This window comes from Leptolyngbya sp. 7M (genome assembly GCF_018128485.1).
The window spans coordinates 4,123,076-4,178,576 of sequence record NZ_CP070897.1; the positions used below are offsets into that span (position 1 = coordinate 4,123,076).

The following is a 55,501-nucleotide window of genomic DNA, read 5'->3' on the forward strand; positions in this document are numbered from 1 at the left end:
TTTTGGGGAAGGCAAATCAGCTTGTTAACTATAAGGGCTATGTCGGGAAAGCGAGTTGGTTTCAAGATGATCTTGACCGGTATAAGAAAGTAACACCTGCAGATGTCTCACGAGTCGCTAAGCAATATTTGACGGGAAATAGGCTTGTAATGACCTACGTTCCGCGTACTGGCGAGGCACAGCGCGCACAAAATGCCGCGAACGAACCGACATCTGTAAAGAGCGAAAAAGCCGATGAAGAAAAACTTGCGGCCCAGACGGCAGCGCTTCCTAAAGGTGGACCGGATCCAAAACTTTCGCTTCCGAAGATCGAAAAGACAAAGCTGCCAAATGGTCTCGAGATATGGATGGTCGAACAACGTGAGCTTCCGATCGTTGCAATGAACATGGTCTTCAAGACAGGTTCAGATAACGAGCCAGCAGATAAGGTCGGTGTTTCTAACTTTACTGCCCAGCTGTTAGATGATGGAACAAAAACACGCTCTGCCGAGGAACTTACAAACCAATTGCGGCAGATCGGGATAACTGGCATTAATGCCGGGTCAGCATCCCATCCTCGCTCTGCTGGCGGGACAAATGTTCCAAATTTATCGTCAAATGGCTTCACCATAATTCAACCTTGATGGCCCTGAACTGAACGATAGCTGAACGATAGCTGAACGATAGCTGAACGACAGCCGTGCTTAAGAGTTCTAAGTCAACTAATGCACTGATACGCATCGAGTGTCTGTTTGGGATGTTTAGAAGAAGCGAAAACGTGACCTAACAAGGGGATTTGAAAAAGATTCTGTAAGAAATGCTATGAGAAAATATGCAGAGACTCTAAGGACGGATGCCTGAACCTGTCTAAATGGTGGTTTAGACTAAGTAGGTGAGCATAATTAAACATAAAACCCAAAACCCTGCGCCGCCCGCTGCGCGGGGTTTTGAATCTGGTTTTTAATTATGCCGAGGTACTTAGTAGGACGAACGATTTCATTAAACGAGAGTGAATTAAATGATTGAACCTGAAAAGTTCACCTAGAGTTCTGTTTCTGGCACTGGTGTTGTTACACAGTAATCACATCATAATTCTGAACACAAATTCAAATTTTCTCAGGCAACCTAGGATACAGTTTCCGGTATTTTTGATAAGTCTTGGCAACATCCAGATGACGGCTTGCTAAAGAAAAAATAAATTACCATGCTCTATCTTTCTCAAGGCCACAAATTTTCTCAAGGCCGCGAATTTTTGTCATTTCTGCACCTTCCATCACTGAATTTGTTTATGCTTTATTAGTTGTGCAACCTATTAGTTGTGCAACCAAATCTCCAATTGCCCCAATTGCGATTAGGAAAGGTAGATGCATTGAATCCAGTGTATTCAGGGTGCTTAGACCCAAATCTCAAGCAATTGCGTAGCTTAGCGTTTAACCGTCCGAGGAATAAACTTCAACTGATGTTGAAATAGGATTGAGAGTGGTAATTATGCAGATCTACTCCGCATTTCTTAAACATGAGAAAGGACCTGACAGTCTCTTACTCTTCCATTAAATTTTGACGAAGCAAACTGCTAGTACCCACAGTAAATGCCCTGAACTTGTTTAAAAAAATTGATAATCACCTGCAGGGTGGTTTGCGCAAAATTTCGGAATCCTTTGGCCTGACACACCTCTGTAGAGATCGATTCAGCAAATCTCTAATCTGCTTGCTGCTAAAGTCAGATGCTAGGCTGAAGAAGTGATCAGTGATCCGCCGGTTCCTTCTACCTTCATCTCTCCTGTGACTGTCTTCTCTGCTGAAACCCTGCTATTTACGCCCGCCACCCCCAGTGCTGATGCCGCTCCAGTGATCTTCGCCTTTCCCAACGAATACAGCGTTGGCATCACGAGTTTGGGCTATCAAGTGATTTGGGCCACATTGGCGATGCGCCCCGATTTGCAGGTCAGCCGTCTGTTTACGGATATTCACGACCCCTTGCCTGGGCACCCGGAGCTAGTTGGGTTTTCGTTCTCTTGGGAACTGGATTATGTCAATATCCTCAGCTTGTTAGAGTCGCTCAACCTGCCTCTGCGCAGCGCCGACCGTTCCGATGCCCACCCGCTGATTTTTGGCGGAGGACCGGTGCTAACGGCCAATCCTGAACCTTTTGCTGATTTCTTTGATCTGGTGCTGCTGGGGGATGGCGAGGGCTTGCTGGATGCCTTTATCGATGCCTATCAGCAAGTGCGCTTGGCCGATCGCCTTACTCAGTTGCGCCATTTAGCCCAAGTTCCTGGCGTGTATGTGCCCAGTTTGTATCAGGTGACTTACAAAGCCACAGATGGTGAGATCGAGCGAATTGACCCAGTTGACGAAGCCATTCCGGCCCAAGTGCAAAAGCAGACCTATCGGGGCAGTACCCTGCTGGCCTCTACGGTTGTGACTGAAAAAGCAGCCTGGGAAAGCATTTACATGGTGGAGGTGGTGCGGAGCTGCCCAGAGATGTGTCGCTTTTGCTTAGCCAGCTACCTGACTTTGCCCTTCCGAACAGCCAGCTTAGAAGCCTCGTTGTTACCTGCGATTGAGCGGGGACTCCAAGTGACGAATCGCTTGGGGTTGTTGGGCGCGTCGGTGACGCAACATCCAGAATTTGAATCCTTGCTGGACCATCTGGATCAGCCCCAGTATGACGATATTCGTCTCAGTATTGCTTCGGTCCGTACCAACACCGTAACCGCGAAACTGGCTCGTTTATTGGTGAAGCACGACACTCGCTCGATTACAATTGCGGTCGAAACGGGTAGCGATCGCTTGCGGCGCATAATCAATAAGAAGCTGGACAACGACGAGATTGTTACGGCAGCAATCAATGCCAAAGCGGGCGGGCTGAGTGCGATCAAACTCTATGTTGCAGGCTAGAAATCACGGTTTCGATCACTTCCACATAGTTGACGGTGAAGCTTGCATCTTCTGACGTTCCGGCCTGAGTTGTTTCAAGCTCAAGTTCGTAGGCGCTCATAAGTCAGTGTTCCTGTTTCGCTGAATAGTTAGCTCAATCCAATTTGCAGATGGACAACTCGAAGATTGCCTACCCCAACTCTATCTTGGATGCCCTGAATCTGCTTTGGGTCTGGTGATTTTTTTAACCTTTTACAAAGAAATCTGCCCAGCCGATGGAGTGCCCAGTCGCCAGAATCTACCCCAGGTGGAGTGCCTGATTTGAGGCGAGGCCGAGAGAATAGGGCTAAATCTGATCTTTAGACAAGTTATAAGCAGACTATGGCCTTAAAACTATCGGTTCCAACTCTCGACGGCCCCGAAGCCGCCAAAGCGCTGAAAGAAACGATTCTAACGACTGAACCGGATGCACGAGTCGAGGTTGATGCGAACGCAAAGATGGTGACGATCGAGGGCAAAGCATCGGAAGAAACCTTTAAGCAGCTAATCACCGCCGCAGGGCATAAGATTGCCTAATGAAATAAATGAATTAGCTGGCGGTTGAAACCGCATCTGCAGAGGCAAAACCTGCCTGAGCGAGGTGTTTGGTCTATCTCGAATTGAAATATCCGGGCTAATTGCTCAAGCTCATAAAGGGGTCTGTTCAGAGTTTTGGGTCAATCCAGCTTTTAACTTCGTACTTCTCCCAGCCGCGAATCCATTGCGGGCTAATCGGGGAAGTCTGCTATGGGCGTAGCCTTCTCGCAAAGTAGCAGACTAGACGAGGGGTTTAGTCCACTTGAGTGGACTTGCTTCAATCGGACTTACGCACTTGAAAGATGGAAACTCGATCCTCCCAGACCTCCTTAAAAAGGCGGAACCTCAGAAACCCCCTTTTTAAGGAGGTCTGGGAGATCTCTGTTGCATAAGTCCTATTCAATAGCAATTCATCTGCGAGTGGGTCAAGCAACGAAGCGACACAGAACCATTTACAGAGCCATATTTGTCAGCACCAGCTTGCCCCTTTTGGATTTCCTGGTGGTGGTTGCCATAATTTCTACGCTTAATGAATTGATACCTAGCTGCTAGTTTAGTCAAGCTGGTGGGAACCCTGAACTTGAAACCCCAAAGCGCCTCAGCAGTGGACTATTGGCAACCAAATGCAGGCGGACATCGTCAGCTCTTTGCGCCAGCACAAGCAGTGATTTCTACGCTGCGGCCAGTAGTTGATCTCGCTGTAGAGGAATCCTAGGGTTTGGGTTATTTTTGACCTGGGAGCTCAGCCACTTAAGCATCTATGACAGCTTCATTCTCTCATCTGCCCCATCAGGAGTTGGCTGACAACAATGCACCCGTCAGTCAGCGACGCGAAAGTTTCAGTATCGAAGCAGAAAGCGCAGCGACCACCCTTCTAGCGCTGCAGACGCCTCAACAATCTCCTAAGCGGCCAGCTTCCAACCCCTGTTCTGCGGCCAAAGAAACCGGAGGGGTAATTGATATCATGCCCCACAGGCCCAACGATATAGCCCAAGCGACCACAGCAGTCGTTAACCGGGAGCAGTTTTCTCCGGCCCAACCTGTTACGGTTGAGGAGTCCAGCCTACCGCATGCTAGCTCGGAAACCGCTTTGGCAACGTCAAAAGGTTCCTTCTCCGCCTTCTTAGCCCCATTGACCCAAGACACCTTCAAGCAGGTGGTCGCCGATGTCGAGCAAAAATTGCGTGTGGTCAACCAGACCCTCTCAATTCTGGACAATGTGCTGGATTCGCAGGGGTTTGATGCCATCCTCAACGAGATGCTGCGCTCGATTACCCTCAAGACCGGAGAGTTGCTCAACGCCGACCGCACCACGATTTTTCTACTCGATGAAGAACGCGACGAACTGTGGTCGATTGTCGCCAAAGACGAAGCAGGCAATAATCTAGAGCTGAGAATTCCCAAAACCGTTGGCATCGCTGGAGAGGTCGCCACCCGCAAACAGGTGGTGAATATTCCCTACGATTTCTATCAAGATGCCCGCTCGGTTGCGGCGCAAGAGTTTGATAAAAAGAACAGCTACCGCACCTATTCGATGCTGGCTCTGCCGCTGCTAGACGATCAGGGCAATTTGGTGGCCGTGGTGCAGTTGATTAACAAGCTCAAGCCGATTCATGATCCGTTAGCGCCGCTCGAAGAAAAAATTGACTTGATTGGCTTTACGGTCCAGGACGAAGCGGTGTTTCGCGATTTCGCTCCATCAATTCGCTTGATTTTAGAATCCTCCCGCTCGTTTTATCGAGCCACCCAGCAGCAGCGTAGTTTTATTAGAGGAGAGTGACTAATGACAATTTTGTCACCGCTAACTGAGCAAAGCCATGTGGAATTGATTGAGGAGATTTCGGTTGCCGACATCACGAAACTGTATGAGAAGCAACCTAGCCTATTGGAAGTTGTAAAAGCCGATTTTGAAGGAGTAAAAAATGTAGGTCTATACGAGTGTATTGAAACTGGGTTAAAGTTTTTCTATCCTTGTATAACCGCTTCTGAGGAATATTATAATCAATTAAACGAAAATAATAATGTTTACTATCCAGATAGAAAGAGTGAATATTCATATGCAAGTCATTTTGTCAATCAAGAAGATATCGTTCTTGAGGTAGGTGCAGGGAAAGGAGCATTTTTTAAGTACATAAAACCCAAAGCATACATTGGGCTTGAGTTCAGTGAATCTGCCATAGAAATAGCTTCTAAAGAAGGAATTGAGCTTAAGAAAGAATCAGTTGAAGATCATTCAAGCAACTCAGATAACAAAGCAAAGTACTCAGTTGCTGTAGCTTTTCAAGTTCTAGAACATGTTGCTTATCCAGCTCAATTTGTTCAGTCAATTCTAGAATGCTTAAATGAAGATGGTGTCTTAATTATATCTGTTCCATCTGAGGATGCTTTCTACTCAACTAGGGTTAACGATATTCTTAATCTCCCTCCTCATCATGTAACGAGATGGTCAGATCGAGCACTTGAATCTTTAGCACATCGATTTAATTTGGAAGTTATTGGGGTATATCACGAAAAACTGGGTGAAGCTGAGAGAGGACTATTTTTGTATTGTATTGCATTGCTCGCTTTGCTGAAATCCTTTGGTATGAGAAAGAAATTAGTGGATACTTCTTTCCAGTTTAAAGTTGTTTCAAAAATCGCATCTGCTATAAGTAAGTTTTTATTAAAAGGATTTCAAGAGCAAGGGCTGATGCCTAACGGGCATTCTGTGACTGTTGTTTACAGAAAGAAGCAGCAACACTCCTAACTTACTTCAGTAGCGCTAACGCATAAGAGAAATAAAATTTAGTAAGAAATATCGCAACTAATAATAAGGTCAAGATGGGTATTAAAGCACTGCACCTGAGTTCTTTCGATACAGCTGGAGGAGCAGCACGATCAGCCTACCGGATTCATGAGGGGTTACAAAAGGTTGGGGCTGATTCTCATATGCTGGTGCAGTTTAAGTCGGGTAATAATCAAGCTGTAGAAGCTGTGGAAGGCAGAATACCGACCCGATTGCGATCATCGCTGGACAGTCTTATTCTCCAATTTCATCAGCATCCGCAGCAAATGTTTTCTCTACAATGGTTTCCTGATGCTGTTGCAGCAAAAGTTGCCCAGATGAACCCAGATATTATTAATTTGCACTGGGTTTGTGGTGGATTTCTTCAGATTGAAACCTTAGCAAAACTAAACAAACCGCTAGTCTGGACGTTGCATGATATGTGGGCATTTACTGGCGGATGCCACTATAGCGAGGGGTGTGATTGCTACACCAAATCCTGTGGAAATTGTCCTCAACTGAAAAGCAATCGCGATCGAGACCTATCTCATTGGGTCTGGCAACGCAAAGCGAAGGCATGGAAAGGGTTAGACATGACCATTGTGACCCCCAGTCAGTGGATGGCGAGCTGCGCTGAATCTAGCTCTCTGTTCAAAAACTTTCCGGTCAAGATAATTCCCTATGGATTGGATACGCAACGATACAAACCAATGGATCGGCGCATAGCTCGCGAAATCTTGAACCTTCCCCAGGACAAAAAACTGATCTTATTTAGCGCTATCAGCCCTAACGATCCTAGAAAAGGATTTCGTTTTTTAGATCAAGCACTGCAAAAGCTTGTAGAAGCTGGATGGCAAGATAAAGTGGAATTACTGATCCTGGGCAATTCAAACTCGAACAATCAGCTCAGTTCAGGTTTAAAGTCCCATGCTGTAGGCAAACTGAGTGATGAAATCTCCCTTGCTCTCGTCTATGCCGTTGCAGATGTCTTTGCCGCTCCCTCAACGGAGGATAACCTGCCCAATACCGTTTTGGAAGCGATCGCTTGTGGCACTCCCTCAGTTGCTTTCAAAATTGGTGGCATGCCAGACATGATCGAACATCAGCGGAACGGCTATCTGGTACAACCTTATGAAACTGAAGAGTTTGCTAAGGGAATTGCTTGGATTTTAGAAGATCAGGAAAGGCATCAGAGCCTATGTTACTATGCTCGTGAAAAAACTGAAAAAGAGTTTCCTCTAGAGCTTCAAGCTCGTCGCTATGAGTCTTTATACAATCACATCCTGAGCCAATCTCCAGACGGTAAAGGAGGTGTTGCTGGGGCATGTACAAACCCTCTTGCAGCTAAGCTCAAGCCAAATTCGATGGTACGTTGGGCAAAGGGACGACCCAAATTAGCCGGATAGCAGCCTGCATGATAGCGACCAAAATACTTGTGAGCTAACCGATCGGCCAACCGCATTCCAGTCAGATTGGCAATTAAAGTTGGGGCATCAACTGCAACCATAGCGGGATCCTCAGGACTCACCCAAGCATCTATGCAGGTCAGCACATCAGGAATTGTTGCCAAACGGGTTAGATGCAGCAACTGTAATTTTCCTTGCTGCCAAATTAAACAACATAACCCACTCGGTTGGGACTGCCATCCCAAATCAACACCCAGAAATTTCATGGACTATCCAATCTAGGTGCCCAAAACAATAGCTGTATTCACTTTCCAAACGTTCAAGCATTTTTTATTAACAGCTTGAGAGCAAAGTCAGGATGCCATAAAGCCATAGCCCCGCCAGACGGCTACCAGAACGCCCTGAATCACCACATCGGTTGCTGGGGCTTCTATCACAGGATAGTTGGGGTTTGCTGGCTCCAGTTTTACCTGGTTGGCTTTGCGGTGATAGTACTTCAGCGTTTGTCCTTCGCCATTCACCCTAGCTGCCACAATCGTACCGTTCTTGACGGTTTTGGGATCCTGCACTGGGCGCATAATCACCACATCACCATCCGCAATTAATGCGTCAATCATACTGTCGCCCCGAACCCGCAAGGCATAATCTCCGGGTCGAAGTAAGGAGCTAGAGAAATCCAACTGCTCTACTGCGTCCGGGAAAGATTCAACCACCGAACCAGCTGCAATCGCTCCCACAATAGGTAGACCTTGGGGTCGCAGAATCCGAATCGTTCTCGCCCGACCTTCAGTCCAATCAATGTATCCTTTTGCTCTGAGATGCTCCAGCCGACTCTGAATCGGCGCAGGAGACTTTAGCCCCATCGCTCGCATCATTTGACGAATCGATGGCGAATGCTGATTTTGCTTGATGTATTCCACCAGCCAGTCAAAAAGCTGCTGCTGGACTTCAGTAAGACGAGCGTCCATAGAACATTACCATTGGCAGAAAATAAAGGGCCAATCAATCGCTCCTAGAACATTTGTATCACCAAATGATTCAGCTTGTCTAGTTTGGTTGATTACTAGTTTTGCTAATCACAAATAGCGATTAGCAAAACTAGGATGTCTGTACTACAGATATGTACTAAGAGTATCGGATTTTGGTGGCAATTTCTACTGCTTGGCTAAAAAATATTTTGATATAGAAAATTTTCAGAGGGTTTGCAAATACTCCAACAGGTCTGCCATTTCCTGCGGACTAGGTTGAAACTGCGGCATTGGGGGAGTTTTACCGCTGGTTACCTGATGAATCAGCCCAATTCGCGACTTGCGGGACCCGACATGGTGCAAACTCGGACCGACTCGACCATCCGCGGCAACCCCATGACAACCCGCACAATTCAACTGAAAAATTACCTGCCCCTGAGCTGGATTGCCATTCAGTCCTAAAACATGCTGTACGTAAGGATCAGAACGGCGAGACTGGTAGAACATTAATGTCACAACTAGCAGGGCAACCAAAACCGCTAGAACGATCCAAGCCGCCTTCTGAACTGAGATGTCGGTGGTTGCAATTTGGTTATCCAAAAGCTCTTTTGCCATCAAAAACGGTTAGTGAACGAGAAGCGCAGGCAGACCAGCGACATACCTCAAGAATTTAACTTACTTCATGTAAAAACTAGAGGTTATTTAACTTTTCTAAAGCATTACCTCAGCCTGAAGCTTGTCTTGCATCCTAAAAGGTACATAGCAGAGCAAGTACGAACCTCGTCTTGCATGCTTTTCAAGCCAAACTGCTTCGTTTGGAAGGGTTGACCTTGCTGGGGCTATCTTCCCTCAAGAATTATGATAGAAGAATAAAAAGCATTAAGAGAAAGTTGGGTCGTTAAATTTGATAAAATCCAAATCGACGCTAAGGAGATGAAGCAGTGGTTGAACCTTTACTTTCGGGCATTGTGCTAGGTCTGATTCCAGTAACACTGGCCGGTTTGTTTGTAGCGGCCTATCTGCAATACAAGCGCGGCAACCAGCTTAATCTTTAATTGGCACGGTTGCTAATCTGAGCAGATTCATTCAGTTGGTTGGCAAACCTGATAAACAAACACAACCTTTCCTTCTGTGCCGCTCTTAAGCCTGTAGAAGGAAAGGGTTTTGATTATTTGGCCGTTTTGTCAGGAGCCAAGCAAATACTCGTTAACCACACTCCATGCGTTCGAGTGGGATGCTTTTCTCCTGGCCGCGATGTAGTCAGCTGGCAGATCAATGTCAGCAGTGGCGGAATTGGCCTTCAGCGCACTCAGGCTAGCCTTGCTAGTGTCAAGTACCGCAGCAGTTGCAGCGCCGTTCATACTGACATCACTCGTTTGCACCTTTTTGGTTCGCCGCCCTGTTCTCTTACCTTTTGATGACGTCAATCCTTTTTGCCGCTTAGCGGCCGATAAGTAGCTCTTCAGGGAAGAAGCAGAAATCTGAACGCCTTTCCCGCTCAGCATCTCAGCAATTTCTTCGTAGCTGTATCCCTTAGCCAAGGCTGCGCTAATCGACTCCTGAAGCACGGCAACTGCCTCTCGCAAAGACCAATTTTCCCTAGGTTTCTCTGGCAATCCTTGCAATACGGAGCTGACGTTGTTGAGGGCAGATTGGGAAACACTTACAGCTGATGGCAAACGTTTATTCGCTCTAACCATTCTCTTAATCCTTACACACAGTAGTTGGTGTATATAATACTATTTCTAATTCTGAATGCTATTGGCAAATTTGAATCAATTATTTTGATAATTCCCTGATACAGCGTTTTTCACTCATGTGAGGTATGGGGGGGGTGTGAGCTTCGCCCCTACGCAGGGAGCACTGCCCCTGCACCTCGTTTTTCGTACTTCACTAGCCTGAAAAAGGCTGTAATCGTGATTCAGCGTTTGCAGCGCTAGGCCAAGTTTGAACCTGTAATCCACAAGCAGTTAGGGGAACACCAATATTGCTACCTGCAATGAACGCAACATCAAAACAGAGGCGGTAATGGTTCTGCTCATAGAGGAGCCGGTTTACTGGCAGAACGATGCCTTCGACTCATTTCTACCTGCTGTCAGTCAGGCCAACTGAGGCCGATCAATCAATTCGCTGCCCTGCATTTATGTTTGGTTTTGCCTGTTGCCTTAAAGCTAAAGTCAGCTATTTTGCATCAATCGAGGGTAATGGGCAGATTCACATATATGAACGAGTCTTGATCCGAGTCTTGATCCGAGTCTTGATCAAGCCATACCGTTTGTTGTCACCTCATCCCACTGTCTGTTCCTGAGGTTGATTTAATCAATATTTTGTTTGAATGATTTGATCTTTAATGGTTTGATTTTTAATACTCTAATTAATGCTCTAATTTTTCATATGCTCCGGTCTAGTTCCAGTACAGGATCCCACCCAATGCCTCGTCCCAGCGCTTAGTGAAGTTTTGACAAACCTAAATAGGTATTACGCCCCAAGCAACTCACTCAGTAGACCGCTGAAAAGCAATTAGAGAAGCAATTAAGCAGCATGAGAGTAAAGGTTGGGTCAGTTGGGTGGATTTCAAATCTGCGTTTAGATTCGTCTGATGGGAGTGACCCCTACGGAAAGTCGTGCGAAACTGAGGTACAAACGAAACAGGTCCTGAATTATAGCCGTTTGGTTTTAGGGGGCATGCATTCCTGGGCTGTAGTTGACTTGGAATCAAGTCTCTCTGTTTCGAGGCAGCTCCTGCTGCGGATGGGGAGACTATCCCTAAGCAGTTATCCTGTCGTCATACCTAGACTCTACTAGTCATACTGTGCTAACCACACTGTGAGTTTTATGAGGTTTTATCTTGGCTTTAAGCAAACTAAGGCAAACTTCAGCAAGTCTTCAAAAGAATTCTAGGGAGGATAGCGTTCTGTCCCGGGTTTGTTGGAAAGATAATGGTATTAGGGTGTTGCTACCAGCCTCTGGAGAATCCGATATCTAGCGATGACGAAGCGAGTAATCCGGCATGAGCTACTGCTTAAATCCAGCCTGTTCTAATCCAGAAAATTCGATCCATGCTGAGCGATGCCACTCTTGCGGCTCTAAATTGCTGTTGCGGGACCGCTATCGGGTGATTCAAGCACTTGGGCAGGGAGGCTTTGGAGCTACGTTTCTAGCCAAAGATGAAGCGTTGCCAGGTAGCCCCTACTGTGTGATCAAGCAATTGCGTCCGGCGGCTACTTCACCGAGCGTGATGCAGATGGCGCGGGATCTGTTTGAGCGGGAAGCCAATACGCTGGGGAAGGTGGGCAATCATCCTCAAGTGCCGCGCTTGTTAGATTACTTTGAAGCCAACAATGAGTTTTATCTGGTCCAGGAGTACATCAGTGGCTGCACCCTCCAGCAGGAGGTCAAGCGCTCAGGGCCATTTAGTGAGGCTGGGGTCAAGCAGTTTCTCAGTGAAGTGCTGCCGATGCTGCAATATATCCACAGCCAGCAGGTGATTCATCGAGATATTAAACCCGCCAATCTGATCCGCCGCTCTCAAGACCGCAAACTTGTTTTAATCGACTTTGGAGCTGTTAAGGATCAGGTCAATCCGGTTGAATAGAAGCCGGAGACAGCAGGTGCGACTCGCTTAATATCCTGCCGAGGTTGATTTCTAACTCCTGTCCAGTTGTGAGATCAAACTGGTGCAGTGAGTCTGAAGCCTGCCAAGCCCCGGTTAATTTGACTGGGGTTTTTTACATGTCAAAGGAGTTAGAGGGCATGGGATCGTTCAAGCTTGGTCATTTCCCACAACCAAGGAGGTGAGATACGTATGGGAAGAACACTCGAAGACAAACAGGCGATTGTCAGCGAACTAAAGGAATCGTTGAGCCAGTCACAGCTTGCCGTTGTGATTGACTACAAAGGTCTGACGGTTGCTGAGATCACCGATCTGCGGAAGCGGTTGCGTCCGGCTGGGGCCGAGTGCAAGGTCACCAAAAATACGCTGATGCGGATCGCGGTCCAGGATGATCCCAACTGGAAGCCAATGGCCGAGATCTGCAAAGAATCATCTGCGTTTCTGCTGCTGAAGGATGATCTGGGTAAGGCGCTGAAAGCCTATCAAGATTTCCAGAAAGCGTCCAAGAAGACGGTGATTCGCGGCGGCGCGATGGAAGGACGGCTGCTGAGCGAGGCAGATGTCAAGGCAATTGCGGATCTGCCGTCGAAGGAGCAGCTGATGGCCCAAATCGCCGGTGCGATCAATGGAGTTGCCACCAAACTGGCGGTTGGTATCAACGAAGTGCCATCCTCGTTGGCGCGGGCGCTGCAAGCTTATGCGGACAAAGACAAGGCCGACGAATCGGCTTAAGTTGCCTTCATTCAACCCTGTTTATACTTAACCATCTACAAGGAGTTCACTCATGTCTGCAAAAACAGATGCAATTTTGGAAGAATTGAAAACCCTCAGCTTGCTGGAAGCGGCTGAACTGGTGAAGCAAATCGAGGAAGCTTTCGGCGTTAGTGCGGCTGCTCCGGCGGGTGGCATGATGATGATGGCGGCCCCAGGTGCTGCGGCTGCGGCTCCGGCTGAGGAAGTAGAAGAGAAGACCGAATTTGACGTGGTTCTTGATGAAGTTCCTGCCGATAAGAAGATCGCGGTCCTCAAGGCAGTGCGTGAACTGACCGGTCTGGGTCTGAAGGAAGCCAAGGAATTGGTAGAATCTACGCCTAAGCCCGTGAAGGAAGGTATTCCCAAAGAGGCGGCTGAAGAAGCTAAGAAAGCAATCGAAGCAGCAGGCGGCAAAGTCAGCATTAAATAGAGCTGCGGGAATTGCTCCCGATAAGCTACACGTGAATCGAACCGGAGGGCGGGTTTTTCTCGCCCTTTTTTGTTTGGAAATGGAATTGGGGTATGGCACTACTTCAAATTCAGCAATCCTGCTTCCTTCGCTTTTGGATCGAACCGGATGGCCATCTTGACGCCTCTTGCCTCTAGCGCGGCCAACACTTCTGCCTCTACTCGCCGAGCCACCTGCTTCAGAATTTTGATTCTTCCGGCTTCGTCGCTGGCAGCATAGGCGCTTTGTTCTTCCGGCGTCATTTGAGTTTTGGCGTCGATGGGCTGGTTCCATTGATCTGCTGCCGCCCCATTGCCGATGGGAACTGCTCCATTTTCGGTAATCCAGGCATCTCGGATCGCTTCCAGAACGGTGCGGCTAGGCCGCTCGATCGTCTTCACCTTGACCCAATAGCAAGACTGCGGCTGGCGGACCAAATGCTGCTTTAAACTAAGGCCAACGTCACGAGAATAGCCGACATACTGCAAAACATGGGCCTGATCAAAAACAGCATAGACGCCGACTTGCTGATCAAACTGGGAGCTGACCTCTCCGTCTTGATCCAGAACTGGAATGGCAGCGAGCGTAGCTAGAGCAGGTGGATTAGAATCAGTCATTATCGTTGAAGTAACTTTGGTAAACTACTAGGCGGCAGCAAACTGAGTCACAGGCCATGAAATTTTGTAAGGTTGCTGACATTGCCGACTGGCAAGATGAGGCGTTTCAGGCGACAGCATCTCTTTTGCAATTGGAGTCGGTGAGGAATCGTCAAGTCTGGCCCTTGATTCAGATCTACACCGGACTGCATCAATTGGGATTGCTGGGAGGGCAGGCCACAGCCCTAGGGCTGGCAGTGGGTGACGAACCGCTGATCTATGCGTTTGCCAACGGTTGTAATCGAGTGGTCGCAACCGACCTGTACGATCTCTACAACGGGCGAGAGACGCTCACGACTCAAGAGGTTTACCGCCGCAATCCCTTCCCCTATGCCACAGATCGTCTCGAAGTTCGCCCGATGGACCTGACGCGGATTGATTATCCAGATCACAGCTTTGATTTTATCTGGAGTTGCCGCGCCATCGAACAAATGACCGTCCTTCAGATAGGCCGGATCGTAACCAAAGGCTGTCCCCATTTCGGTATAGGATTTGCCTTGCCAAGATTGCCGGAAGATTAGGTCTTGAACTTTCGTTAAACGTTGGTGGTCTAAAGCTTGGTTGACGATGGCTAATGCCTCTTCAAGGGTCATGGATTTGAGGAGTTGAACGGGAGATGCGGAGATGCGCGGCAGTTTTAATCTAACAGCTCCTAGAGCCTGCTTCTAGGAAATATTAATGATTTCTACAACCTAGAGAAATGAACAGAGTTGCAAAAAGTCTCTCCTGTTTGCTCGTCAAGCTACAACTTTTGCCAGAGGAGAGTAAGTTTGTTTATCGCTACGTTTGTAACTGGATTCAAAAGCTCATACGTCTTGTGAAAGTAAAGATTGGTTGTTGGTCATGGCCGATCGGTAACTTTAAGCTGGCGCAGAGTCTGTGAATCTGAGCAATCAAAAGCAATGGAGACTTAAATTATGCTGAATTTGATTTCCGGAGCAGTGGCTCGTATTGGTTCTTTTCTAAATGGATTCCAAGTTAAGCGGTTTTTAGCGGTTGTTTTGATTGGGTTCGTAGTATTAACTGCGAATGTCGGCAATGATCGCGGCGCTCAAGCGATTAAGAACAAAGTTGATGAAGCGATTCAGCAAAATGATTCGGATCGGCCTAAAACTGTAGGACAATGGAAGCAGGAAGCACGTGAAACCGAGGGTGCTCCAGGTGAGCGTCTGCAACGAATTGCCGAAGAAAGCAAAGAAGCCGTAAAAGACTGGGCAAAACTCTATCCAGATACAGCTGAAAGAAGTGCTCGCGCTGCCCAAGACTAATCGAAAAGACTAATCGAAATAAAACCGACAATTTATTACCAGGCTCGATGCCAATGATTGCCAGTACTGGTTTTCAGCATTGGATTTGTCTGCTCCTGACGCCTAGGTTATCTTGATCAGCAGCAGTCTCCATTCCTGAACAGGAAAAATTTAATCGTGGATCGAGCCTCAGAACACTCAATGTTGCGAATAGGAATGTTGCGAATAGGCGATTTGCGCTAAGTTGAAGAGAGCCAGACTCGCAGCATTAGCCGTATGGATACTCAGAAGCCTTTGAACAATCAACCCCTGTCACCCGTTGAGGATACAACCGAAAATGCTCCCAACATGGGCGGCGGCCTGCCGGTGATTCAGTATTGGGCCGAACATACCCTCTCGCCCGAAGGTCCCAAACTCTGGCAAACCCTGCTGCACAAAAGTGCCTGTCTGTCTTGCGCTTGGGGTACGGGAGGCCAAAAAGGAGGCTTCACAAACGAAGTGGGCGAACCACTCCAGCGCTGCATGAAGAGTGTAGAAGCCATTTCCGCCGAAATTCAGCCGGCAGTGCCGTCGTCTGTGTTTGCACAGCGCCCGCTCAGTGAGCTGCAACAGCTTACTTCCTTAGAAGCGGATCGTCTTGGTCGGCTGAGTGTACCGTTGATTCATCGAGCTGGCAGCGACCATTACGAACAGATTGGTTGGGACGAGATTTACCAAATCGCCGAAGCTGCCTTTCGCCAACCGCCGGAACGAATTGCTTCTTACAGTTCTGGTCGCTCTTCTAACGAGGCCGCCTTTTTACTGCAACTGCTGATCCGCACATTGGGGTCCAACAACTTAGCCGATTGCTCTGACCTCTGCCATTCGCCTTCTACCGTGGGACTGAAGCAGATGTTCGGCTCCGGTACCTCAATGGTCAGTCTAGAGAACCTGAAAAAAGCTGACTGTGTGGTGCTGATCGGTTCCAATGCGCCTGCCAATCATCCGCGCTTGATGAACGAGCTAATTCAACTGCGGGAACGCGGCGGTAAGGTCATTGTGGTGAATCCAGTCATCGAAGTTGGCCTAGTTAAATTTGCCTCGCCTGCTTTTCCGATTAAATCGCTCTTAACTGGCTCCGAGATTGCCTCGCTTTACCTTCAACTTGCTCCCGGCAGTGATGTGGCTCTGTTTGTCGGGATTCAAAAAGCACTGATTGAAAAAGGATTGGTACGAGAAGATTATTTAAAAGCATATACCGAAGGCTGGCAGGATATTCTAGAACAAGCAAAGAATACGAGTTGGAATACCATTATCTCAACCTGCGGTATATCTCAAACAGAAATTGAAGCAGCAGCGCACATTATTGGTACATCAAAAGGCGTTGTATTTGCCTGGGCAATGGGTATAACTCAACACGATAACGGAGTCGATAACGTTTACAGTATTGCCAACACGGCTCTGCTCACGGGCAATGCCGGCAAGGAAGGGGCAGGCACGATGCCGATTCGAGGCCATTCTAACGTGCAAGCTGTTCGCGGGCTGCGGGCCTGTAAACATCGACCGAAACTAGCAGCGGCTTGCGTTCCTGATTATCGCGGAGCCAACGCGAGATCTTACCAGTGGACGTTGTTTTACCAGAGCCCTGCAGTCCGACGATCATAACAACGTTCGGTGTTTGCTTTGTGAAAACAAGCCGAGAACTTGTTCCGCCCATCAGCGAAACAAGCTCGTCATAGACGATCTTGACGACCTGTTCGTGCGGATTAAGTCCCTGCCAAACTTCTTGACCTTCGGCCTTTGCGCGTACTGATTCGACGAACTCTTTGGCGACCTTGTAATTTACGTCCGCTTCGAGCAGCGCCATCCGGATCTCGCGCAACGCTGCATCTACGTGTTCGGGCGTCAAACGGCCCTGCCCACGCAGATCTCTCAGCGTTTTCTTGAGTTTATCGGACAGCGATTCGAACATATAGACACACTTCGGCTACAAGAGTCGAAACTATAAATAATAATTTCTACAGCCAAAAGAGTCAAATTTCAGACAGGGCGACGCGGACGGGTCGGCCGCCAAACAAGTTTTTGAACATCGTTGGCTCTCGCACGCATTCGATCGGCAAACCGCTGCCGAACGGAATTTCACAAATTCTAACTGATGGTCGGGTCTCGTGCCGTTTGGCCGCAGGTATGCCGCGGCTTGTTAGATGTTTCTTTACCGAAGTGGCCATTTTACAGCCCTTTGTTGGCTTTTGTGCCTGATCGGGGGCTGTTTGCTATGTATTCATCAGTTTACTGATGTGGAAGTTAGGTAAAAAACAAGAGAGCTTAGACCGCAATGCAGGCGAGCCGCTGACCGAGACCCGCAAACGAACAACCTGACGAACAAAACGATATCGGAAACATGATCTTTAAGCTTCCAACGCGGGCCAATGTCCAAGAAACAGCAGTCGGCCCTTTCTGCACGTTTTTGCCGTTTTGGCGGGTGTGTGAGAATATATGTGTTTTCGTTTAATACTATTTTTAAGAACAGGAAGGATCAAGAATGGCTGGAAGACATAAGGTTACGGTCGTCGGTGCGGGGAATGTCGGTGCGACGGCGGCACATTGGATCGCGGCAAAAGAGCTTGCGGATGTTGTGTTGGTAGATATTGTTGAGGGCACGCCGCAGGGCAAGGCATTAGACCTGGCACAGGCCGCACCGATCGATGGTTTTGATGTGAAATTGATCGGGGCGAATTCGTATGAAGAAACTGCGAATTCAGACGTTGTCATCATAACGGCGGGGCTGCCACGCAAACCCGGTATGAGCCGAGACGATCTGCTGAAGACGAATTCGGACATCGTCGGACAGGTTACGGATCAGGTCGCGAAATATTCACCGAACGCATTTATCATCGTTGTATCAAATCCGCTTGATGCGATGACGCAGGTGGCCTTCCGTCGTTCGGGCTTCCCGAAAAACCGCGTAATGGGAATGGCCGGCGTGCTTGATTCGGCACGTATGCGTTGTTTCCTGGCCGAGGCTCTGAATGTTTCGGTAGAGAATGTTACGGCGTTTGTGCTGGGCGGACACGGCGATACGATGGTCCCGCTGCCGCGTTATTCTACCTGTGCCGGTATCCCGGTTACTGAACTGCTTGATAAGGCGACGCTGGATGCGATAATTGACCGCACAGCGAACGGCGGTGCGGAGATCGTCGGCTTGCTGAAGACGGGCTCGGCATTTTATGCGCCCTCGCTCGGCGCGGTCGAAATGGCCGAAGCGATACTGAAGGACAAGAAGAAGATACTGCCGTGCGCGGTCTTCCTTGAAGGCGAATACGGTATCTCGAACCTGTTCGTAGGCGTGCCGGTAAAGCTAGGCAAGAACGGCGTGGAGCAGATAATCGAGATCTCGCTGACAAATGATGAGCGCGCCGCCCTGCACAAGAGCGCCGCCGCCGTTCAGGAGCTTGTCGATATTCTGGAGATCTGATAGGTAGATCGAATCCGTATGCGTCAGGGCTGTCGGAGACGACGGCCCTTTTTCTTTTGCGGCGTGAAAGAACGATTGCGTCAAAATGACCGGATCGGTCATTCATACTGACAGGGAACTGACATCATCTCTCAAGCATTGATCCGTTAACTTCTTTCTTTTTAACACCTTTGCCTCTGGCACGTTCATTGTTAATGAAATGTCGCGGAATGAAATGTGCTTTGGCACTTCCCACAAAGGAGAATTGAAGATGAACTTACCTGCAAAAATAACAGGTCTATTACGATCGGCTAGTTGTATTGTCCTGATCATGGCAATGACCATGATGAATCTTGCGATCACCAGCACCGGTAATGCGTCCGTCGGCTGCATTGCTCCGAACGCTACGGCAGGCAGGCTATGGCTGGCTCCAGGTGGAAGGAGTCCGGCAGCAGCTGATGCGAATGGCCCAAGCGGCAACCGCCCAACCCGTCCTAAAACAGCCCGACTCGACCGTATTTGCTACTGCTTTCAAGGAATTCACCACGGTTTTTGGTGACTCACCTACCGCCAGAGTTACCCTCACCGTCACATCGGGCAGCCTCACTGGTGAGGAATTTGTGTTTCAGGAACCAACCACCTGCATTATCGGGCGGGCCAAAGACTGTCAGCTCCAGTTACCCAACGACGAACAGCACAACACCGTCTCTCGCTATCACTGCGCTCTGGAAATTAATCCACCCATGGTCCGCATTCGCGATTTGGGCAGTTTGCACGGCACCTACGTCAATGGTCAAATGATTGGACGCCGCGCCATTAATCCATCCCAAAACCAACCGCAGCCTTCTCCAGAAAGTCTGCCTGACTATGCCCTCGCAGACGGCGATGAAATTCGGCTAGGCAAAGTGGGATTACGAGTCACCATTGTAGGATCCGAGCTGGATCCAAACCAAACTAGCTTTGATGAAACTGGCTTGATTGACCAAACAATTTTCCCAGCGAATCCTGCTGCGAATACCACGGATAATCATTCGTGAAGCCAGCCAGCCAGAAGAGTACTCTGGCAATTTGTATCAGAAGAAACTTTTTTAGTTTTGTAGTTGTGGTCTTTATAGTTAAGCGTTTGGATTCCGCACGCATCGCGTGTCTGTCGCACAGAAGTCTCGCTGAAAGCGGGACTGGCCTGACTCCACCTGGTAGCCGGGATTAATTTTAGATTGGATAAACCATCCATCGGTTCAGTACTTTCTAAATAAACCTGACTATCCATAGAATTTATTCAATAAAGTTAATCTCAACCTTCTCCTCAACTTGCCAACTTTGTTCTATGTTATATGAACATACCGTCATATGAGCAGCTCGTACAGCTTACCGAGATAGACTACAGATGAATCAACGTAGGCCAATTGAAAGCGAATTGAAGCAAGTCAATTGAAGACAAGATTAGGCCAATCGCCTTCAGCCAGTGAGGCGGAGTCCACCAGATATGGTTTGGTACACAAGGAGCAACTTCATGCCTAAGACGCTATTCAAAGTTGATTTGACGAAGCCAATGACTGAACAGGAATTACCGGGCCACAATCGTTGGCACCCGGATATTCCTGCGGTGGTTTCCGTCAATCCGGGCGATGTATTTCGAATTGAATGCAAAGACTGGACCGATGGCCAGATCAAAAACAATGACAGTCCAGATGATATTCGCGATGTCGATCTCACGGTTGTACATGTGCTGAGTGGGCCGATTTGGGTGAATGGTGCCCAACCGGGTGATATTTTGGTCGTCGATCTGCTCGATATTGGTGCGCTTCAAGGCGATGAGTGGGGCTTCACCGGCATTTTCGATAGAAAGAACGGCGGTGGTTTCCTCACCGATCACTTTCCCGATCCAGCCAAGGCAATTTGGGATTTTCAGGGCATCTACACCAGTTCGCGCCATATTCCTGGCGTCCGGTTTGCTGGCATTACCCATCCCGGTTTAATTGGCTGTGCCCCGTCCCATGAACTGCTCGCCAAATGGAATAAACGCGAGGCAGAACTCGTTCAAACTGCTCCCGATTTACGCACCTACGGGGCTGGGCTGTCGGGAGAAGCTCCGGTACTGGCCGCTTTGCCCAATCCCAACAACGCCATTTTGGGCACCTTGCCAGCGTCTGAGTACGAACGGGTAGCCGCCGAAGCTGCCCGAACCGTTCCCCCACGTGAACATGGTGGCAACTGCGACATCAAGAATCTTTCCAGAGGCACTCGAATTTATTTTCCGGTGTACGTGGAAGGAGCCAAATTATCAATGGGTGATATTCACTTCTCGCAAGGCGATGGAGAAATTTCATTCTGTGGTGCCATTGAAATGTCTGGCTACATTGATCTGCATGTAGACATTATCAAAGGCGGAATGGAAAAGTATGGCATGGTCAATCCTATCTTTAAGCCAGGTCCGGTAGAACCACGCTACTCGGAATACCTCGTTTTTGAAGGCATTTCAGTCGATGAGTTCACCGGCAAGCAGTACTACATGGATGTCCACATTGCCTACCGCCGCGCCTGTTTGAATGCGATCGAATACCTGAAAAAATTTGGCTACACCGGCGAGCAAGCCTATTTGCTGCTGAGCTGTGCTCCCGTTGAGGGCCGCATCAGCGGTATTGTCGATATTCCTAATGCCTGCGCCACCCTAGCCATTCCAACCGAAATTTTCGATCGTGGATTTTAGCTACGATGCCACCCATCCAGTCCTGCAGAACATTACGCTCACCATTCCACAAGGACAAATGATTGCCCTTGTGGGTGCATCGGGTGCTGGCAAAACCACCTTGGCCGACCTCATCCCCCGCTTCTATGACCCAACCGCCGGACTCATTCAAATCGATGGTGTCGATCTACGCCAATTTGACCTAACTTCACTGCGCCGCAAAATTGCTGTGGTCAGTCAGGATACGTTTATTTTCAATGCATCAGTCCGAGACAACATAGCCTACGGTTTAGCAAATGTTAGCGATACTGCCGTGAGCGAGGCGGCCCATCTTGCCAACGCTCTAGAGTTTATCGAAAATCTGCCGCAGGGGTTTGATACTCAGTTGGGCGATCGGGGTGTGCGGTTATCAGGAGGGCAACGTCAGCGGCTAGCCATTGCTAGAGCACTCCTACGTGACCCAGAGATCTTGATCCTCGATGAGGCAACTAGTGCCCTCGATTCAGTTTCAGAACGTTTGATTCAGGCTTCGCTGGCAAAGTTGTCGGTAGGCCGTACCGTCATTGCCATTGCCCATCGGCTTTCTACCATTACACGGGCCGATAAGGTGGTGGTACTAGAGCAGGGTCAGATTGTAGAACAGGGCAGCTACCGAGACTTATTGCAACAGCGGGGCGTGCTTTGGAAATATCACCAAATGCAGCACGAACTAGAGTCGATTAATCCAGTCTCATCCCAGGCATTACCGCGATCGTAAACTTTTCTGCAATCAGGCAATCCACTTAGAAATTTATTCGCCAATTTATTTGCGTGCAAAAGGAGGAATTGCATGAAGCTCTGTGTAGTCACACCCGGCGTGATCCGCGGCGATGGACAAGGGCGAGCCAATTACGAAATCGTCTGGGAAGCAATCCGCCAGGGGCATCAGGTGACGTTGGTGTCCAGTCAGGTAGCTCACGATTTGCAGCAACAGCCGCAGATTCGCTGGATCAATATTCCAACGAAACAGTATCCGTTGGCGCTAATTCGCGAGATTGTCTTTGCTTGGCGCAGTACCGCTTGGCTACGTCAACATCGGCACGAGTTTGACCTGATTCAAGTCTACGGCACCGCTACTGCCATTCCCAGCGACATCAACACCGCTCAGTTTTCCCACAATGCTTGGTTAAAATCGCCAGTACATGCCAGTCGTCAGCGGCGCGATCTCTATGGCGTTTATCAATGGCTGCATACCGCTTGGCATGCCCATTGGGAAAAGCGGGCCTTTCGTCAAACTAAACAGGCCATTGCCGTAGCCGAAACCGTAAAACAGCAGTTGATCGATATTGGAGTCGCGGCTGAGAAAATTGAGGTGATTTACAACGGTGTCGATTTAACCGAATTTCATCCAGAGCCAAATCTAGAGCCAACCGATCGGCGTCAGTTCAATTTACCTATTGACGTTACGCTGGCGCTATTTGCAGGCGATATTCGGCTGAACCGCAAAAATTTAGATACGGTGCTGCGTGCTTTGGTGCAGGTACCCGGACTACATCTAGCCGTAATTGGGGCGGTGGAGCGTAGTCCCTATCCCCAAATGGCGGTTGAGTTAGGCGTTGCCGATCGAGTTCATTTTATGGGATTTCGCTCAGATATTGCCCAGGTGATGCAAGTCGTAGATTTCTTTGTATTCCCGACCCGCTATGAGCCATTTGGCATGGTGGTGTTAGAAGCAATGGCAACCGAATTGCCGGTAATTACCACCGCCATTGCCGGCGTAGCTGAATTAATTACCCCAGACTGTGGCATCGTTCTAGCCGACACAGAAGATGTAGACGCATTGGCAGCCGCTATGCAGCGATTGATGGCCGATCCAGACCTGCGCCACCGCATGGGAAAAGCCGGTTACCTGATTGCTCAACAGCATAGCTGGAGTAGTAAGGCCAAGCGCTATATTCAACTGTTTGAAGATATGGTTACAAATACAACTAACCATCGTTTGACGCTCATCAGTTAGTAAGGCCAATTTTCTGAAGGCATCACGGAGCATAGTGTGAAAGCAAGAACAACTACCCATGCCTTACCTCAGTCGTTCAGCTTTGGTCTTCAGCCAGCCGTTGGCTGGAGCATCATTCTCGGCTTTGTGGTATTCACGGCTTTATGTCTAGCTACGGGATTAAGCCAGTTACTCAATTTGGCTTTTCCGGCAGGCGCTTTGCTCGTAGGTGTGTTACTCTATATTCGCTATCCCATTCTTTATAATGGATTTAGCTGGTGGATGTGGTTTCTGACACCCTTTGTCCGCCGTTTAGTCGATCAGAAAATTGGCTTTATGTTTTGGGTTTTATGTTTAATTATGCTCACCTACTTAGCCAAAACAAAGCTACAGCATTCACAAATTGATTGTGAACAGAGGGTGTGGGGGCGTTGCCCCCACGCAGGGGTGGAACCCCTGCACCCCGTTCAGATCCGATCAAGGATTGCTGTATCTCTGAACTCGATTAAACTCGAGCGCCAGGTATAGCTACTTATAAAGCCAGTTGCGAAGCCAAATCAGTCAGTCAACTCAAAAACGCCCGCGAGAACGGCCCGTTACCACCTCGCGTTCATGCTCGCGGATATCGGCAGGGGTAGGCGTCTTGAACCCAAAGTAGGCAGCAATAGCAGCAGTCAGGGCATGCAGCCAGACATCATGACCAAAGATGGGAATTAATCCAAACATGGTATTGAGTACCGGCAGGAGTCCCATCACCGCTAAAATGCCGTAGAAAATAGCCAATCCGCGTGAGTAGGTGCGAGCCTGGATATAGCTGCGGTAGGCAAATAACCCCCAGGCACCAACGGCCAGATGAACAATATTGTGGAGGACATTAATCGGAAATAGGTTAAGCAGGTAGCCGTAACCTTCATTTAGAACCACTTCAGGTCCACCTGTGCCCGGTGTTGCAACCATGCCCGGAACAAATCCAAAGATACCAATCAGAAGATAAATAATACCGCTAATTAAAGCGAAATAGCGTGCTCCCATAATCATGCTCCGTTGTAATCGATCGGGATATGTAATTGATCGGGGTAGTTCTCGGTAATTTTTACTTGAGGAATTTGTATAACGCTATTAAGAATCTAGATTAGCCTTTAACTGCTTTTAGTCTGCGCTAAAACCGAGAAAAAAATAGTCTGCCCAAGGTGGGAATTTTTAGGATTCAATCGATTCATGAAATCCGATTGCATCAGATTCAGCCATGATTGAAATAGCCCAGAAGCCAAAATGCTACCTATTCAACCTTTCAGAAACCAAGCATGTATTTTCAAACCCTGCATAAGCCCGATGGTCGCACCCTAACGCTCTATAGCCGTTCCCCCATTGCGAATGGCATTATCGCGCCCAGCCCCAGTGACGAACCCGTTACTGCCAATCCTCACCTGCGCTGGCATCCGCTGCGAGGCGAATGGGTGGCCTATGCTAGTCACCGACAAGGGCGGACCTTCATGCCTCCGCCCGAATACAATCCCCTCGCGCCCACTATTGACCCAAAATTCCCCACCGAACTACCCCAGGGAGAGTACGACATTGCCGTGTTTGACAACCGCTTTCCCTCGTTGACGCTAACTGCCCATGATCCACCCGCCAACATTGTACCTACTTTACCCGCTCAGGGCATTTGCGAAGTGGTTGTGTTTACCCAAGACCCTCAATCCTACCTGAGCCTGCTGCCATTAGATCATCTGGAATTGCTGTTAGAAGTTTGGGCTGATCGGACGCAGGCAATTAGCCGCCATGCTGAAATTCAATATGTCTTGCCGTTTGAAAACAAAGGCGTCGAAGTGGGCGTGACACTACACCATCCCCATGGTCAAATTTATGCCTATCCGTTTGTACCGCCTGTACCAGCGCGTATGCAGCAATGTCAACGAGAATATTATCAAAAACATCAGCGCGGATTATTGCAGGATTTAATTCAGAAAGAAATTGAGGACAATCAGCGCATCCTCTATCAGGACGAAACTGCCATTGCCTTTGTGCCGAGCTGTGCTCGCTATCCCTACGAAGTTTGGCTAGCACCCATCGACCCCATTGCCACCCTGAGTGATTTATCTGCTCAACAACGGCAGGGCTTAGCCAGAGCGCTGAAAACCGTGACCCTGAAGTATGACGGACTCTGGAATCGCCCCTTTCCCTATCTGATGGCCTGGTTCCAAGCGCCAACCCAGGGTTCCCATCCAGAATGGCATCTACATGCAGAATTCTACCCGCCCTATCGCACCCAGAATCGGCTCAAGTATCTAGCAGGCACCGAGCTGGCAGCAGGCATGTTTGCTAACGATGCGCTGCCTGAGGAAAAGGCGAAGGAACTTCAGGCAGTAATAGTGACGCTATAGCAAAACGCGATAGCCAATAGAAAACTATTGCACTCAATCCCTCCAGGTCAGCACAGGCAAATCATTGCATAGGTTTGGCATTTGGAGGTAAAGGCATCTCGATGAGCAGGACGATCTTTATTCGCAGGACTGATCAACTCAATTGCACCCACCAAAGTTGGTCCTTCCTGAAAACTAAAGACCTGTACTTCAATAACATTTGTATTCAATTGGAAGGGCAGTGTTACTGTCGGCGATTCAGGTATCCACTGCGAACTTCCCAAAATTCCCGATCGCCGCGACCGCACGAAGCATAGAGATCGGTGTTACCACGACAGTGTCTTGTCCGATCGAAGCATAGACTGTCCGGATATCCGGCCAACGTCCCTCGCGTCTTTCAACTATCGGTTTCCAGCTTTTCGGTGTTTGCCCTACTTTCTCATTTGGAATATCCAAGCCGGTGGTGCGGTCGAATTCAAATGTTTCGACCATTTTGATTATGCCTTCGACCTGCATCTTCAATCCTAGTCGGTAATAATAGCCATTACATGAACGGGAAATGGCCGGAATGAGCGTAGGAGCTCCATGGCTGCCCATACATTTCGTGAACTTGCTGCCGATCTGGATGCCGCCGCCGCAGGCGTAAGAAGATCGCTCGACCGTGATCGCATCTGATTGAAAACCGCCAACTGACATCGGTATCTTCCAGGTTGAGCCCGGAGGATAACGACCTTGGATCGCCCGATTGTATAGCGGACGATTCTCGTCCTGCCAATACGCAGCTATCTTCGCCCGTCCTTCCTTTGTTTTACTGCCTTGAACGAAGATATTGGGATCGAAAGAGGGAAGGGAGGCCATAGCGAGGATCTCACCGTTGCGTGGGTCAAGCGCGATGATAGAGCCGCGTTTTGAGACTGAACTAGCGAGCTGTGCCTCGGCCGCAAGCTGAATATCGAGGTCTATACTGGAGACCATGTCCTGTCCGGCCTGAGGTTCGACGCGATCGATCTCAGCCTGAAGGCGGCCACGGCTGTCAACTACAACCTTTCGATATCCCGGACGTCCGCGGAGAAATTCATCGTAGGATTGTTCGAGCCCACCTTTTCCGATTATGTCTCCCGGCCGAAACCCTTTTTCTTTATACTCCTGTTTTTCGAGCTGTTCGGGACTGATCTCCCCGACATAGCCAAGGACGTGAGCGAGCACCTCGCCGTGTGGGTAAAACCGCTGCGGCCTGATCTCAACACGCAGTTCTGGATATTCAAGCGAATGAGATTCGACCCAGGCGATATCCTGCATCGTTACATTCTCTTTTAGAACTAGAGTCTCAAAATCATTCTGTTTCTTGATCGCGTTCAGTCTCTCAAGGACGTACTCGCGAGCGATTGAAAGCCCGTTCGCATAGTCGTCTATGCGGTCGGAAACGTCGATGGATTTTATCGGTTCGTTTGAAAGGACGACATTGAATGTGGGACGTGAGTCCACAAGTATCTTTCCGTTACGGTCAAAAATGGCTCCGCGCGGTGCTGGGATCGGGATGAGGCGAATGCGTTGATTCTCAGCCCGCTCGCTGTAGTATTCACCCTTTACGACCTGGAGATAATAAAGCCGCACGCCAAGGATCGTTAATAAGATGAACACGATCACCTGGATCGTACCGATACGGAAACCAAGATTCTGTGAGGACTCATTGAACTTCATAAGCCATTTGTGTCATTTTCCTAACCGGATCGGGTTTCGTCTTCTAGTATGCCGGCGCTTTGGAAACATCTCACTTCGGCGAGAGCGGACCTTCTCAGAGAAAAGGTGATCTAGCATTATATAAACAAGGGTTCCGGCAATAGTTGTTCCGATCAGTGAATAGGCAATGGTTACCACAACCTGTCCGGCCGGTTCTTGACCGAATAGTCGATGCAAACCGTAATACACAAGGTCATCAAGCAAACACGCTGCTGCTATGACGGGAATTCTTAATAGCAAGTTGTCCAGATAGACTCGTCGGGCGACCTCCGAGACTATAAAAGCAACTACGGTCTTCGAAAAGCCATTGCCGCCAAGCAATCCGCCGCTCAATGCATCAACCGCGAGCCCCGCGATCGTGCCGAAAAAGATGGCCTTGATCGCATCCCGCTGAAGAGCGGCATAAACAACTATTATCAACGGTAGATCTACGTAAGCGAACGGTTCAGCGATGTTACGCAGCGTCCATTGCAACGCTACGGCGATCACCAATGCTATCGTTAGCTTTACGTTATTCATTTGCCCTTGGTTTCTTTTACTGCGTTGGGTATCTTCTTATCAAATTCTTCTTTTGCTGCTGGTTCATAGAGAAGGATCCCAACTTCGCGCATAGAATCTAGCCGGGCCGCGGGCCGCACCAATATAACGTGCGGCGTGGTAGCAGACCCTGATCGCACCTCGACTATCTCACCTACTTTAAGGCCCTGCGGATAGATGCCGTCCTGGCCCGATGTGTAAACGATCTGTCCGACCTCGACGGAGATCGTGCCGGGTACGTATCGCATCTCAAGGACATCACGTTTTCCTGTGCCTCCGACAACGCCAAGAGCATTCGAATTGGGGTTACTGGTATTGGTTTGGGACACTGCGTTCTGAGTAAATTGTGACAAGTAATCTGCAATACGCGGATTTTTGAAGGAGATATTCAGGGCTGCGCTGTTTTGTTTCAGCGATTCAGTAAACTGCCTGCAGGCAGTTTGTGCCTCAGATTCTCCGAGCAGCAGATAGACAAATCCCATACTTCGCAAAGCGTGCGTGCGGTAGTCTGGATGGCGTTGAATTACCCGCTCAAATACGTTGATTGCCTCTCGATAATTGCCGGCTCTAGCATAGAGAGAACCGTGATTATAGAGGCGACTAGCAGAATTAGCGTCAATCTGTTGCGCTTGCTCGAACAGGGCATCAGCGTCATTGAAATCTGCCTGGGAATAGTCTGCTTTTTCAATCAGGAATGTCGCCAATTTCATCAAAATGACAAAATCTTCTGGGGATGCATTGGATTTAGCGTTAGACAAATAAGCTGTAATTGCATCTTGATAAGAAACAGCATAGTCTTCATCGCGTAAATACTGTACAAGACCCAAATAGAAATGCGATTGTGGATCATCACGATCGAGCCTGATTGCCTCTGCTAAGGAATTCTTGGCGTTCACTAAGCTAGCAGTGGCATCATCTTGTTCGCCTTTCTCCTGATGATGTTGCCAGAGGATGAGCGAGGCGCGTCCTTGCTCCTTCAGGGCAGGTGGATAGTTGGGTCGAATAAACAGAATGCGATCGCAAGCAGCTTTAACCTGAATGGCTCGCTGCACCAGGTCATCGCCTGTTTCAAGCCGCTCCAAATTAGTCAGTGCATGACAGCGATTCACTTGGGTAAACCAGGAGGCGGTGAGGGCAGCACTGACACAGAAACCCAGGCAGCTTGCCAGCAGGAATCGTTTATCGGTGAGCCAGCGCCATTGCTGTTTATTAGTGAGCCGCTTCCAGCGAGTAGGAGACTGGGTTCGCCTCAGATCATATAAATCTTTCAGGATCTCAGAGGCAGAAGTATAGCGATCGGCATTATCATGGCGAACCATTTTGGTTAGGATTGCGGCTAACTGGTCACTCACCTGGGCCATTGGTTGGTCTGCCAGCGTGTAAAGCCAGATCACTTCTTTCGTGCGCGGATGCAGAGGAAAATCTTTAGGATGGGTATCCGTCAGTGCCTGAATTCCAATCATGCCAACCGCATAGAGGTCGCGATAGAACTTGGTTTGGCTTTTTACATTTTGCGGTGGAACATAGCCTGGAGAGCCAACCTGAGCCGCTTCTGCTCCTGAATCCAGTACGCTAGGAATGATTTGCTTAAACATGCCAAAGTCAATCAGCACAAGCTTGCCATCTTGACGGCGCATTAAGTTAGCAGGCTTGAGATTAAGGTGAGCCAAATTCTGCTGATGTACATACTTCAAGATTTCGAGAACCTCGATCAGCAGATCGATTACCTGATGTTCTGGCCAACACTGCCCTGGTATAAACTCCTCGTCTAAATTAGTGCCTTTGATATATTCTTGAACAACATAAAATTCTTCATCCTCTTCAAACGAAGCCAGCAGAGCAGGAATCTGATCGTGACCATTCAGTTTTTCTAGTTCCTTGAAGCTGCTGTTAATCAGATTACGAATTCTACCAAAGCTGTCAATATCGGTAGCGGGCGGTGTTATTTGCTTGAGAACGCCCCATTTCTGACGCGGCTGATGAATATCTTTGACTAAGTAAGTTTGAGTAAATTTATCATATCCTAATCGTTTAATTTCTTCGTAGCGTTTGCAGATCACACGACGCTCAATTGCTTTAGCTAATTCCTGCTCTACCCATTCTTGATTAAATACACTGGCATAAATTCGATTCGCGACTCTGAGATGTCCTTGCTGTTCTTCGACTAGCCCCAACCAGAGCAAGTATCTTGCATCCGTATCATCATCGGCTGCAACTGACTCTTGTTGAAGGATGCGTTGGTAGAGTTGTAGTAAACTAACGCAATTCTCGTTGTTATACAAAATTGCATCTCGAATCGCTCCCAACCGTTCAGCAATCGCCTCTTCGTAAGGTCGCAGTTCGGTCAGCGCATCCTGTACCCATTGCTCGTTAAACACCTCTTTGTAGATGGGATTGTAGACTCGCAAAGCGCTCTCTTGCTTCACTACCAGACCCGATAGCCGCAGCTCTACCTGCTCTAGACTATCATCAGCCGGAATCTGCCCCTCCTTCAAAATTTGCTGATATAAATTCAGTAAACGTGTGGCTCCCTCGCGCTCCTTGATGCGATTACTAATCGTGCGCAAATGTTCGGGATTATCTTGGGATTCCCAGTTGGTGCGGCATCGAAGTCGATGTTAGTGTTGAAGTTGGGCTGTAAGTCTGGATGAGTATACTGCACACCATCATCGAGAATGCCGACTTTAATGCCTCTCCCCCTGTAATCCTGCCATACCTTGACGATGTTCAGATCCACACCTGGAGTGCCGCCCGATTGGCCGGTGTTTTGCAGATACCACTGTTGCCCAAACAACGGATCTGACCCAAGCTGGGCCGTAGTAATAAACGCCTTGAGTTTCTGAGCCGGATGATAGATGGGATGGGCGGGATGGTCGCGGTCTGAAGAGGTAGAGTGCACAGAGGTCAGCAAAAAATAGAATAAATCGCTTTAGCCATTGTGCTTGATAGTACAACGCTGTGGCTATTCCCCGCTTGGGTACTTGACTGATTTTCAGACGATCTGCTTGCAGAATGTTTTGAAAGTATCGAATGTACTGCCTTCTTAAGTCACTGTTCACCACTCCCCATTTACTAAGTACCTCGGCATAATTAAAAACCAGATTCAAAACCCTGCACCGCCCGCGCAGGGTTTTGGGTTTTATGTTTAATTATGCTCACCTACTTAGTTCGCTAAAGGTCATTGAGTTGCTTACCGAGCCAGCCGTCTCCGCCCACCTGCCCAGGGAGGAGGACCACCCGCCTCGCGAATTTGAATTACTTCTCCATTACTGCGGGTGATGCGAAAGGCGTCAAAATCGTAGTCATCATATTCACCTACAACCGTGACTTGTTCTCCTGGTTCCAGGCTCAATTGGTGATACCAGCGGGGTCCTGCATCTACAATGATTTGGCCGGTGCCGTCATCCAAAATGAATTCATTGCCGACAACACTGCGAATCTCGCCAGAAATGCTGGTGCCCGGATTGCGCTGCAAATCACGGATTGGAATCTGTGCTTCTGCAACAGGAAGCGTCATTGCAACTAGAGTAGAGGTTAAGACTGTAGTTAGGATTGGTTTCATAGACTTAAATCAAACTACACTATCGACTATGACAATAGACTAACGAGAGATTATGACCAGATTATGACCAGCATTACTGCTGGAGGGATTTGTTTACTCTATCAAAGCTGCACTAGTGGGTAACACAATCTGGAATACTGATCCCTTGCCCACAGTACTAGTGACGCTAATTTGGCCTCGATGGGCTTGAGTAATTTGTTGGGCGATTGCTAGTCCTAACCCCATTCCACCGGACGCTCTAGACCGTTTTGAATCCACGCGATAGAAGCGCTCAAATACGTGGGGTAGTGCGTCTGGAGGAATACCAATGCCGCTGTCTTCTACCTGAATCAGACTCTGATTGCCTTGTATGAGTAGGCGTAGTTTCACCGTCCCCCCAGCAGCCGTATAGCGGCAGGCATTACTGAGCAGATTGGCAACTGCCTGACGGAGCAAACAAGCGTCGGCCTTCACTATTACAGGATGACTGGGCAATTGCTCGATCAACTGTAGCTGATGGGCTTGAGCCTGGGCAACCAGTCTGCCGCGAGCTGATGCAATAAGCTCGTCAGATCAACGAGTTGTAGCGCTTCAGCCGCCAATAACCCCTCATGACGGGCTAGAAACAACAGCTCATCGACTAAGCCACTCATCTGTTTGGTCAGGCTGACAATTTTATCCAGTCGTTTGCGGAGTGGTGGCGCAGGCTCCTCTAAGTCTTCCAGATCCATCAACCCAATTTGGGCATTGCTCAGCATGGCAGCTAACGGTGCTCTCAGTTCATGGGAGGCATTGGCAGTAAATCGCTGAAGCTGGTCACAGACATTTTCTAGCCGTTCATTCGTCTGCCGTAAAGCAACTTCTCGGTTGGCTAATTCCCGCTCCAATTGGTAAAACAGGTGAATTGCAAACCAGGCCCCTACTGTACCGATTATTCCTGAGATACACAGCGCCATCCAGGTAATTTGGCGATAGAAATCCTGATGTTGTTTTCGTTGTGTTAACAGATCTTCTTCTGTTTGAATAAACCGATCAATTGCAAGACGTGCTTCATCCATGGTCGTTCTTCCTTCCTCCAACCATTCGTATAGGGAGGCGGCTGGAACCAGAGTATCGATGCCAGTATGAATGCGTCTTAGTTCTCGCTGCAAGGTCAACTTCTGCTGCAAAATCGCTAAATTTTCAGCAACCAGGACACGGATATCTCGAATACGACGGGTCTGCTCCGGATTGTCTTGTACTAGTCGCTCTAGTTGATCCAAGGAGCGAGGAATCACGGTTTGAGCGCGATTATAGGGAGTCAGGAACTGATCGCGCTGCGTCAAACCATAGCCCCTCACTCCTGTTTCTGCATCAAGTACCCCCTTGCAAGCTTTTGTCCTGTACTGAGGGGCCAGGGTTGAGTTTGGCGCTCGATCTGACGCCTGGGGTGGGGGAACTCAAAGGGCTGGTAGAGGCAGTGACCGGCAAGGATTTGATCACCGGGGAAGACTTGGCTGCGTGGGAACGCATGATTGGGATTCTGCCCTACCTTAGCGATGTGGGCAAGCTAATCCAGAAGGCCGGGGATATTGCTAGAGCCGTTGAAGCAGGTAGTGATGCGGCGAAAGCGGCTGGTGCGGCCGGTGATCTAGCCAACGCTCAAAAGGCGGCACAGCAAGCAGATCAGGCGGCTGACTTCTTGGAACAGATGGCACCGGGGTCTCCTGAAGCACTCTTGGCCCGCCAGAGCGCTGATGAAGCCCTAGAGGCTGCTTGTTTTGTGGCAGGCACTCTGGTACTGACGCCGACTGGGCATCGGCCTATTGAAACCCTGCAAGTCGGAGAGTTTGTATTGGCTGCTGATCCAGAAACGGGAGTCGTGAAAGCCTGTCGGATTCTGCAAACCTTTGTGCGGGAGGTTGCTGTTGTCTTGACGATGCAAGTCGGTGAGGAGATTATTACTTGTACTCCAGAGCATCCCTTTTGGGTGCCAGGACAAGGATGGACAGCCGCAGGACAGTTAAGCTTGGGTACAGCATTGCTGACTAGAGCAGGCCAAATCGTCTCAGTCACAGCCATCGAACGACAAGTAGGGCTATTTGCCGTTTATAACTTTGAAGTTGAGGCGTTGCATACTTACTTCGTCTCCAGCTTGGGCATTTTAGTTCATAATACCTGTGATTTTGGGGACCTATCGAATGACCTATTTGCAGATTTACCAGTTGTTAGGCCTCGTTCACTTGATCGTATAGAACCAGCTCCAGAACAAATTAGATTAACTCCAGATAATTTGTCATCTGTGCAATTGAACAAACCATATATTTATGTTCTTGATGAATTAAACTCTCTTCAGATTGCTCCTCGTGGTTCCAGTGGGCAAAGTGGCGTGAAACATACTCAACTGACTGGCGGTGGCCCAGCTAAGGCTGCTGGTGAAATATTGTTTAGAGAGAACGGTGAGGTCTTAATCAATAACCAGAGTGGAAGATATTTCAGGCAATCCCCGGAAGCAATTAATCGAGTTCAAAGACTACTTGAATCTCAGAATCTAACGGTAACTCAGGTCAGTGATGCATTTGGAGATTAATTATGGAAATCGATGAATTTACTAAAAGTGCCCAGCAGGTGGATCTCAATGCGAAAGGAGCCATTGGAGACTTAGATACCATTTTGCACAAGATTGAGTTTCAGCAGTTAACCATTGATGACTTGAAATCGCTTTTCTCCCATAACGTATTCCTCTTCCAAATCATAGTCGGCTTATGGGCTTTCGGCTTTACGAGGAGTCCTAGATTCATAGATGGTGCACTAATTGGTTACAATGACAAGCTGATCGGCCAGGAAGAGCAAGTATTAATCAGTCGAGGACTGCTGGCAATCATCAAAGTCTGTCGAATCGAAGACGCATCTGATGGAGATGCCATAGATTATCATTATGATGCTTGTGGAAGACTTTTCAGACTAAATAGAGCAACGGCAGAGCAACTCCTAGTCGATGAACTTAACCAATCACAGGACATGCTCATATCAATGCGATTGATGGAGGCTTTGGGAGTTTTAGTTAGCCATCAGAACCAAGGCTTTCTATCTGAAGCAACTGTATGTACACTGGAGCGGATTGCAACTCAAAGCCAAAATTTTGAATTAAGGGAGTTTGCCAAACTGGTTTTGTTCAGGGATGTTGCCAGAGTTAATGAATACACAAGATTTCTTAACAGAAGTTTCAATTTGGAAAATTAGTTTGAGAAGGGCTTGGTGATTGAAACCGCGGCTACTAGTGCAAAGTCTGCCTAAGCAGATTCTCAAACCACTAAGTGGTTTACCAGCATAGGCAGATTTTATCTAGACAGAGCAATAACGGAATTGATTTAATAGAACAGGAAATACTACATCCACCACCGAATCGGGCGTCGATGCAGAGGGTCGCCGTTGGTCGCGCACATCCGAGTGGTCGAACACTCATGCTCGGTTCATTGAAGACGGCGTGGCCGACTGGAGCGAGTCTTGGTCTCGTCGGGTTTGGCAGGATGGTGAGCTGATTGAGGAACACACTGGCTCGACGAGTGGCCGAGTCAGCACTCAGGACGATGGGGCGATTGATCTGACACTGCCGGCTCCCAGCTTCCAAGATCTGACGCATCTGCTTGGGCCAGGGCTAAGTACAGGACAAAAACTTGTCGGCTAAACCAGCGATCCAAGTTTCGTCCTGTTGGGTATAGCTGCGAGGAGCATTCGCTGCCAGGATCATCACCCCCCGACTGCCGAGTGGTTGGCAAATCACACCTTGGGTATTTTCCGGCAAATAGTCAAATTCCACTCTGCCCGGATAAAGCTTCAGGTCAACCAAATAGACGGGTTTCTGGGTTTTCAGAACACGCTGCACAATCGCACCAGGTTTAACCTCGGCCTGTGATCCTAAAACACCTCGTCGCAATACCACTCGTCCGTCATACCAAACGACAACAGAGCGCGTTACCGTGTTGGTCAACAGCAGGTGAGAAGCCCAGGCCAGCTCGGTTTTGATCGGGTCAGGTAGGTCAGGCGCTAGCTCAAAGCCTTCTTCGCCGACTAGCTGCACGGCATCCGGTGATTTCGGCTGAACTCGCTGCCACAATAGGCCAGTCAGAATCAACACGGCACTCAGGATCACCCCCAAGGCGTCTGAACGGGCCTGAGAGTCGGTTAAGGCAGGGGTAAGGAGCCGATTTGCCATCAGCAGTAAACCAGCCAAAATGCCAACGGCAATCGGCAACTGGCGCAAAACTTGATTTTGATCGGGTTTAGCCATTGCTCCAAGGGTTGCTTCTCCTCTACCCTACACCCGACATGACCTTGCTAACCAAAGAGGCACAGTTTAATCCACCATCACCCACTTGGAAAATGTTTGGGAAAAACGTTCGGGAAAACGTTTGGGAAAAACGCTTGGAACAACAGCTCGGTTGAGTCGGTCCAAACCCAGGCTGATTGAATGCAGGCATAAATTATCAGTGAAGTGGAGGCATTGCCCTTCCGTTTTTCAGCAAATCAGCTATCCTAAATCGGTGAGTTTTTTTGTATCGTTCCATTGTCCACACTGAATAGAGCAGTGTTTGCAGAGGATTAACGTGCTAGAACTTCTGGGCGGACTCTTCTCCTTACTTTTTCAACCCTCTCCTAAACTGCAACCCTTGCAGGCTACCAACTGGTCTCCCTGGCTTGATCCGGTTTGGGTGAAGTCAGCGGTAGCTCCCAGCCCCGATCCGGTGGCTCAGCTCGCCCTACAGCAGCATTTGGCCGCCTTAGCCGGCATGGGATTACCTACCAGCAATCAGGCGGTGTGGATGCAGACCGGCCATCAGGTGCTTGTAGCCCACCAAGGAGAAATACCCTTGCCTGCCGCGTCCCTCACCAAGGTAGCCACAACCCTTGCCGCTCTGGTCAAATGGGGACATGCTCATCAATTCGAGACAGTCTTCAGCACCAACGCGCCGATTCAGGACGGGGTACTCCAAGGCGATCTGATCGTCCAGGGGGGTGGCGATCCGCTGTTTGTGTGGGAAGAAGCGATTGCGGTGGGCAACACCCTCAGTCAAGCGGGCATCCGACAAATCAAGGGGAACTTGGTCGTCACGGGCAATTTTGCCATGAACTTTGAGACGGACCCATTTACGGCTGGGAATGCCCTGAAACAAGCGCTCAATGCTAGCCTCTGGAACGGTGAAGTCGAAACCCAGTACCAGAAATTACCGCCTGGTACACCTCGCCCTCAGATCGAGATTCTAGGCGGTGTTCAGGTGGGTAGCACGAAGCCTGCCTCGATTCGAATTTTGCGGCACCAGTCGCTGCCCATGGTGGATTTGCTGAAGGCGATGAACATCTACAGCAATAACGTCATGTCGGAGATGATGGCTGATTCGGTAGGAGGGGCAGCAGCCGTAGCTCGGCAAGTTACGGAGCTAACCCAAATTCCGCCATCCGAAATTCAAATCATTAATGGCTCTGGCTTGGGAACCGAGAATCGCCTCTCGCCCAGAGCTGTCACTACGATGCTGATTGCCACCCAGCGCTATTTGCAAGCTCGCAAGTTGACAATTGCCGATATCTACCCGGTGATTGGTCGCGATGGCGGCACCCTGGAAGGCCGGCAGACTCCTCGCAGCACTGTTGTGAAAACTGGCACACTCAATGAAGTCAGTGCATTAGCAGGCGTTCTACCCACCCGTGACCGGGGGCCAGTCTGGTTTACGATCATCAACCTGGGGGCGGGCAATCTCGATAGCTTCCACAACCAGCAGGACCTCCTGTTAACGCGAGTGCAGCAGTCTTGGGGCGACGACACGCTGGTTGCGATCCAACCCACCGATCAAGGCAACGAGGAGTTGAAGCGGTACGGCACGATGCTGCGCAATCAGCTTTTGAGCCAGTAATTTCTCAGCCAGGAATGCTCCCGCTCAACCACCGGGTACCAGATCCTGTTGGGGCACAATCTCGGACTGGTGCAGTAGAACCGCAACGGAAACGATATCGTTCTGCGCTCGGTCCACTCTAAATGCCAACCGAGTCAGCCGGCACGGATGGGGAGTGTATTTTCACGAGGGATTCGGTTTTGATTTCGATTACAACCGAATCTTCTATCAGCCTCGGAAACGGAAGAAAACCCTGGTTTCAAGGGACCTGGCTACCCCTGAGATCCGAGATAAGGTCTATCGCAAGCTTATCGAATTGTCGCCTGCATCCTCCAATTACGAGATCGTGAATGGACGTGGCGGTTTAAGCGAACGCGGCATCTCCGACTATTCGCAATATGGAGGCCTCCCCAAAACTGTCAAAGAAAGAGCAATCCTGGTCGAAAGATTGGCTGAGATGTTTGCAAAAGATGCTGACGGGGAACCTGGCGCGTTTGCTGGCATCCCCGGCTTCTGGAAGGATGCTGCCGGCGAATGGCGATCATGGAACCGGTTCGATTCGAACGACGAACTAATGCTCATCCCGTTTGTCGGTCGGGATGGCCTGATCCAGGCCTGCCAGATCAGGTTCATGCGATATGTGGAAAAGAGATCTGGAAAATATGTGTGGCTTTCCTCGGCAAAAGAACGAATGGGGTGCGGTCCTGGATCGCCGCTACACCATGCATGTCCCGGAGAGCGTATAGACAAGACTGTTCTAGTAACGGAAGGTGCGTTGAAAGCCGCAACCACTCAAAGATTCTTGAACCATAGGTATGTGGTCGGAAACAGCGGCGTTGCAACTTCTCATAGGGAGATCGTCGAGACCGCTCGGCAAAGACTACTGGAGATCGCATTTGACAACGACAGTTTCACAAATCCGCACGTCGCACGAGCAATGGCTGCCCTAATACGACTCCGACATTCGGATCAGAGTTCCTTTGCTTATAACAAAGAGGTCCGAATCGTAACCTGGGACAGGAAGCTCAAAGGTATAGATGAAGCTCTATTGGCCGGCGTTCCACTACAACACCTAACTGTTGCCGAATGGCTTAAGTGTCTTCGCCCCGAGTGTGTCGAACAGGCGATCCAACAATTGTCCTCGTTAGGTAGGAAAGAAGCGGCGGTCAAACAGCGTCATGAGCGAGTCTAAGGAACCGAATCTCTATCTTAATGCCTTTGTCGAAGAGATTGCCGCGATCATCGATGTAGACAAGAGAAAGATCACAAATCGGGAACTTCTGAAGTTGTGTACTGCATCCGGAATCAAAAGCTTATCGACCGATTCGCATCTCTGTCATGAAATCGCTGAAACCGCAGTAAATCACCTTTTTTGCACTCAGTACGGCAAACCGCTTCTAGATTCAGCCGACCCTGCAGCCGCCTGTTCGCAAATACTTCGCCCGCTGCAGGAACGTCTTCCGACGCAAACCTGGCGAAGTTCTACACAGATAACCTATCAACAGTTCTCTACTCCGGTTACTATCGCATACCTTGCAGCGTACCTACTGGACCTAAAAAGCAATGACATCGTTCTCGAGCCGTCCTGCGGCACCGGCAGCCTGGCTGTGTGGGCATACGCGGCCGGAGCCACGGTCATAACCAACGAGATTGATCCCAGAAGAAGAGGACTTGCGACGTTTCTGGGGCTTGACCCGACCGGACATGATGCTGAATTTATTGACGATCTGCAACCGGAGAATGTAATTCCTAACGTCATACTCGCCAATCCGCCCTTTTCATCCAGCGGCGGGAGGACCGAGCGGAACCAACGGAAGCTCGGATTCCGTCACGTTGAATCCGCACTTCGACGTCTCGATGCAGGCGGACGGTTTGCAGTCATCTTGGGCGAAAGTGGTTCGCTTCGATCAGGCTCAGGAAAAATGTTCTGGGAATCGCTATCGTCGGATATTCGTGTGACCGCCTCAATAGAACTACCCGGCAGCGAGTACTACAAGAACGGCACGAACGTTGGCGTGACGCTTATCCTCGGATACAAGCTTGTCAAGCAGGACTACGACGGACCGGCTTCGGTAGAACACTCCTTCATTATCAGTGCTTCGTCAGTTGAGGACGCTTTTGAAAAAGCTCTCTCGGCGGGCCTACGGTTCAAACCTTCTTTCTAAGCTTTCTAAGAAAAACAAAATGTTAACAGGTCAGGAAAATACAACGCCGGGCATAGCTGCGCCCGTTTTCAACGACAATGTATCTGGCGGCGATGGATCTGCAGCGGCAGCCGACAAAGCATCTTTTCGGGATACATCCGTTCGGCCGCAGGCATATGTCCCGCACCACTTAGTCGGCGGTGCTCGGCATCCCGGCGTCATCGTCGAGACTCCGGGGTCTTGGGAGAGATGAATAGATGTTCTTGCATATCTAGAGCTAGCCCTTTGGCATAAACTCGATGCTTCAAATTAACCGCTATAAAAATAGCCCTATGGTGGTTGAAGGTTTCTGACTGACCCAGGACAAGGAACCCTGCCTTTTTGAGCGCAAAGTGAAAGCGCACTAAAGTCGATATTTGAACATTGGGGTTAAAGTAAATTAAGACATTGCGGCACAGGATTAAATCAATTTTAGAAATAGGAGCATCCTGGGTCAGATTGTGACGACCAAAGATGATCCTGCGGCGAAGTTGAGGATGAAAAATATAGTTCGATTCGGTTCGCTGAAAGTATTTCTCCAGCCACTCAGGGCGAATGCCGCTAACTTCCGAGTTGCTGTAAATGCCCTGTCGGGCCTGTTGCAGCGCTGCTTCATCTGCGTCGGTCGCATAGCACTGAACCCACTGTAAGCAAGATTCAATCCCTAACGCTTCTGCTAACAAGATCAGCAGACTATAGATTTCCTGTCCGCCAGCGCAGCCCGCGCTCCAAACCCGAATTACTTGATTGGGCTGCTGCCGGATGATTTGAGGAATAAGGCTAACTGCAAGATAATCCCAAACCGCTTGGTCGCGAAAAAAACCAGTAACATTAATCAGAACTTCGTTGAGAAGGGCACGATATTCATTGATATGGGACTGGAGATATTCTAAATAGCTTGGATAGTCTTCGATGTTGAGCTGCCGCATGCGGTGTTGAACCCGCCGTATCAAGGTCGAGCGCTTATAGCCCGTCAAGTCACAGCCACGATTGTACTTGAGGTAATCTAGCAATGCTTCAAATTCGGGATTGGGAGGAGGCATGGCAGTAAACAGGAAAAGGAGTGGAAGATACTAGATTGCTTCATCAGAAGCATGTTCAAGCCAGATCAAGCCTCATCTGCTTCTGCTGCTTCTCCCAGTTCGCTCTCCCCCGCTTCTGCGTCTCGGATTGGTAGCCTGATCATAAACGTTGCCCCTCGCCCTTCTCCTTCACTGGCTACCTCGATCGTACCGTGGTGTAACTCTACTAGGAGGCGAGCAATTGCCAATCCGATGCCGACCCCTCCTGGCGAATGGCGGCTGGGCACCTCTGCTTGACTGAAACGATCGAAGACATGGGGCAGAAATTCGGGACGGATACCAATTCCTGTATCACTGACTTGAATTTCAATCACAGAATCAAGACGTTCCAGGTGAATCGCGACGTTTCCTCCTTTAGGCGTAAATTTGATGGCATTTTCTAGCAGATGGGCAATGATTTGTTTGAGGCGATCGCCATCTACAACAACATTCTGCTGGGCAACATTCGGTAGGGTGTCGATGAGCTGAAGGTTTTTTACCTCAGCCGCCGCACGGAACGAGGTCACAACAGCTTTTACTAGCCCGACCAAATCGACGAGCTGAGACTTTAATTGCACCTTGCCTGAGAGCAGGTTGGAAATATCCAGCAACTCTTTAATCAGTTTTGCTTCAATCGTGGCATTGCGCTCGATGGTGGCAAGTGCTCGTGCCGTTGTGGTTGAGTCAAAGGATTGGGTTTGCAATAACCTTGCCCAACCGAGAATTGCTGTCAGCGGAGCTTGTAGTTCATGGGTCACCGTTAGCAGAAACTCATCCTTAAAACGGTTTGTTACTTGCTCTTGCCGCAGTCGTGCCATTTGTAATTGGGTTTCAACCCGCGCCATCAATTCGCGAGCAGAAAAGGGTTTAATCAGGTAATCATCTGCTCCTGTGGCCAGTCCTTCAATCGTTGCCGCTTCGCCTGCCCGCGCCGACAGCAGAATCACGGGAATGCTCTGGGTTTGAGGATGACTGCGCAATGCTTGCAGCAACTGGATCCCGTCCATTTCTGGCATCATCACATCGCTCACAATCAAATCGGGCAATTGGTGTTGCAGGAAGTCAAGCGCCATTGCACCATTTGTAGCCATCGCTACCTGCCATCGTTGACTTAACAGTTGCCGCAGGAAATCCCGCATATCAGCATTGTCATCCACCAAAAGAATCTGTGCAGGTTTGAACCCTGGCACCTGGAGGTGGGAAGATCGCATCCAGGAAGGTTGAGCTTGAACCGTTAAGATTGGCGATTGGCGGTTGAAGCAGTGCGGTTGAATCGTTGAGGGTTGAGCTTGAACATTGGCAGTTTGAGCTTGAATATTGGTGGTTTGAAGTTGAAGCTTTGAGATGAGCGGTTGAATGTTGGAGCTGTGGGGCTGACGCTCCGGGTCTAACGCTTGAACATCCGAGGGTTGGTCAGGCAGCCATCGTAATGAAGTAGCGCTCTTTGCTGCTTCAGGAGGGGAGGTTATGTCGCAAAATTCTGGTTCACCCGGCTTGTCTGCCGCCAATCGGTGGGAGGTGGGGCGATTTGTTAAAACGCTGTCCTATTTTGGAGCGGTTCCGTTTTTGAGTAATTTGGATTGGTTTCAGCAGTGGTTTGGCAGCCGTCCAGATCCGAAGGTGGATAGTCGTCGATTGGTGCCAGTTCAGTCGTCTGGTGCAGTCGATACCGAGCCCCAGTCAACTCGGCAGATTCTGGTGATCGGAACGACAAGTGCGGTCGGACAGCAGGTGGTACAGCAGTTGACTGCTCAAAACCATCGGTTTAGATCAATCGAGGTTGATGAGTTGTCCGAGCTAACTGATGGGCCAAATGGAGATGCTGTGATCTGCGATGCCGTGATCTGCTGTACTGAGGCATCCCAGAGCCGTGATGCGGCTTTGATTCGTCAGGTAGAAAACTGGGTGGTGCGGCAGCCGATTTTCGATTTTGCTCAGCCTTCGACCGATCTGCAAGAGATTTGGGGGGCACTGGATGATGTGGTGATGGGGGGCGTGAGTCAGAGCAGTATTCGCTTGGGCGATGGAGTGGCCTATTTTTCTGGGGTTGTGTCTACGGCTAATTCGGGTGGCTTTGCCTCGGTGCGGACTCGCAATCTGGAGCCGCCGCTGGACCTCTCTGCCTACGAAGGCGTGGAACTGCGCATCAAAGGCGATGGTAAGCGCTATAAATTCATGCTTCGCAGCGAAACCCGCTGGGATGGGGTGGCCTACTGCTATTCCTTCGATACCGTAGCCGATGAATGGCTCACGGTACGGATTCCGTTTTCGGCCCTGGTGCCGGTGTTTCGCGCCCGCACAGTCGCCAATAGCTCCGTGGATCCCAGCCACGTTTATGCTTGGCAACTGATGCTGAGCAAATTTGAGTATGACGGTGCCCTAAACCCACACTTTGAGCCAGGTTTCTTTCAACTTCAAATTCAATCCGTTGCTGTCTATCGCCATCGCCCATCCCGGATGGTGCTAGTGGGCGCAACGGAGGAAACCGAGCGACTGCTCCAACACAGCGGCATTCCCTATACGATGATTTGCCCCAGCCAGGTTGAGGAGATTCCCGGAGGCCAATCCCTGCAAGTTGCTCGTCAACCGCTTCAGGGCCAAGTTAGCGCTATTGATGTGGCAGCTCTCTGTCTGGCGGCGTTAGACGATTCAGCTGCCCGCAATCTCACCCTGTTTGTGACGGCCGGTGAAGGCCAATGTGCAATCGGTGATTGGCATTGTTTGTTCAAGTCGGTTGTCAATTAGGCGGCAGCTTCCTGCTTCAAGTCCAGCAACCTGTGCCAAACTGGCTAGATGAATCTGCGTAAGGAGTTCGACGGTTGACAGAGCACCAGCCTTCCCTATTCTCTGCTGCGGAGTTGAGCGGTTGCTATACCGTCACTCCTAAAACTGAGTTGGAAATCAGCCGGTCGGCTCTATCGGCTTGGAAGCAGCGAATTTTCGAGTATCAGCAGCAGGTAAAACAGCAGTTGCCGATGCAGCAGGGCAGTTTGTTTGACTGGTCTGATCAACTGACCTCCAATCCTGAGCCTGATGTGACCGATCCAGATAGCCTCGATCCATTTGGCTTACCGCAGCAAAATACCGAGTTTTGGCGCTGGAAGGCCGAGGACGCGGGTGTGGCAGCTCTCTATTTTGTGATCGATTACGAATGGCCGATTTTGCTGTATGTGGGCGAAACGGTGAAGTCGAACCAGCGCTGGAAAGGAGAGCACGACTGCAAGCGCTATTTGCTCAACTATCGACAGTCCCACTATCAGTATCAACTTCAATCCATGTTGGGGATTGCCTTTTGGTCTCAAGCTCCAGTGCAAACTCGTCCGCGCCAAAAGCTGGAATCGGCCCTGATTCACAAGTGGCGATCGCCGTTTAATAAAGAAAACTGGCAGTTTTGGGGCACGCCGTTTATTGGAGAGTAGGGGCGAAGCCTTCACGAAATCAATCCCAGACGTAGTTACAGAGCTTTTGACACAAATGCTTCGCCCTTACGCGAATCGGCGCTGGAGCCGTACTTTGATCTCCTGTTTAGGCCGCAGTGTGAAGGCCGCCCACGGCACAATCTCCTGATCGGGTAGGAGTTCTAGATGGAATTGCTGCATCAGCGTTGCCAACACCAGAACCGCTTCCATCATGGCGAAGGCTTTGCCGATACAAACTCTGGAGCCGCCACCAAACGGAAAATAGGCAAAGGGCGGCAGGTGCTTGGCTAGATCGTTGGCCCAGCACCACATGGGGGCGCAGCCGTTCTGCGTAGGTGAGGTACTCCTCAATCACCGCATCTGGGTCGAGGGGAGGCAACTCATAGAGTTTCTCCAGAATGACGTTCTTGTACTCAACCGTCCAGCGCAACTGCTTCCGCACCCCGTCTGGATCCATCAAATCGTTAATCCGAATGCCAATTCGCTCAGATTTATCGGCATAGGTAGGGCCAATGCCACGCTTGGTGGTGCCGATCTTGTGGGTGCCGCGTCGCTCTTCAGAGGCTTGGTCAATCAGCCGGTGATAGGGCATGGTGACATGGGCCGTACCCGAAATCAGTAAATTTTCGGCAGAAACATCTAGCGCCTTGAGCTGATCCAGCTCTTCAATCAAAACCTTGGGATCAATCACCGTACCGGAACCGATGATGCACTCGGTACTGGGATACAAAATCCCAGAGGGAATCAAGTGCAGCTTAAAAGTCTGACCCTGGACAACAACCGTATGTCCTGCGTTCACCCCACCTTGGTAGCGAACCACGACATCGGCTGACTTGCTCAGCAGATCGGTAATTTTCCCTTTTCCTTCATCGCCCCACTGGGCACCGATGACAACGACGTTAGCCAAGGTTTTCTCAGGTGCTAAAGTTCACACAAACTCCAATTATCAATAATGGATGATATAAGTGTCAACCTTGAACCAGAGATTCTAGTGAGTCGAGGCTCATTTTTGGTTGCGAAAGGTACAACTCTACTGGTTGTATACCGTATTATTTCGGATATACTAGAATGAGATATAAATGGATGTTCTCTTCTAAGCCGCAGGTCTTATGGTTCGTGCCTGCTGGAGTTGGTGATATCGTGCCAGAGGATGTATAGAAACATACGCAAAATTCAACAATATGGATCTTGAGGAGTTTGAGGCTCAAACTCGATCAACCATCGAGCAAACGCTCAACCAACTGCACACAGCCTCCTTGCTTGTCGGGCAGCTAGAAACTCAAATTGCTGAAACTGGGAAAACTGTACAAACCCTTAGTCAGCTAATTGAGAACTTCATTGCTCAACAAAAGCGACAATCTTCTCGCTGAGTCTCAGCTTCTAAACTAGTTGATAATTCAGCTCCTGCAAAATGGACTGTTTGAGTTGGGTTAAACTAACTGGTTTGACTAAATACTGGGAAGCACCCAGCTTGAGTGCCCGTTGCTGATCAGCCTGAAAAGCAAACGCAGAAATTACAATCACTGGTATCTTCAACCAGTCTGCGTGCCATTGTCGCTGCTGTAATAGCGAATAGCCGTCCACATCGGGTAGTTTGAGGTCAAGTAACACGAGATGAGGACGAAATTGGGCCATTGCAGCGCCAAACTGAGCGCCCTTCGCCAGCCCCATCACCTTATATCCGTAATACTCCAGATAGTCGCCCATCAATTGGCGGCTTGCCTCGTTGTCTTCAACTAGCAGAATCCGAGCGCCCATCATTGGAGTTGATCCGAGGGTTTTAGACATGAATGATTCCATCTCGCAATATCTGACAGTTGACTCAACTCTCAAATTGCAAGTATTAGGCACTTAGCCCAAGCACGCAGACACGGCTGGAACATGAGCTAAGAGCCTTCCAAGTCGAGCAAAAGCAAGGTTTCAGCAGATCTACCTTGCTAATCTCAAGGAACACAATTTCAGAGAACACACAGGAATACGAACAGAAATACAAATGCAGAGAGTATGAAGCGATCATGTCGACTCCATTAGGAGTTGACTCGGTTGAAAACAAAGCTTAGTGACGAACTGAATGCAGGAACTTGTCTAGATCTTAATCTCTAAACCAATCACACTTGTTCAATCATTGTAACGTTTCTGTAAAGATCATCGGTGAAACTTCGGACGAAGCACGAGTGTTGGCTCATCGGGTTAGCGTTCCTGGGTAGCATTCAAATCTGTGAAGCAGCTCCAGACAGCTCAGTAAAGATTTCCCGCTAGCCTAGGGGCAGCATCGGTCTCATGGTACGGTATTGAGGAGAATAAGCGGGTTCACGCTAGCTGATCGAACCCTGAAGTTGATTTCAAGCTCAGGGTAGGCGGCGACTGAAGTCTAGCTTGCTCGCGATCTACAGCAATGGATGTGGAGTTTCATGCATAAAATTCCTGTTACAGTAGTCACGGGCTTCTTGGGTGCTGGCAAAACCACCCTGGTCCGCCATTTACTGCAACAAAACGGTGGCAGGCGCATTGCAGTTTTAGTAAACGAGTTTGGCGAAGTGGGGATTGACGGGGAACTGCTGCGAGATTGCCAAATTTGTACCGAAGAATCCGCAGAATGACTCGAAACTGATAACCAGCGTATTCTTCACCTTCAAACAAAACCACCAGCCAAGTTTGCGGATCAAAGGCCAAGCGGTAGACGGATCGTTCGGCTGGCACGCCAGCTCGGATCTCTAGGTTGGGAAGCTGGCAGTAGGGCATTTGCAGAATATCGAGGACCGCTGTTTTGGTGCCTCGTTCCGGTATGGTCAAAAAGGACGCCAATTGCTCTCTAGAGATGGTTGCATCGGCATTCACGGTTCCGGCACAGTTTTCTGGACGACGGTTGGCGCGTTCAAACGAAATACTTTCCCGCACATCCATCGTTAGACCAGCAATCACAGCCAGTGCTCCACCCATGAGAAACAGCCTCATGCCGAGCTGCTGATGGGGTTCAGGTCGTTTCTTCATCCTTACCTCCAACCTTGGATTTCACGAATGCTTTCGCGGATGCTTTTTCTAACGGTTTTGCCAATGCTCCTGAAAATGATTTAGTTGATGGCCTAGTCAATGATTTGGTTGGTGGTTTTGGATCTGCGGTGGGTGCCATCGAGGCAAAGCAGGAAACCACAAACAGCAGCCATGCGGCACCAAGTAGCAAAGGGGTCATAGTCTTCCTCCAAGTAATAGACCAATCATGATTGCGAACAACCGATAGCCCCAGGCAAATCCGCTCTGAGGCATGACTGTAGAACGGTAGGCAGCTAACAAGGCTGGTGTCACCATCACCAGCAGACTCGGAACCCAGAGGACGGGATAGGTGGCTACAATCCAGTCCAGAAATACCCGCAGCAATGCTGATCCCACCACTAGGCTGGCCGCTTCTCGCAGCGTAAACGGCGTTTCGGTAGCCGTCGCTCGTCGTCCTGAACCTCGGTATCTGGGACGGGCCGTTGAGGCGGAGTGGCCCAGAAAAATTTGACCAATGGGTGCCGTCACCAAACTAGCCACGCTGCTGATGATACGGAGCGGCGTTGTGACTAACCACCACAGACTTTTGACTAGACTTTTAACCAGTCTTTGAGCAAGGGTAAAAATCGGCGCACTGGATTTATGACGGCGTTGGCGCAGGGATTGGGCCAGGAATTGAGCATCGGCATCAGGTCGCTCGTCTGAAGTGACCGGATCAATGGCGCGAGAGGTTAAAATCAACGTTCCATCATCGTTCACTTCGACATAAGGAACTTCGGTTTCAAAACATTCAAAAATTAGCTCATTCTTAGCTCTGCGTTTGGCCTGATTGGTTGACTCGTTCTGTTCCAACTGCTCAGAAATTTGAATCAATTCCAGAATCACCATCTCTTGCTGCGAAGCGAGATGATTAATTTGCTTCGCCTTTTCCGCTAATAAATGGCGCATAGCATGCTTTTGGGACTGGGAAGCGGCTTGTGAGTATTGGGCCTGTACCTGCTTAAATCGTCGTACCGTTCCCATTGACTGTTGCTGCAACTGCTCGACTGTATGTAATAGCTGAGAGGACAATGCTGGATTCACTACCCCATTCTGATTAGGCAACGGAAAGCATTCCACTGAACGTCTCTGAGTTGATTTCTGAGTAGGCTTCTGGGGTTTGCCTGCACTCGGTTGAGGAGTTGGGCGCACAATCGTGGGTGCAATCGTGGGTGCAATGGGAGCACTCAGTGCTGCCGTCTCAGAAGATTGATCAGGCTGTAGCAAAGTTACGGATCGAGACGAATCTTGATCAGCTCGAATGGAGCGTAGCTCAGCCTCGATCGCTTTGATTTCTGCGTGCGACTGTCTCATAACTATTCCTGTGAAGGGGGGACTGCAAAACCTGGGACTAGACAAACCCAAATCAATGGTTAACTTGCGGTGACTGGGCCTCACCTAGCCTTCTACTAAGGCACTCGGTCCGCTAGTACTCAGTACACTATATTTAGTACTTCTGTACTGCTCAATGTCCTAAATCCTATCACAAATAGTTCAAATGTACTAGCAGGAAAAAGATTTTTTGCAAATTTTAGCTGACCTCGAATTTCCCACCCTGGCTTGGGAGTCCAAGGGTCCACCGCTACATTGCTAGCTGCAGCAAGGTTTCTAGCTGCATCGGGTCAATCCAAACATCTTCTGTGCGGGGATTGGGATACAGCAACTGATGCCAGAACACGCCCAATGGTGTACTGCCCAGCAGGTAATAGTACTCCAGCTGCATTAGATTACTCAGCAGCCAATAGCAGGGATACACATAGTACGGCGAGAACAGTTCAACGACCTTGGTTCCTGGTTGACAAAACACGATATTGGTTAAACCACTACCGTGGATTGCCAGCACAACTTCAGCCTCAGCCATCGGCACCGCGCGGATCGTCATCTTTTCTTCGATCTGTTTTACCCATTCTTTATCACGATTGTTTTGCAGTATCGTGAACATATCGATCAATGCGGGCGTCGCGGTAGGTTCGTCGCCGTGCATCTGCGACCACATAAATACCTTCAGCGGCCCTTTGCCCCATTCGATCTGATGGATAGAACGTCCGGCATAACTCGCTCCAACCTGCTCGACCTTTACCCCAAGCTTCTTCAGATCCTCGAGCATCGGCAGCAAGTTCCGATGCCGCATATTCGACGGAAATATCTTCGAAACATGCTCCTTTTCCCAGAGCTCGGCCAGCTCCGCAGGCGTTTGCGCAAATGTTTGCATTGACAGAATTATAACCGCGAGAGCAACGGTGGACACGAATCTCATATCAATAAGATAAACCGCATCAGCATTTTACAGCAAGTTATTTCTCTACCAGACCTTACTTCTAACTCTATGTAACTGCTTTTCAGAAAAAGCTTGACAAAATTGGGGGGGCGTAATGTATTGCAAACAGTTTTTCGTTTTTTTTGTTTTGAATGAATTCCCGTGCTCCCGAAACTATTGGTTCAACTTGCGTCTCCCATTGGCGTTCGAACAGGGCGTGCCGCCGGAATTTTTCAACTCAAATTAAGTCACAAACAAGAAATGCCCTGAAGGTTACGCGAATAACCCTCAGGGCTTGCTTGTTTTTAACTGCCTCTGCCGTGTTAAGGACAACAGATGCGTTAACAAAAGCAAAACCATCTTAGCGTAAAACTTGGCAAAGGCTCAATTACTGGCAAAGAAAGTAGAAATAATTAACGCCTGACCTTGATTATTTGCATTACTTTCTTAACCCAATAGAAAAGAATGAAAAAGACATTTTTAATGTTCTTCGGTCTAAGCCTTTTTGTAGCCATTGCATTGGGGGGATTTTGGATGATGAAAAATGGTTCTGTAAGTGCTAATACAAATCCAGAGTCTACGCATCCTTTTGTCGAGGTAAATGCACTGGCCTTGGCTTCTAGAAGTGGTAGTGTCGAGGACAGCAAGGAGCTTATCGGCGAGATCATAAAAGTCGCTGGATTTGATAGCGAACTTCGCGGATTCACAGCCTCTTCGATCAGAGATCGAGTAGGACGTGCAGAAAATAATTTCCAACTAGGTAACTCAAGCGGCATTCCTGAGGCGAAGGTTGTGCGTACATTAAACGGACTCGTGCGTAAATTCAACCTGCCTGCGTATGTAAGAACTGATATTTACGAAGTCAGGAAACTTCGCTTGAGCCTGCTTTCTCAATTTCCTCAGATAATCAATCAGAAGAACCAACCTAGGCAACCCATCTCTATCAGCACAAATCTTGATACGACCATGTCACCAGCGGAATCCGTTTTTGTTCTAGGCCTACTAATTCAACAAAAACTCGCAAATCCTGAGTATCAGCAAACATACTCTGAGAGGATCAGCAGATGGACTGAAACCCACAATCATAGTCCGGGTCGTAATGGGACTAGCAACCCTGCTCCGAATCGTAGTCGTGAGATTCGGGAAGCATTAAGCAGAGCAGCTTCTACAACACCCATTTCCGATGCTTTGCAACTTTCAACAATTACGCTAAACACAATGGGGATCGATCAATAAGGAGGAAAATGACAATGAAACACTTAACTTCGAAAATTCTTTTATTTGCCTCCTTGGGATTGATTACGGCCTGCGGTGGCGGTGGCGGCGGCGGCGGAACGCCGAACCCAAATGCAGGTTTCCGTATGCAAACGTATGCACAAAGCCAGACGGGTAATATATTCTTCCCGACAGCAGCACAGGTTAATGGACAGTTTCTCCAACCGAACGGCACGACCACTGGCACTTTGGAGACATTTAATCTGAGCCACAGTGGCGTAGGACAATTAATAGCCTCTGGAGCTAGGGTGCCAGCTACCTGGAGACTTACACTTGGCCCGAATATCCCAGGCGGGGGAGCCTTTGCCTGACGTTTGCTACCTCAGACCGAAACGTTAATCTTAACGACGTTGTGAACTTAGTGTGTCCGGGTCGTTTTACCGGGTTTACTGCTTCCCCAGATCTACTCGATGCATTAAATCAACCTGCCACGATTACGTTTCTTGGAAAGGGTCTTGACAATGCCTATGGTGAACCAGCCTTAGCATTTTACGACGAGTTCGGAAACGTCGTAGCTTCGACTCAAGCGATTCAGTCTTTGTGGGACGATGGGGAAATCGAAGGGATTGTTGTCAACTTGCCTGATATAAGCCAAGTATTTGATGGGGTCTATTCAGAAACTCAAGGGGCAATCATTTCTATTAGACAAACAGGTCTATGTTTTGCTAGCAAAATCGCCTCTATCTCTGACTACAGACGGGATAGAGGCGATTTGAGTTTTTGTTAGAAATTACAACTCTTCAGCTTGCTGTTCTTCTTGCAGTTGTCGCAATTGTTCCAGCTTGGTAAGGGCTTTTTGCTCCTCCCTTTGATACCAATCAATACACTCACGAGCGGTGCCCAGTTGATCCTCAGCCTCTCGAATCAACTGGGCAATAATTTTCCCTCCGAGCGAGGCACCAACAAAATTTTTCTTCTCCCCACCTGCTCTAGCAGCTCCGAGACGGACACTTGAAATTCCGCTGCTATTTCCTCCAGTCCACTCTTGGCTTGGAGCGATATTCTCGCTCTCAGCAACTCGCTCTTCAGATCCCCGTGTTCCCCGTGCTTGGCTTTTGGCATTCTCGCTAGTCATGTCGTCCTCCTAAATTGTATCCCTAATAAAACAAATGATTGTTGCTCTAATATAGCCCTAATCAGCACATTAGGTATACAATCTTGCTAGACTCCCAGTCATTAGAGCAGTGCTGGGAGTCTCCTGGAGCAAATTGAGGGCGATCGGCCTGGATCCCGATCGCCTTTCCTACCCATTCACAAAAGGAAAGTCTATGAAAATTCAGCCCTGGATCATCTACCGGGATGGCAAGGAAGCCGCCAGAGCAACCGGCCATCTGGAAGCGAAATCAATCGTGCGCCAACTCCAACGAATGCACCGAAATAGCTACTTTGTAGTGCGCTACGTTGGGAAGTCGATCTCACATTGCACCGATGGAGGGCGGCCGATCGATGGATGACTGGAAACAAACGGCCATTAAAGAGGCGGCTGATATTCTGTACCGGCTGATCTTCGATGCATTCGAGCGCAAGCAAGACGTACTGGATCGGCTGATCAATAGCCATCGGTGCATTGCACTCGCACCAGAGCCAGCTCGCTCGGAGAGCCAGGAGGCCGATGAGCTGTTTCGGGAGGTGATGAGCGACCTCACGAATGAGCCGAGCCGATTCCCGTTGGTCAATCAAGAGGATCCGAATAAACCTGGACCTGGAGACCAATTCTGATGACCCAACCGATCAAAGTTCACCTAACGATTGACGTTGAGAGTAGTAGCGGTGAGGCATTAGGGGAAGTCCTAGCCAGCATCATCACTGAACTGATTCAGCTTTGCCCGCCTGAGCAGCAAGCCGAACTGGCCAGCCGCATGACTCTGATGATTGAAGCTCAGCTTCGAGGTGAAAAATTCCCGCCTGACGAGTCTCTGAACTGACGCCAGAGACGAAATGGCTCACTCGCTGAGCCATCGCGGGCAGCGTCCAAAGCTACCGCAATTGCAAGCATGAGCTTAACTGCTTAATGGCGACCTCGCTTGAGATGATTAATGGCTCAGGTGAAGGGGGCTTCTTATTTTAGCGGTTCATGCTTGCAAGCCCCGATTAGTTTGAATCACAAATGGCGACCGTTTTAGGCGGTCGCTTTAGAGATTAATGACATAGAAAGGGTATCGCATGAATAAAGCTATTGCTGGCGTAGATGTCTCACGCGGTAGTGTTACCGTGTGCATTTTAGATCGATCCCCCGATCGCCAAATGAAGCAGTTTATTAGAAGCTGCAAGGTTCACAAATTTCCTAAACCAAAACAGAACTTAGGCGAAGCGATTGACGAATTTTTAGCAATGCCATTCGATGCTGCGGTAATGGAGCCAACGGGAGGGCACTACAGTAAGCTATGGGCTGAGCAAATCGAGCGTTCCGGTCGGGAAGTGCGTTGGGTAGGACATCGGGAAGTGGCGGGCTACCGCGAAAGCTGGAAGCTGCCCGATAAGACGGATAAAACCGACGCGGTTGCACTGGCCTGCTATGGAGTCGAGCGCTGGAATATGCCAGGAATGTTTCTCGATCCGCGTGATGAAATCGCGCGACGACTCCGAGACTACTACCTGCAAATTCAATTCCACAATTCAGCCATGACGCCCATCATCAACCGCTTACGACAGCAGTTGAGCTGGGAGTGTCCGGAACTTGCCCAACATGCAGCAAGGCGAGAATGGCTAGCCTCGCCTGCGGGCATGTGGCAAGCGATCGCTGGACACGCAAAACCGAAATGGCAAAAAATTATCGATCAAAGTTGTGGCTTAGGAATTGGGGAATTTAGTCGGGAACTAGCTCAGCAGATTGTAGCGAGTGAGCGGGCACTACTGCGGATCGAAACCGAGTTAGAGCAACTGTTAACTCGCCCGGAATTTGATTCTTATCAAGAATTGTGATAGCGACGCCGCTCTCCTCGGCAGTCTGGTCAAGAAACCTATGTTTTGTGGGCTTCTCTATTCTCATCAGTTCTAACACACGAATACTGCGGGAAAACGGGGGTATCTCCGCGCCTCACTTAACTTATTCGGTGTAACTTCAACAGCTAGATACGGCCAATTGCGGCAGGATTTCAACAAAATCTTCGCGTTTAGCGGGCATCTTTCCCAAATTATCGCACAAGCAATTGAAAACCCACACGCCGGACGAGTGAAGGGCCGAAACTTAGATGTTTCTTTTTTGGAAATGACCTCAAATAATTTCAGCCAAAATAGTATCTGAACGATACGCACGATCGCGACTTGTGTTCGGATATAGTTCGGAGCACTGAAGGCAAGGGCCGTAATTGCTGTAGTTTAGGCTCGTGGCACGGTGATTGTTACATCATTTACACCAAGTCAAAACGACTTGAGCAACAATACAAGGAGGAGAGCGCAATGATAAACGAATTCAATCAACCAACACCGCCTGTCGATGGCAGAAGGACAAACGAGCCGGCAGGGCAGAATAACGAAGACACAATAAACACACTCAACGCATTGATCGAGACCTGTAAGGACGGTCAAGAAGGCTTCAAACAGGCTGCAGAGGGCCTTGAGCGGTCTGACCTTAAATCACTTTTCTTTGAATTTTCCCAGCAAAGGTCTAAGTTCGCCGGTGAGCTTCAGGACGCTGTAAGGACGCTTGGGGGGGATCCGGAAAACTCCGGTTCCATTGTGGGTTCGCTGCATCGCGGCTGGATGAACGTTAAAACTGCCGTTACGGGGAAGGATGAGGCCACGATACTCAATGAATGCGAACGCGGCGAAGATTCTGCAAAGAATGCTTATAAGGAAGCTCTCGAAAGCTCCCTTCCGGCGTATATCCAGACAATGGTCCAAGATCAGTACTCGGCCGTCTTGAACGCTCATGACAGAGTTAAAGCATTGCGAGATGCTTATAACGAAGGCAGGTCTATGCCCGCAGGGGCAGACCGATAACAACGGTATTGTTAGGTTCGACGCCATAAAAAGTGCGCAGCCGTTCGATTTTGAACAGCTGCGCACTTTTGCGTGATGTATGGGATCGCTGACAAAGGTTCGGAATGTTTAACGTTAAATTTTTTTCAGAATTTTGTAGATTATCCGACATTGTAAATTAGTGGTCAGGTTTTGCTGGTATTTATCCTAATAAAATCAATAGTTTACATTACCGAGTTTGAATGGCACGCATCTTGTAGGAAGTATAACTGTTCACTCTGAACGTCCATTCCCTATTAGATCGTTTCACTGAGAGAACATACATACAGATATATTAAGTCCACAGGAGGAGTACAATGCAAAGGTTTTTATTTGCCTTCTTGCTCGTATTGACAAGTTCCTCGATCTTGTTAGCCCAGGGTACGACCGGAGGTCTCTCCGGCACCGTCTCCGGGCCCGACGGCGTGTTGCCAGGGGCAACCGTTGTCGCGATCGACAATAACACGCGCAGGGAGACCACTACGACCACGAACTCACAGGGACAGTACAGTTTCCCCCAACTGGAGTTCGGGACATACACCATTAGAGTAACTGCGACCGGCTTTAAAACGCTCGTAGCCAGCGATCAGAAGATCGACGTCGGCCGCGATGCTACTCTAAACCTCAAGCTAGATATAGGTGAGGTAACAGCTGAGGTTGTCGTTACCGCCGGTGCAGACGTCGTAACCGCCACATCTGCCCAGGTCAGCGGAACCGTCAGCCCGCAGCAGATCCTATCGCTTCCGCTGATCACCCGAAGCCCGCTTACGCTTGCCGGTCTTCAGGCGGGTGTTTCTGCAAACAGTGCGCAGAACACGACCATCAACGGAATGCGTACCACGTTCACGAACATTACCCGTGACGGTATAAACATTCAGGAC

General features: G+C 49.2%; 64 protein-coding genes, 4 pseudogenes and 1 other annotated feature (2 of these 69 cut by a window edge). Of the genes and pseudogenes, 42 read left to right on the forward strand and 26 right to left on the reverse strand.

Going from position 1 to position 55,501, the window contains the following annotated elements; translation table 11 throughout:
• A protein-coding gene (locus tag JVX88_RS21040) for a M16 family metallopeptidase (RefSeq protein WP_211620072.1) crosses the window boundary here: on the forward strand, positions 1–623 show its final stretch. The gene continues 1,183 nt to the left of window position 1, outside the view; the window shows 623 of its 1,806 coding nt (coding positions 1,184–1,806); its start codon lies off the left edge, out of view; it ends in the stop codon at positions 621–623.
• Positions 624–1,719: 1,096 nt separating this feature from the next.
• On the forward strand, positions 1,720–2,880 hold the full coding sequence (locus tag JVX88_RS21045; protein WP_317134399.1) for a radical SAM protein: 1,161 nt from the start codon (positions 1,720–1,722) through the stop codon (positions 2,878–2,880).
• On the opposite strand, the gene JVX88_RS40880 is transcribed toward JVX88_RS21045, so the two are convergent.
• Complete coding sequence (locus JVX88_RS40880) at positions 2,858–2,980, reverse strand: hypothetical protein (protein ID WP_263975195.1); 123 nt, start codon at positions 2,978–2,980, stop codon at positions 2,858–2,860. The two genes, JVX88_RS21045 and JVX88_RS40880, sit on opposite strands and share 23 nt — an antisense overlap.
• A gap of 260 nt (positions 2,981–3,240) precedes the next feature.
• Here JVX88_RS40880 and JVX88_RS21050 point away from each other — a divergent pair, with 260 nt between their 5' ends.
• From JVX88_RS21050 to JVX88_RS21065, 4 genes are all read left to right on the forward strand, one after another.
• Entirely contained in the window at positions 3,241–3,435 is a 195-nt protein-coding gene (locus tag JVX88_RS21050) for a heavy metal transport/detoxification protein (RefSeq protein WP_211620073.1), read from the forward strand.
• Between the two features lie 760 nt (positions 3,436–4,195).
• The gene (locus tag JVX88_RS21055; protein ID WP_263975196.1) at positions 4,196–5,215 is read left to right on the forward strand and encodes a GAF domain-containing protein; all 1,020 of its coding nucleotides are present in this window, start codon (positions 4,196–4,198) and stop codon (positions 5,213–5,215) included.
• A gap of 3 nt (positions 5,216–5,218) precedes the next feature.
• The gene (locus JVX88_RS21060) at positions 5,219–6,181 is read left to right on the forward strand and encodes a class I SAM-dependent methyltransferase (protein WP_211620074.1); all 963 of its coding nucleotides are present in this window, start codon (positions 5,219–5,221) and stop codon (positions 6,179–6,181) included.
• A 74-nt stretch (positions 6,182–6,255) separates the two neighbouring features.
• A complete protein-coding gene (locus tag JVX88_RS21065; RefSeq protein ID WP_263975197.1) occupies positions 6,256–7,605 on the forward strand; it encodes a glycosyltransferase family 4 protein in 1,350 nt (449 codons plus the stop codon).
• 20 nt (positions 7,606–7,625) lie between these two features.
• Here JVX88_RS21065 and JVX88_RS38780 read toward each other — a convergent pair.
• The 3 genes and pseudogenes from JVX88_RS38780 to JVX88_RS21075 form a co-directional block, all read right to left on the reverse strand.
• Positions 7,626–7,871 (reverse strand): annotated as a pseudogene (locus JVX88_RS38780) (DUF429 domain-containing protein); the annotation flags it as partial.
• A gap of 87 nt (positions 7,872–7,958) precedes the next feature.
• Entirely contained in the window at positions 7,959–8,573 is a 615-nt protein-coding gene (lexA, locus tag JVX88_RS21070) for a transcriptional repressor LexA (RefSeq protein ID WP_211620075.1), read from the reverse strand.
• Positions 8,574–8,798: 225 nt separating this feature from the next.
• Positions 8,799–9,188 (reverse strand): c-type cytochrome, encoded by a 390-nt coding sequence (locus JVX88_RS21075; RefSeq protein ID WP_211620076.1) that lies wholly within the window; start codon positions 9,186–9,188, stop codon positions 8,799–8,801.
• A gap of 326 nt (positions 9,189–9,514) precedes the next feature.
• On the opposite strand from JVX88_RS21075, the gene petG reads away from it, so the two are divergent.
• Positions 9,515–9,628: a cytochrome b6-f complex subunit V gene (gene petG / locus JVX88_RS21080; protein ID WP_035999205.1), complete on the forward strand. Its 114-nt coding sequence runs from the start codon at positions 9,515–9,517 to the stop codon at positions 9,626–9,628.
• Between the two features lie 129 nt (positions 9,629–9,757).
• Here the strand turns inward: petG and JVX88_RS21085 are convergent, their stop codons facing one another.
• Positions 9,758–10,273 carry a hypothetical protein gene (locus tag JVX88_RS21085; RefSeq protein WP_211620077.1) on the reverse strand — a complete coding sequence of 172 codons (516 nt, stop codon included), beginning with the start codon at positions 10,271–10,273 and terminating at the stop codon, positions 9,758–9,760.
• A 1,310-nt stretch (positions 10,274–11,583) separates the two neighbouring features.
• Here JVX88_RS21085 and JVX88_RS21090 point away from each other — a divergent pair.
• The 3 genes from JVX88_RS21090 (at position 11,584) to rplL (ending at position 13,369) form a co-directional block, all read left to right on the forward strand.
• Positions 11,584–12,168 carry a serine/threonine-protein kinase gene (locus JVX88_RS21090; RefSeq protein WP_317134400.1) on the forward strand — a complete coding sequence of 195 codons (585 nt, stop codon included), beginning with the start codon at positions 11,584–11,586 and terminating at the stop codon, positions 12,166–12,168.
• Positions 12,154–12,313 (forward strand) — a sequence feature (ribosomal protein L10 leader region). It overlaps the preceding gene by 15 nt.
• A gap of 65 nt (positions 12,314–12,378) precedes the next feature.
• The gene (gene rplJ, locus JVX88_RS21095) at positions 12,379–12,918 is read left to right on the forward strand and encodes a 50S ribosomal protein L10 (protein ID WP_211620078.1); all 540 of its coding nucleotides are present in this window, start codon (positions 12,379–12,381) and stop codon (positions 12,916–12,918) included.
• A 52-nt stretch (positions 12,919–12,970) separates the two neighbouring features.
• Positions 12,971–13,369, forward strand: a complete 399-nt coding sequence (rplL, locus tag JVX88_RS21100) for a 50S ribosomal protein L7/L12 (RefSeq protein WP_036004479.1) — start codon at positions 12,971–12,973, stop codon at positions 13,367–13,369.
• Positions 13,370–13,467: 98 nt separating this feature from the next.
• Here the strand turns inward: rplL and JVX88_RS21105 are convergent, their stop codons facing one another.
• Positions 13,468–14,004, reverse strand: coding sequence for a GIY-YIG nuclease family protein (locus JVX88_RS21105; protein WP_211620079.1), 537 nt, complete (start codon positions 14,002–14,004; stop codon positions 13,468–13,470).
• Between the two features lie 56 nt (positions 14,005–14,060).
• Between JVX88_RS21105 and JVX88_RS21110 the strand changes: the two genes are divergently transcribed.
• The 3 genes and pseudogenes from JVX88_RS21110 to JVX88_RS21120 all read left to right on the forward strand — a co-directional run.
• Complete coding sequence (locus tag JVX88_RS21110) at positions 14,061–14,564, forward strand: methyltransferase domain-containing protein (protein WP_211620080.1); 504 nt, start codon at positions 14,061–14,063, stop codon at positions 14,562–14,564.
• Between the two features lie 396 nt (positions 14,565–14,960).
• A complete protein-coding gene (locus JVX88_RS21115) occupies positions 14,961–15,311 on the forward strand; it encodes a hypothetical protein (RefSeq protein WP_211620081.1) in 351 nt (116 codons plus the stop codon).
• Positions 15,312–15,812: 501 nt separating this feature from the next.
• Positions 15,813–16,769: pseudogene (locus JVX88_RS21120) on the forward strand (molybdopterin-dependent oxidoreductase); the annotation flags it as partial.
• Positions 16,770–16,788: 19 nt separating this feature from the next.
• Here JVX88_RS21120 and JVX88_RS38785 read toward each other — a convergent pair.
• Together JVX88_RS38785 and JVX88_RS21125 are read right to left on the reverse strand one after the other, a co-directional pair.
• Positions 16,789–17,241, reverse strand: coding sequence for a signal recognition particle receptor subunit alpha (locus JVX88_RS38785; RefSeq protein WP_225931133.1), 453 nt, complete (start codon positions 17,239–17,241; stop codon positions 16,789–16,791).
• Positions 17,242–17,302: 61 nt separating this feature from the next.
• Positions 17,303–17,497 (reverse strand): hypothetical protein, encoded by a 195-nt coding sequence (locus tag JVX88_RS21125; RefSeq protein ID WP_211620083.1) that lies wholly within the window; start codon positions 17,495–17,497, stop codon positions 17,303–17,305.
• A gap of 314 nt (positions 17,498–17,811) precedes the next feature.
• Here JVX88_RS21125 and mdh point away from each other — a divergent pair, with 314 nt between their 5' ends.
• Positions 17,812–18,744, forward strand: a complete 933-nt coding sequence (mdh, locus tag JVX88_RS21130) for a malate dehydrogenase (RefSeq protein WP_211620084.1) — start codon at positions 17,812–17,814, stop codon at positions 18,742–18,744.
• Positions 18,745–18,846: 102 nt separating this feature from the next.
• Here the strand turns inward: mdh and JVX88_RS21135 are convergent, their stop codons facing one another.
• Positions 18,847–19,116 (reverse strand): hypothetical protein, encoded by a 270-nt coding sequence (locus JVX88_RS21135; protein WP_211620085.1) that lies wholly within the window; start codon positions 19,114–19,116, stop codon positions 18,847–18,849.
• On the opposite strand from JVX88_RS21135, the gene JVX88_RS21140 reads away from it, so the two are divergent.
• The 5 genes from JVX88_RS21140 (at position 19,098) to JVX88_RS21160 (ending at position 23,915) form a co-directional block, all read left to right on the forward strand.
• Complete coding sequence (locus JVX88_RS21140) at positions 19,098–19,760, forward strand: FHA domain-containing protein (protein WP_211620086.1); 663 nt, start codon at positions 19,098–19,100, stop codon at positions 19,758–19,760. The two genes, JVX88_RS21135 and JVX88_RS21140, sit on opposite strands and share 19 nt — an antisense overlap.
• Positions 19,761–20,236: 476 nt before the next feature.
• Entirely contained in the window at positions 20,237–21,433 is a 1,197-nt protein-coding gene (gene fmdA / locus JVX88_RS21145; protein WP_211620087.1) for a formamidase, read from the forward strand.
• Positions 21,423–22,169 carry an ATP-binding cassette domain-containing protein gene (locus tag JVX88_RS21150; RefSeq protein ID WP_317134401.1) on the forward strand — a complete coding sequence of 249 codons (747 nt, stop codon included), beginning with the start codon at positions 21,423–21,425 and terminating at the stop codon, positions 22,167–22,169. The genes fmdA and JVX88_RS21150 overlap by 11 nt, the downstream gene beginning before the upstream one ends.
• Before the next feature lie 72 nt (positions 22,170–22,241).
• On the forward strand, positions 22,242–23,408 hold the full coding sequence (locus JVX88_RS21155) for a glycosyltransferase family 4 protein (RefSeq protein WP_211620088.1): 1,167 nt from the start codon (positions 22,242–22,244) through the stop codon (positions 23,406–23,408).
• A 36-nt stretch (positions 23,409–23,444) separates the two neighbouring features.
• Positions 23,445–23,915 carry a hypothetical protein gene (locus JVX88_RS21160; protein ID WP_211620089.1) on the forward strand — a complete coding sequence of 157 codons (471 nt, stop codon included), beginning with the start codon at positions 23,445–23,447 and terminating at the stop codon, positions 23,913–23,915.
• A gap of 42 nt (positions 23,916–23,957) precedes the next feature.
• On the opposite strand, the gene JVX88_RS21165 is transcribed toward JVX88_RS21160, so the two are convergent.
• Positions 23,958–24,419, reverse strand: coding sequence for a DUF4383 domain-containing protein (locus tag JVX88_RS21165; protein ID WP_211620090.1), 462 nt, complete (start codon positions 24,417–24,419; stop codon positions 23,958–23,960).
• Between the two features lie 272 nt (positions 24,420–24,691).
• Here JVX88_RS21165 and galT point away from each other — a divergent pair, with 272 nt between their 5' ends.
• Entirely contained in the window at positions 24,692–25,771 is a 1,080-nt protein-coding gene (galT, locus tag JVX88_RS21170) for a galactose-1-phosphate uridylyltransferase (protein ID WP_211620091.1), read from the forward strand.
• Positions 25,772–26,008: 237 nt separating this feature from the next.
• Here the strand turns inward: galT and JVX88_RS21175 are convergent, their stop codons facing one another.
• The 7 genes from JVX88_RS21175 to JVX88_RS21205 form a co-directional block, all read right to left on the reverse strand.
• The gene (locus JVX88_RS21175; protein ID WP_211620092.1) at positions 26,009–27,451 is read right to left on the reverse strand and encodes a penicillin-binding transpeptidase domain-containing protein; all 1,443 of its coding nucleotides are present in this window, start codon (positions 27,449–27,451) and stop codon (positions 26,009–26,011) included.
• 12 nt (positions 27,452–27,463) lie between these two features.
• Positions 27,464–28,009: a rod shape-determining protein MreD gene (gene mreD, locus JVX88_RS21180; protein WP_211620093.1), complete on the reverse strand. Its 546-nt coding sequence runs from the start codon at positions 28,007–28,009 to the stop codon at positions 27,464–27,466.
• Positions 28,006–30,594 carry a protein kinase domain-containing protein gene (locus JVX88_RS21185; RefSeq protein ID WP_211620094.1) on the reverse strand — a complete coding sequence of 863 codons (2,589 nt, stop codon included), beginning with the start codon at positions 30,592–30,594 and terminating at the stop codon, positions 28,006–28,008. Before JVX88_RS21185 ends, mreD begins: the two co-directional genes overlap by 4 nt.
• A complete protein-coding gene (locus tag JVX88_RS21190) occupies positions 30,540–30,926 on the reverse strand; it encodes a S8 family serine peptidase (RefSeq protein ID WP_211620095.1) in 387 nt (128 codons plus the stop codon). The genes JVX88_RS21185 and JVX88_RS21190 overlap by 55 nt, the downstream gene beginning before the upstream one ends.
• A gap of 291 nt (positions 30,927–31,217) precedes the next feature.
• Entirely contained in the window at positions 31,218–31,544 is a 327-nt protein-coding gene (locus tag JVX88_RS21195; RefSeq protein ID WP_263975198.1) for a hypothetical protein, read from the reverse strand.
• A gap of 138 nt (positions 31,545–31,682) precedes the next feature.
• Positions 31,683–32,075, reverse strand: a complete 393-nt coding sequence (locus JVX88_RS21200) for a sensor histidine kinase (RefSeq protein WP_211620097.1) — start codon at positions 32,073–32,075, stop codon at positions 31,683–31,685.
• Positions 32,072–32,965, reverse strand: a complete 894-nt coding sequence (locus tag JVX88_RS21205) for a CHASE3 domain-containing protein (protein ID WP_225931664.1) — start codon at positions 32,963–32,965, stop codon at positions 32,072–32,074. The genes JVX88_RS21200 and JVX88_RS21205 overlap by 4 nt, the downstream gene beginning before the upstream one ends.
• 2 nt (positions 32,966–32,967) lie before the next feature.
• Here JVX88_RS21205 and JVX88_RS21210 point away from each other — a divergent pair, with 2 nt between their 5' ends.
• The 3 genes from JVX88_RS21210 (at position 32,968) to JVX88_RS21220 (ending at position 35,235) form a co-directional block, all read left to right on the forward strand.
• A complete protein-coding gene (locus tag JVX88_RS21210; protein ID WP_211620099.1) occupies positions 32,968–34,137 on the forward strand; it encodes a polymorphic toxin-type HINT domain-containing protein in 1,170 nt (389 codons plus the stop codon).
• Between the two features lie 2 nt (positions 34,138–34,139).
• Entirely contained in the window at positions 34,140–34,790 is a 651-nt protein-coding gene (locus JVX88_RS21215; protein ID WP_211620100.1) for a hypothetical protein, read from the forward strand.
• A 244-nt stretch (positions 34,791–35,034) separates the two neighbouring features.
• The gene (locus JVX88_RS21220) at positions 35,035–35,235 is read left to right on the forward strand and encodes a hypothetical protein (RefSeq protein WP_211620101.1); all 201 of its coding nucleotides are present in this window, start codon (positions 35,035–35,037) and stop codon (positions 35,233–35,235) included.
• Here the strand turns inward: JVX88_RS21220 and JVX88_RS21225 are convergent.
• The gene (locus JVX88_RS21225) at positions 35,206–35,838 is read right to left on the reverse strand and encodes a cofactor assembly of complex C subunit B (RefSeq protein WP_211620102.1); all 633 of its coding nucleotides are present in this window, start codon (positions 35,836–35,838) and stop codon (positions 35,206–35,208) included. The two genes, JVX88_RS21220 and JVX88_RS21225, sit on opposite strands and share 30 nt — an antisense overlap.
• A 316-nt stretch (positions 35,839–36,154) precedes the next feature.
• On the opposite strand from JVX88_RS21225, the gene JVX88_RS21230 reads away from it, so the two are divergent.
• The 4 genes from JVX88_RS21230 (at position 36,155) to JVX88_RS21245 (ending at position 39,832) form a co-directional block, all read left to right on the forward strand.
• Complete coding sequence (locus JVX88_RS21230; RefSeq protein WP_211620103.1) at positions 36,155–37,456, forward strand: D-alanyl-D-alanine carboxypeptidase; 1,302 nt, start codon at positions 36,155–36,157, stop codon at positions 37,454–37,456.
• Positions 37,457–37,610: 154 nt separating this feature from the next.
• Entirely contained in the window at positions 37,611–38,627 is a 1,017-nt protein-coding gene (locus JVX88_RS21235) for a hypothetical protein (RefSeq protein ID WP_211620104.1), read from the forward strand.
• Positions 38,614–39,600 carry an SAM-dependent DNA methyltransferase gene (locus tag JVX88_RS21240; RefSeq protein WP_211620105.1) on the forward strand — a complete coding sequence of 329 codons (987 nt, stop codon included), beginning with the start codon at positions 38,614–38,616 and terminating at the stop codon, positions 39,598–39,600. Before JVX88_RS21235 ends, JVX88_RS21240 begins: the two co-directional genes overlap by 14 nt.
• 19 nt (positions 39,601–39,619) lie before the next feature.
• Entirely contained in the window at positions 39,620–39,832 is a 213-nt protein-coding gene (locus tag JVX88_RS21245; protein ID WP_211620106.1) for a hypothetical protein, read from the forward strand.
• Here the strand turns inward: JVX88_RS21245 and JVX88_RS21250 are convergent.
• Positions 39,798–40,661 (reverse strand): CheR family methyltransferase, encoded by an 864-nt coding sequence (locus JVX88_RS21250; protein ID WP_211620107.1) that lies wholly within the window; start codon positions 40,659–40,661, stop codon positions 39,798–39,800. The genes JVX88_RS21245 and JVX88_RS21250 overlap by 35 nt on opposite strands.
• Before the next feature lie 65 nt (positions 40,662–40,726).
• Positions 40,727–42,187, reverse strand: coding sequence for a hybrid sensor histidine kinase/response regulator (locus JVX88_RS21255; protein WP_211620108.1), 1,461 nt, complete (start codon positions 42,185–42,187; stop codon positions 40,727–40,729).
• On the opposite strand from JVX88_RS21255, the gene JVX88_RS21260 reads away from it, so the two are divergent.
• The gene (locus JVX88_RS21260) at positions 42,147–43,424 is read left to right on the forward strand and encodes a CIA30 family protein (RefSeq protein ID WP_211620109.1); all 1,278 of its coding nucleotides are present in this window, start codon (positions 42,147–42,149) and stop codon (positions 43,422–43,424) included. The two genes, JVX88_RS21255 and JVX88_RS21260, sit on opposite strands and share 41 nt — an antisense overlap.
• A 74-nt stretch (positions 43,425–43,498) precedes the next feature.
• Positions 43,499–44,098 (forward strand): GIY-YIG nuclease family protein, encoded by a 600-nt coding sequence (locus tag JVX88_RS21265; protein WP_211620110.1) that lies wholly within the window; start codon positions 43,499–43,501, stop codon positions 44,096–44,098.
• 66 nt (positions 44,099–44,164) lie between these two features.
• Here the strand turns inward: JVX88_RS21265 and JVX88_RS44270 are convergent, their stop codons facing one another.
• Both JVX88_RS44270 and JVX88_RS21275 read right to left on the reverse strand, forming a co-directional pair.
• Positions 44,165–44,410 (reverse strand): cytochrome P450, encoded by a 246-nt coding sequence (locus tag JVX88_RS44270; protein WP_211620111.1) that lies wholly within the window; start codon positions 44,408–44,410, stop codon positions 44,165–44,167.
• Between the two features lie 4 nt (positions 44,411–44,414).
• Positions 44,415–45,005: pseudogene (locus tag JVX88_RS21275) on the reverse strand (adenylosuccinate synthetase); the annotation flags it as partial.
• Positions 45,006–45,279: 274 nt separating this feature from the next.
• Here JVX88_RS21275 and JVX88_RS21280 point away from each other — a divergent pair.
• The gene (locus tag JVX88_RS21280; protein ID WP_211620112.1) at positions 45,280–45,468 is read left to right on the forward strand and encodes a hypothetical protein; all 189 of its coding nucleotides are present in this window, start codon (positions 45,280–45,282) and stop codon (positions 45,466–45,468) included.
• 10 nt (positions 45,469–45,478) lie between these two features.
• On the opposite strand, the gene JVX88_RS21285 is transcribed toward JVX88_RS21280, so the two are convergent.
• Positions 45,479–45,886 carry a response regulator gene (locus JVX88_RS21285; RefSeq protein ID WP_211620113.1) on the reverse strand — a complete coding sequence of 136 codons (408 nt, stop codon included), beginning with the start codon at positions 45,884–45,886 and terminating at the stop codon, positions 45,479–45,481.
• Positions 45,887–46,509: 623 nt separating this feature from the next.
• On the opposite strand from JVX88_RS21285, the pseudogene JVX88_RS21290 reads away from it, so the two are divergent.
• The 3 genes and pseudogenes from JVX88_RS21290 to JVX88_RS21300 form a co-directional block, all read left to right on the forward strand.
• Positions 46,510–46,692: pseudogene (locus JVX88_RS21290) on the forward strand (GTP-binding protein); the annotation flags it as partial.
• Positions 46,693–46,840: 148 nt separating this feature from the next.
• Positions 46,841–47,008, forward strand: a complete 168-nt coding sequence (locus tag JVX88_RS21295) for a hypothetical protein (protein WP_211620114.1) — start codon at positions 46,841–46,843, stop codon at positions 47,006–47,008.
• Positions 47,009–47,103: 95 nt separating this feature from the next.
• Positions 47,104–47,319: a hypothetical protein gene (locus tag JVX88_RS21300; protein ID WP_211620115.1), complete on the forward strand. Its 216-nt coding sequence runs from the start codon at positions 47,104–47,106 to the stop codon at positions 47,317–47,319.
• Here JVX88_RS21300 and JVX88_RS21305 read toward each other — a convergent pair.
• Together JVX88_RS21305 and JVX88_RS21310 are read right to left on the reverse strand one after the other, a co-directional pair.
• The gene (locus tag JVX88_RS21305) at positions 47,285–48,442 is read right to left on the reverse strand and encodes a hypothetical protein (protein WP_211620116.1); all 1,158 of its coding nucleotides are present in this window, start codon (positions 48,440–48,442) and stop codon (positions 47,285–47,287) included. The two genes, JVX88_RS21300 and JVX88_RS21305, sit on opposite strands and share 35 nt — an antisense overlap.
• 268 nt (positions 48,443–48,710) lie before the next feature.
• A complete protein-coding gene (locus tag JVX88_RS21310; RefSeq protein WP_211620117.1) occupies positions 48,711–49,340 on the reverse strand; it encodes a glycosyltransferase family 61 protein in 630 nt (209 codons plus the stop codon).
• Positions 49,341–49,850: 510 nt separating this feature from the next.
• On the opposite strand from JVX88_RS21310, the gene JVX88_RS21315 reads away from it, so the two are divergent.
• Genes JVX88_RS21315 through JVX88_RS21325 form a run of 3 tightly spaced genes read left to right on the forward strand, consistent with a single transcriptional unit; the run spans position 49,851 to position 51,387 of the window.
• On the forward strand, positions 49,851–50,621 hold the full coding sequence (locus JVX88_RS21315) for a hypothetical protein (protein WP_211620118.1): 771 nt from the start codon (positions 49,851–49,853) through the stop codon (positions 50,619–50,621).
• 14 nt (positions 50,622–50,635) lie between these two features.
• Positions 50,636–50,971, forward strand: a complete 336-nt coding sequence (locus JVX88_RS21320) for a hypothetical protein (protein WP_211620119.1) — start codon at positions 50,636–50,638, stop codon at positions 50,969–50,971.
• A 41-nt stretch (positions 50,972–51,012) separates the two neighbouring features.
• Positions 51,013–51,387 carry a hypothetical protein gene (locus JVX88_RS21325; RefSeq protein ID WP_211620120.1) on the forward strand — a complete coding sequence of 125 codons (375 nt, stop codon included), beginning with the start codon at positions 51,013–51,015 and terminating at the stop codon, positions 51,385–51,387.
• A gap of 3 nt (positions 51,388–51,390) precedes the next feature.
• Here JVX88_RS21325 and JVX88_RS21330 read toward each other — a convergent pair whose 3' ends face one another.
• A complete protein-coding gene (locus tag JVX88_RS21330) occupies positions 51,391–51,735 on the reverse strand; it encodes a hypothetical protein (RefSeq protein ID WP_211620121.1) in 345 nt (114 codons plus the stop codon).
• 193 nt (positions 51,736–51,928) lie between these two features.
• Between JVX88_RS21330 and JVX88_RS21335 the strand changes: the two genes are divergently transcribed.
• The 6 genes from JVX88_RS21335 to JVX88_RS21360 form a co-directional block, all read left to right on the forward strand.
• A complete protein-coding gene (locus tag JVX88_RS21335; protein ID WP_211620122.1) occupies positions 51,929–52,114 on the forward strand; it encodes a hypothetical protein in 186 nt (61 codons plus the stop codon).
• Complete coding sequence (locus tag JVX88_RS21340; protein ID WP_211620123.1) at positions 52,107–52,379, forward strand: hypothetical protein; 273 nt, start codon at positions 52,107–52,109, stop codon at positions 52,377–52,379. The genes JVX88_RS21335 and JVX88_RS21340 overlap by 8 nt, the downstream gene beginning before the upstream one ends.
• On the forward strand, positions 52,379–52,585 hold the full coding sequence (locus JVX88_RS21345; RefSeq protein WP_211620124.1) for a hypothetical protein: 207 nt from the start codon (positions 52,379–52,381) through the stop codon (positions 52,583–52,585). The genes JVX88_RS21340 and JVX88_RS21345 overlap by 1 nt, the downstream gene beginning before the upstream one ends.
• 238 nt (positions 52,586–52,823) lie before the next feature.
• The gene (locus JVX88_RS21350; RefSeq protein WP_211620125.1) at positions 52,824–53,582 is read left to right on the forward strand and encodes an IS110 family transposase; all 759 of its coding nucleotides are present in this window, start codon (positions 52,824–52,826) and stop codon (positions 53,580–53,582) included.
• Between the two features lie 477 nt (positions 53,583–54,059).
• Positions 54,060–54,602, forward strand: a complete 543-nt coding sequence (locus JVX88_RS21355; protein ID WP_211620126.1) for a ferritin-like domain-containing protein — start codon at positions 54,060–54,062, stop codon at positions 54,600–54,602.
• Between the two features lie 335 nt (positions 54,603–54,937).
• Positions 54,938–55,501, forward strand: partial view of a carboxypeptidase-like regulatory domain-containing protein gene (locus JVX88_RS21360; protein WP_211620127.1) — the 5' portion only. It continues 369 nt past the right edge of the window; 564 of the gene's 933 nt are visible here — the first part of the coding sequence; it begins with the start codon at positions 54,938–54,940; its stop codon lies off the right edge, out of view.

Bases quoted from the DNA above. Each gene is read 5' to 3' on its own strand.
- JVX88_RS40880 (WP_263975195.1), bottom strand. From the start codon at position 2,980: ATGAGCGCCTACGAACTTGAGCTTGAAACAACTCAGGCCGGAACGTCA.
- JVX88_RS21050 (WP_211620073.1), top strand. From the start codon at position 3,241: ATGGCCTTAAAACTATCGGTTCCAACTCTCGACGGCCCCGAAGCCGCC.
- JVX88_RS21055 (WP_263975196.1), top strand. From the start codon at position 4,196: ATGACAGCTTCATTCTCTCATCTGCCCCATCAGGAGTTGGCTGACAAC.
- JVX88_RS21060 (WP_211620074.1), top strand. From the start codon at position 5,219: ATGACAATTTTGTCACCGCTAACTGAGCAAAGCCATGTGGAATTGATT.
- JVX88_RS21065 (WP_263975197.1), top strand. From the start codon at position 6,256: ATGGGTATTAAAGCACTGCACCTGAGTTCTTTCGATACAGCTGGAGGA.
- lexA (WP_211620075.1), bottom strand. From the start codon at position 8,573: ATGGACGCTCGTCTTACTGAAGTCCAGCAGCAGCTTTTTGACTGGCTG.
- JVX88_RS21075 (WP_211620076.1), bottom strand. From the start codon at position 9,188: ATGGCAAAAGAGCTTTTGGATAACCAAATTGCAACCACCGACATCTCA.
- JVX88_RS21085 (WP_211620077.1), bottom strand. From the start codon at position 10,273: ATGGTTAGAGCGAATAAACGTTTGCCATCAGCTGTAAGTGTTTCCCAA.
- JVX88_RS21090 (WP_317134400.1), top strand. From the start codon at position 11,584: ATGAGCTACTGCTTAAATCCAGCCTGTTCTAATCCAGAAAATTCGATC.
- rplJ (WP_211620078.1), top strand. From the start codon at position 12,379: ATGGGAAGAACACTCGAAGACAAACAGGCGATTGTCAGCGAACTAAAG.
- rplL (WP_036004479.1), top strand. From the start codon at position 12,971: ATGTCTGCAAAAACAGATGCAATTTTGGAAGAATTGAAAACCCTCAGC.
- JVX88_RS21105 (WP_211620079.1), bottom strand. From the start codon at position 14,004: ATGACTGATTCTAATCCACCTGCTCTAGCTACGCTCGCTGCCATTCCA.
- JVX88_RS21110 (WP_211620080.1), top strand. From the start codon at position 14,061: ATGAAATTTTGTAAGGTTGCTGACATTGCCGACTGGCAAGATGAGGCG.
- JVX88_RS21115 (WP_211620081.1), top strand. From the start codon at position 14,961: ATGCTGAATTTGATTTCCGGAGCAGTGGCTCGTATTGGTTCTTTTCTA.
- JVX88_RS38785 (WP_225931133.1), bottom strand. From the start codon at position 17,241: ATGTTCGAATCGCTGTCCGATAAACTCAAGAAAACGCTGAGAGATCTG.
- JVX88_RS21125 (WP_211620083.1), bottom strand. From the start codon at position 17,497: ATGGCCACTTCGGTAAAGAAACATCTAACAAGCCGCGGCATACCTGCG.
- mdh (WP_211620084.1), top strand. From the start codon at position 17,812: ATGGCTGGAAGACATAAGGTTACGGTCGTCGGTGCGGGGAATGTCGGT.
- JVX88_RS21140 (WP_211620086.1), top strand. From the start codon at position 19,098: ATGCGTCCGTCGGCTGCATTGCTCCGAACGCTACGGCAGGCAGGCTAT.
- JVX88_RS21135 (WP_211620085.1), bottom strand. From the start codon at position 19,116: ATGCAGCCGACGGACGCATTACCGGTGCTGGTGATCGCAAGATTCATC.
- fmdA (WP_211620087.1), top strand. From the start codon at position 20,237: ATGCCTAAGACGCTATTCAAAGTTGATTTGACGAAGCCAATGACTGAA.
- JVX88_RS21155 (WP_211620088.1), top strand. From the start codon at position 22,242: ATGAAGCTCTGTGTAGTCACACCCGGCGTGATCCGCGGCGATGGACAA.
- JVX88_RS21165 (WP_211620090.1), bottom strand. From the start codon at position 24,419: ATGGGAGCACGCTATTTCGCTTTAATTAGCGGTATTATTTATCTTCTG.
- galT (WP_211620091.1), top strand. From the start codon at position 24,692: ATGTATTTTCAAACCCTGCATAAGCCCGATGGTCGCACCCTAACGCTC.
- JVX88_RS21175 (WP_211620092.1), bottom strand. From the start codon at position 27,451: ATGAAGTTCAATGAGTCCTCACAGAATCTTGGTTTCCGTATCGGTACG.
- mreD (WP_211620093.1), bottom strand. From the start codon at position 28,009: ATGAATAACGTAAAGCTAACGATAGCATTGGTGATCGCCGTAGCGTTG.
- JVX88_RS21195 (WP_263975198.1), bottom strand. From the start codon at position 31,544: ATGACGCTTCCTGTTGCAGAAGCACAGATTCCAATCCGTGATTTGCAG.
- JVX88_RS21215 (WP_211620100.1), top strand. From the start codon at position 34,140: ATGGAAATCGATGAATTTACTAAAAGTGCCCAGCAGGTGGATCTCAAT.
- JVX88_RS21225 (WP_211620102.1), bottom strand. From the start codon at position 35,838: ATGGCTAAACCCGATCAAAATCAAGTTTTGCGCCAGTTGCCGATTGCC.
- JVX88_RS21240 (WP_211620105.1), top strand. From the start codon at position 38,614: ATGAGCGAGTCTAAGGAACCGAATCTCTATCTTAATGCCTTTGTCGAA.
- JVX88_RS21245 (WP_211620106.1), top strand. From the start codon at position 39,620: ATGTTAACAGGTCAGGAAAATACAACGCCGGGCATAGCTGCGCCCGTT.
- JVX88_RS21250 (WP_211620107.1), bottom strand. From the start codon at position 40,661: ATGCCTCCTCCCAATCCCGAATTTGAAGCATTGCTAGATTACCTCAAG.
- JVX88_RS21260 (WP_211620109.1), top strand. From the start codon at position 42,147: ATGTCGCAAAATTCTGGTTCACCCGGCTTGTCTGCCGCCAATCGGTGG.
- JVX88_RS44270 (WP_211620111.1), bottom strand. From the start codon at position 44,410: ATGTGGTGCTGGGCCAACGATCTAGCCAAGCACCTGCCGCCCTTTGCC.
- JVX88_RS21280 (WP_211620112.1), top strand. From the start codon at position 45,280: ATGGATCTTGAGGAGTTTGAGGCTCAAACTCGATCAACCATCGAGCAA.
- JVX88_RS21285 (WP_211620113.1), bottom strand. From the start codon at position 45,886: ATGTCTAAAACCCTCGGATCAACTCCAATGATGGGCGCTCGGATTCTG.
- JVX88_RS21305 (WP_211620116.1), bottom strand. From the start codon at position 48,442: ATGAGACAGTCGCACGCAGAAATCAAAGCGATCGAGGCTGAGCTACGC.
- JVX88_RS21310 (WP_211620117.1), bottom strand. From the start codon at position 49,340: ATGCAAACATTTGCGCAAACGCCTGCGGAGCTGGCCGAGCTCTGGGAA.
- JVX88_RS21315 (WP_211620118.1), top strand. From the start codon at position 49,851: ATGAAAAAGACATTTTTAATGTTCTTCGGTCTAAGCCTTTTTGTAGCC.
- JVX88_RS21320 (WP_211620119.1), top strand. From the start codon at position 50,636: ATGAAACACTTAACTTCGAAAATTCTTTTATTTGCCTCCTTGGGATTG.
- JVX88_RS21330 (WP_211620121.1), bottom strand. From the start codon at position 51,735: ATGACTAGCGAGAATGCCAAAAGCCAAGCACGGGGAACACGGGGATCT.
- JVX88_RS21335 (WP_211620122.1), top strand. From the start codon at position 51,929: ATGAAAATTCAGCCCTGGATCATCTACCGGGATGGCAAGGAAGCCGCC.
- JVX88_RS21340 (WP_211620123.1), top strand. From the start codon at position 52,107: ATGGATGACTGGAAACAAACGGCCATTAAAGAGGCGGCTGATATTCTG.
- JVX88_RS21345 (WP_211620124.1), top strand. From the start codon at position 52,379: ATGACCCAACCGATCAAAGTTCACCTAACGATTGACGTTGAGAGTAGT.
- JVX88_RS21350 (WP_211620125.1), top strand. From the start codon at position 52,824: ATGAATAAAGCTATTGCTGGCGTAGATGTCTCACGCGGTAGTGTTACC.
- JVX88_RS21355 (WP_211620126.1), top strand. From the start codon at position 54,060: ATGATAAACGAATTCAATCAACCAACACCGCCTGTCGATGGCAGAAGG.